Annotated in this window: 51 protein-coding genes, 1 pseudogene and 1 riboswitch (1 of these 53 running past the window's edge); of the genes and pseudogenes, 32 read left to right on the forward strand and 20 right to left on the reverse strand. The window is 73.0% G+C overall.

What is annotated here, in order from left to right; translation table 11 throughout:
- A protein-coding gene (locus AB0424_RS07225; RefSeq protein ID WP_366302790.1) for a PhzF family phenazine biosynthesis protein crosses the window boundary here: on the forward strand, positions 1-816 show its 3' portion. 186 nt of this gene lie to the left of the window's left edge; the window shows 816 of its 1002 coding nt (coding positions 187-1002); the start codon falls outside the window, past its left edge; the stop codon is at positions 814-816.
- Positions 817-831: 15 nt separating this feature from the next.
- Here the strand turns inward: AB0424_RS07225 and AB0424_RS07230 are convergent, their stop codons facing one another.
- Positions 832-1275, reverse strand: a complete 444-nt coding sequence (locus tag AB0424_RS07230; RefSeq protein ID WP_366302792.1) for a MarR family transcriptional regulator — start codon at positions 1273-1275, stop codon at positions 832-834.
- A 92-nt stretch (positions 1276-1367) separates the two neighbouring features.
- Between AB0424_RS07230 and AB0424_RS07235 the strand changes: the two genes are divergently transcribed.
- Together AB0424_RS07235 and abc-f are read left to right on the forward strand one after the other, a co-directional pair.
- Complete coding sequence (locus AB0424_RS07235; RefSeq protein WP_366302794.1) at positions 1368-1715, forward strand: DoxX family protein; 348 nt, start codon at positions 1368-1370, stop codon at positions 1713-1715.
- A 112-nt stretch (positions 1716-1827) separates the two neighbouring features.
- Entirely contained in the window at positions 1828-3426 is a 1599-nt protein-coding gene (gene abc-f / locus AB0424_RS07240; protein ID WP_366302796.1) for a ribosomal protection-like ABC-F family protein, read from the forward strand.
- A 74-nt stretch (positions 3427-3500) separates the two neighbouring features.
- Here the strand turns inward: abc-f and cobN are convergent, their stop codons facing one another.
- Positions 3501-7130: a cobaltochelatase subunit CobN gene (cobN, locus tag AB0424_RS07245; protein WP_366302798.1), complete on the reverse strand. Its 3630-nt coding sequence runs from the start codon at positions 7128-7130 to the stop codon at positions 3501-3503.
- A gap of 37 nt (positions 7131-7167) precedes the next feature.
- Positions 7168-7319, reverse strand: a riboswitch (cobalamin riboswitch).
- A gap of 80 nt (positions 7320-7399) precedes the next feature.
- Between cobN and AB0424_RS07250 the strand changes: the two genes are divergently transcribed.
- The 3 genes from AB0424_RS07250 to AB0424_RS07260 are packed head-to-tail and all read left to right on the forward strand — an operon-like array spanning position 7400 to position 10790.
- Positions 7400-8650: a cobalamin biosynthesis protein CobG gene (locus AB0424_RS07250; protein WP_366302799.1), complete on the forward strand. Its 1251-nt coding sequence runs from the start codon at positions 7400-7402 to the stop codon at positions 8648-8650.
- Positions 8647-9300 carry a precorrin-8X methylmutase gene (locus AB0424_RS07255; RefSeq protein WP_366302801.1) on the forward strand — a complete coding sequence of 218 codons (654 nt, stop codon included), beginning with the start codon at positions 8647-8649 and terminating at the stop codon, positions 9298-9300. The genes AB0424_RS07250 and AB0424_RS07255 overlap by 4 nt, the downstream gene beginning before the upstream one ends.
- Entirely contained in the window at positions 9297-10790 is a 1494-nt protein-coding gene (locus tag AB0424_RS07260) for a precorrin-2 C(20)-methyltransferase (protein ID WP_366302803.1), read from the forward strand. Before AB0424_RS07255 ends, AB0424_RS07260 begins: the two co-directional genes overlap by 4 nt.
- A 13-nt stretch (positions 10791-10803) precedes the next feature.
- On the opposite strand, the gene AB0424_RS07265 is transcribed toward AB0424_RS07260, so the two are convergent.
- Positions 10804-11529 (reverse strand): cobalt-precorrin-6A reductase, encoded by a 726-nt coding sequence (locus AB0424_RS07265; protein ID WP_366302805.1) that lies wholly within the window; start codon positions 11527-11529, stop codon positions 10804-10806.
- A gap of 12 nt (positions 11530-11541) precedes the next feature.
- Here AB0424_RS07265 and AB0424_RS07270 point away from each other — a divergent pair, with 12 nt between their 5' ends.
- Entirely contained in the window at positions 11542-12669 is a 1128-nt protein-coding gene (locus AB0424_RS07270) for a cobalt-precorrin-5B (C(1))-methyltransferase (protein ID WP_366302807.1), read from the forward strand.
- A 1-nt stretch (position 12670) separates the two neighbouring features.
- On the opposite strand, the gene AB0424_RS07275 is transcribed toward AB0424_RS07270, so the two are convergent.
- The 3 genes from AB0424_RS07275 to cbiE form a co-directional block, all read right to left on the reverse strand.
- The gene (locus AB0424_RS07275; protein ID WP_366302809.1) at positions 12671-13354 is read right to left on the reverse strand and encodes a hypothetical protein; all 684 of its coding nucleotides are present in this window, start codon (positions 13352-13354) and stop codon (positions 12671-12673) included.
- A 234-nt stretch (positions 13355-13588) separates the two neighbouring features.
- A complete protein-coding gene (gene cobM / locus AB0424_RS07280) occupies positions 13589-14338 on the reverse strand; it encodes a precorrin-4 C(11)-methyltransferase (protein WP_366302811.1) in 750 nt (249 codons plus the stop codon).
- Entirely contained in the window at positions 14335-15594 is a 1260-nt protein-coding gene (cbiE, locus tag AB0424_RS07285; RefSeq protein ID WP_366302813.1) for a precorrin-6y C5,15-methyltransferase (decarboxylating) subunit CbiE, read from the reverse strand. Before cbiE ends, cobM begins: the two co-directional genes overlap by 4 nt.
- 147 nt (positions 15595-15741) lie before the next feature.
- Between cbiE and AB0424_RS07290 the strand changes: the two genes are divergently transcribed.
- The 4 genes from AB0424_RS07290 (at position 15742) to AB0424_RS07305 (ending at position 18410) form a co-directional block, all read left to right on the forward strand.
- Complete coding sequence (locus tag AB0424_RS07290) at positions 15742-16824, forward strand: LLM class flavin-dependent oxidoreductase (RefSeq protein ID WP_366302815.1); 1083 nt, start codon at positions 15742-15744, stop codon at positions 16822-16824.
- Between the two features lie 4 nt (positions 16825-16828).
- The gene (locus AB0424_RS07295; RefSeq protein WP_366302817.1) at positions 16829-17452 is read left to right on the forward strand and encodes an FMN reductase; all 624 of its coding nucleotides are present in this window, start codon (positions 16829-16831) and stop codon (positions 17450-17452) included.
- Positions 17453-17514: 62 nt separating this feature from the next.
- The gene (locus AB0424_RS07300) at positions 17515-17964 is read left to right on the forward strand and encodes a universal stress protein (protein ID WP_366302819.1); all 450 of its coding nucleotides are present in this window, start codon (positions 17515-17517) and stop codon (positions 17962-17964) included.
- A 74-nt stretch (positions 17965-18038) separates the two neighbouring features.
- Positions 18039-18410 carry a VOC family protein gene (locus tag AB0424_RS07305; RefSeq protein WP_366302821.1) on the forward strand — a complete coding sequence of 124 codons (372 nt, stop codon included), beginning with the start codon at positions 18039-18041 and terminating at the stop codon, positions 18408-18410.
- Positions 18411-18443: 33 nt separating this feature from the next.
- Here the strand turns inward: AB0424_RS07305 and AB0424_RS07310 are convergent, their stop codons facing one another.
- The 4 genes from AB0424_RS07310 to AB0424_RS07325 all read right to left on the reverse strand — a co-directional run bounded on the left by AB0424_RS07310 (position 18444) and on the right by AB0424_RS07325 (position 22234).
- The gene (locus AB0424_RS07310) at positions 18444-19310 is read right to left on the reverse strand and encodes an ABC transporter permease (protein ID WP_366302823.1); all 867 of its coding nucleotides are present in this window, start codon (positions 19308-19310) and stop codon (positions 18444-18446) included.
- Entirely contained in the window at positions 19307-20275 is a 969-nt protein-coding gene (locus tag AB0424_RS07315; RefSeq protein WP_366302825.1) for an ATP-binding cassette domain-containing protein, read from the reverse strand. The genes AB0424_RS07310 and AB0424_RS07315 overlap by 4 nt, the downstream gene beginning before the upstream one ends.
- Positions 20276-20406: 131 nt before the next feature.
- Complete coding sequence (locus AB0424_RS07320) at positions 20407-20811, reverse strand: hypothetical protein (RefSeq protein WP_366302827.1); 405 nt, start codon at positions 20809-20811, stop codon at positions 20407-20409.
- Positions 20812-20890: 79 nt separating this feature from the next.
- Positions 20891-22234, reverse strand: a complete 1344-nt coding sequence (locus AB0424_RS07325; RefSeq protein ID WP_366302829.1) for a PLP-dependent aminotransferase family protein — start codon at positions 22232-22234, stop codon at positions 20891-20893.
- Between the two features lie 72 nt (positions 22235-22306).
- On the opposite strand from AB0424_RS07325, the gene AB0424_RS07330 reads away from it, so the two are divergent.
- The 8 genes from AB0424_RS07330 (at position 22307) to AB0424_RS07365 (ending at position 30172) form a co-directional block, all read left to right on the forward strand.
- Positions 22307-23104 (forward strand): alpha/beta hydrolase, encoded by a 798-nt coding sequence (locus AB0424_RS07330; RefSeq protein ID WP_366302831.1) that lies wholly within the window; start codon positions 22307-22309, stop codon positions 23102-23104.
- A 37-nt stretch (positions 23105-23141) separates the two neighbouring features.
- Complete coding sequence (locus tag AB0424_RS07335) at positions 23142-23579, forward strand: hypothetical protein (protein WP_366302833.1); 438 nt, start codon at positions 23142-23144, stop codon at positions 23577-23579.
- 10 nt (positions 23580-23589) lie between these two features.
- A complete protein-coding gene (locus AB0424_RS07340) occupies positions 23590-24024 on the forward strand; it encodes a hypothetical protein (protein ID WP_366302835.1) in 435 nt (144 codons plus the stop codon).
- A gap of 5 nt (positions 24025-24029) precedes the next feature.
- Positions 24030-25094, forward strand: coding sequence for an endonuclease/exonuclease/phosphatase family protein (locus tag AB0424_RS07345; protein ID WP_366302837.1), 1065 nt, complete (start codon positions 24030-24032; stop codon positions 25092-25094).
- Between the two features lie 18 nt (positions 25095-25112).
- Entirely contained in the window at positions 25113-25349 is a 237-nt protein-coding gene (locus tag AB0424_RS07350) for a DUF2630 family protein (protein WP_366302839.1), read from the forward strand.
- Positions 25350-25447: 98 nt separating this feature from the next.
- Positions 25448-27400 carry an FUSC family protein gene (locus AB0424_RS07355; RefSeq protein WP_366302841.1) on the forward strand — a complete coding sequence of 651 codons (1953 nt, stop codon included), beginning with the start codon at positions 25448-25450 and terminating at the stop codon, positions 27398-27400.
- 223 nt (positions 27401-27623) lie between these two features.
- Complete coding sequence (locus AB0424_RS07360; protein WP_366302843.1) at positions 27624-29102, forward strand: APC family permease; 1479 nt, start codon at positions 27624-27626, stop codon at positions 29100-29102.
- A gap of 80 nt (positions 29103-29182) precedes the next feature.
- Positions 29183-30172 (forward strand): hypothetical protein, encoded by a 990-nt coding sequence (locus tag AB0424_RS07365; RefSeq protein ID WP_366302845.1) that lies wholly within the window; start codon positions 29183-29185, stop codon positions 30170-30172.
- Between the two features lie 27 nt (positions 30173-30199).
- Here the strand turns inward: AB0424_RS07365 and AB0424_RS07370 are convergent, their stop codons facing one another.
- Positions 30200-32251, reverse strand: a complete 2052-nt coding sequence (locus tag AB0424_RS07370) for a PhoX family protein (protein ID WP_366302847.1) — start codon at positions 32249-32251, stop codon at positions 30200-30202.
- Between the two features lie 258 nt (positions 32252-32509).
- Here AB0424_RS07370 and AB0424_RS07375 point away from each other — a divergent pair, with 258 nt between their 5' ends.
- Positions 32510-34309: a VWA domain-containing protein gene (locus AB0424_RS07375; protein WP_366302849.1), complete on the forward strand. Its 1800-nt coding sequence runs from the start codon at positions 32510-32512 to the stop codon at positions 34307-34309.
- On the opposite strand, the gene AB0424_RS07380 is transcribed toward AB0424_RS07375, so the two are convergent.
- Together AB0424_RS07380 and AB0424_RS07385 are read right to left on the reverse strand one after the other, a co-directional pair.
- A complete protein-coding gene (locus AB0424_RS07380; protein WP_366302851.1) occupies positions 34276-35418 on the reverse strand; it encodes an ATP-binding protein in 1143 nt (380 codons plus the stop codon). The two genes, AB0424_RS07375 and AB0424_RS07380, sit on opposite strands and share 34 nt — an antisense overlap.
- The gene (locus AB0424_RS07385) at positions 35415-36071 is read right to left on the reverse strand and encodes a response regulator transcription factor (RefSeq protein WP_366302853.1); all 657 of its coding nucleotides are present in this window, start codon (positions 36069-36071) and stop codon (positions 35415-35417) included. Before AB0424_RS07385 ends, AB0424_RS07380 begins: the two co-directional genes overlap by 4 nt.
- Positions 36072-36162: 91 nt before the next feature.
- On the opposite strand from AB0424_RS07385, the gene metG reads away from it, so the two are divergent.
- Positions 36163-37767 (forward strand): methionine--tRNA ligase, encoded by a 1605-nt coding sequence (gene metG / locus AB0424_RS07390; RefSeq protein ID WP_366302855.1) that lies wholly within the window; start codon positions 36163-36165, stop codon positions 37765-37767.
- 72 nt (positions 37768-37839) lie between these two features.
- Here metG and AB0424_RS07395 read toward each other — a convergent pair whose 3' ends face one another.
- The 4 genes from AB0424_RS07395 to AB0424_RS07410 form a co-directional block, all read right to left on the reverse strand.
- Positions 37840-38193, reverse strand: a complete 354-nt coding sequence (locus AB0424_RS07395) for a DoxX family protein (protein ID WP_366302857.1) — start codon at positions 38191-38193, stop codon at positions 37840-37842.
- Positions 38194-38665: 472 nt separating this feature from the next.
- Complete coding sequence (locus tag AB0424_RS07400; RefSeq protein WP_366302858.1) at positions 38666-39652, reverse strand: intradiol ring-cleavage dioxygenase; 987 nt, start codon at positions 39650-39652, stop codon at positions 38666-38668.
- 76 nt (positions 39653-39728) lie between these two features.
- A complete protein-coding gene (locus tag AB0424_RS07405; RefSeq protein ID WP_366302860.1) occupies positions 39729-39995 on the reverse strand; it encodes a DUF397 domain-containing protein in 267 nt (88 codons plus the stop codon).
- Positions 39992-40867: a helix-turn-helix transcriptional regulator gene (locus tag AB0424_RS07410; RefSeq protein WP_366302862.1), complete on the reverse strand. Its 876-nt coding sequence runs from the start codon at positions 40865-40867 to the stop codon at positions 39992-39994. The genes AB0424_RS07405 and AB0424_RS07410 overlap by 4 nt, the downstream gene beginning before the upstream one ends.
- A 155-nt stretch (positions 40868-41022) precedes the next feature.
- Here AB0424_RS07410 and AB0424_RS07415 point away from each other — a divergent pair, with 155 nt between their 5' ends.
- The 8 genes and pseudogenes from AB0424_RS07415 (at position 41023) to AB0424_RS07450 (ending at position 46127) form a co-directional block, all read left to right on the forward strand.
- Positions 41023-41502, forward strand: a complete 480-nt coding sequence (locus AB0424_RS07415) for an ATP-binding protein (RefSeq protein WP_366302864.1) — start codon at positions 41023-41025, stop codon at positions 41500-41502.
- 218 nt (positions 41503-41720) lie between these two features.
- On the forward strand, positions 41721-42707 hold the full coding sequence (locus tag AB0424_RS07420; RefSeq protein ID WP_366302866.1) for a helix-turn-helix domain-containing protein: 987 nt from the start codon (positions 41721-41723) through the stop codon (positions 42705-42707).
- Positions 42708-42731: 24 nt separating this feature from the next.
- The gene (locus AB0424_RS07425) at positions 42732-43205 is read left to right on the forward strand and encodes a hypothetical protein (protein ID WP_366302868.1); all 474 of its coding nucleotides are present in this window, start codon (positions 42732-42734) and stop codon (positions 43203-43205) included.
- Between the two features lie 75 nt (positions 43206-43280).
- Positions 43281-43712, forward strand: a complete 432-nt coding sequence (locus AB0424_RS07430) for a hypothetical protein (protein ID WP_366302870.1) — start codon at positions 43281-43283, stop codon at positions 43710-43712.
- A gap of 42 nt (positions 43713-43754) precedes the next feature.
- Complete coding sequence (locus tag AB0424_RS07435) at positions 43755-44258, forward strand: Imm50 family immunity protein (RefSeq protein WP_366302872.1); 504 nt, start codon at positions 43755-43757, stop codon at positions 44256-44258.
- The gene (locus AB0424_RS07440) at positions 44245-44664 is read left to right on the forward strand and encodes an Imm50 family immunity protein (RefSeq protein WP_366302874.1); all 420 of its coding nucleotides are present in this window, start codon (positions 44245-44247) and stop codon (positions 44662-44664) included. Before AB0424_RS07435 ends, AB0424_RS07440 begins: the two co-directional genes overlap by 14 nt.
- A gap of 180 nt (positions 44665-44844) precedes the next feature.
- A pseudogene (locus tag AB0424_RS07445) lies at positions 44845-45645 on the forward strand (RHS repeat-associated core domain-containing protein); the annotation flags it as partial.
- Entirely contained in the window at positions 45639-46127 is a 489-nt protein-coding gene (locus AB0424_RS07450) for a hypothetical protein (RefSeq protein WP_366302876.1), read from the forward strand. The pseudogene AB0424_RS07445 and the gene AB0424_RS07450, both read left to right, overlap by 7 nt.
- Positions 46128-46207: 80 nt before the next feature.
- Here AB0424_RS07450 and aspS read toward each other — a convergent pair whose 3' ends face one another.
- On the reverse strand, positions 46208-48016 hold the full coding sequence (gene aspS, locus AB0424_RS07455) for an aspartate--tRNA ligase (RefSeq protein ID WP_366302878.1): 1809 nt from the start codon (positions 48014-48016) through the stop codon (positions 46208-46210).
- A 170-nt stretch (positions 48017-48186) separates the two neighbouring features.
- Between aspS and AB0424_RS07460 the strand changes: the two genes are divergently transcribed.
- Positions 48187-50307 (forward strand): SpoIIE family protein phosphatase, encoded by a 2121-nt coding sequence (locus AB0424_RS07460; RefSeq protein ID WP_366302879.1) that lies wholly within the window; start codon positions 48187-48189, stop codon positions 50305-50307.
- 156 nt (positions 50308-50463) lie between these two features.
- Positions 50464-51279, forward strand: coding sequence for an MBL fold metallo-hydrolase (locus AB0424_RS07465; protein WP_366302881.1), 816 nt, complete (start codon positions 50464-50466; stop codon positions 51277-51279).
- Between the two features lie 34 nt (positions 51280-51313).
- Here AB0424_RS07465 and AB0424_RS07470 read toward each other — a convergent pair whose 3' ends face one another.
- Both AB0424_RS07470 and AB0424_RS07475 read right to left on the reverse strand, forming a co-directional pair.
- Positions 51314-52387 carry an AI-2E family transporter gene (locus AB0424_RS07470; RefSeq protein ID WP_366302883.1) on the reverse strand — a complete coding sequence of 358 codons (1074 nt, stop codon included), beginning with the start codon at positions 52385-52387 and terminating at the stop codon, positions 51314-51316.
- A gap of 249 nt (positions 52388-52636) precedes the next feature.
- Positions 52637-53599 carry a pirin family protein gene (locus AB0424_RS07475; RefSeq protein WP_366302885.1) on the reverse strand — a complete coding sequence of 321 codons (963 nt, stop codon included), beginning with the start codon at positions 53597-53599 and terminating at the stop codon, positions 52637-52639.
- 228 nt (positions 53600-53827) lie between these two features.
- Between AB0424_RS07475 and gcvH the strand changes: the two genes are divergently transcribed.
- On the forward strand, positions 53828-54220 hold the full coding sequence (gene gcvH / locus AB0424_RS07480) for a glycine cleavage system protein GcvH (RefSeq protein ID WP_366302887.1): 393 nt from the start codon (positions 53828-53830) through the stop codon (positions 54218-54220).
- Positions 54221-54311: the final 91 nt, after the last annotated feature.

The raw sequence follows: 54311 nt of genomic DNA on the forward strand, positions 1-54311 counted from the left end.
GAGCGACGGCGGGTGCCCGCCCTGGCGGGGACGTCGCACGCCGTCTTCGTCTCGGTGCGCGACCGGCGGGGTGAACGCCCCGAGGTGTCCCTCCGCTTCTTCACCGCCGCCGGTGAGCTGCCGGCGTGCGGCCACGGGACGCTGGCCGCGCTGGCGTACCTGGCCGAGGCGGCCGGGGACGGCGCCCACGACGTCGCCCTCCGGACCGCGGGACGGGTCTTCGCGGGCCGGTCGGTACGGGAGGGCGGGCTGGTCAGGGCGTCCTTCGACGCGGGTCCGGTCGGTCTGCGCACCGCCACCGCGGCCGAGCGCGCCCTGGTGCTGCCCGCGCTCGGCCTGCCGCCCGGGGCACTCGCCGCCGGGGTCCGCGTCGCGACGGCGGGACGGCCGCGACTACTGGTGCCGGTGCGGTCCCGCGGTGCGGCGGCCGCCCTCGCACCGGACGCCACACGGCTCCGGGCGGCGTGCGACCGGCTCGGGCTGCTCGGCTGCTGCGTCCATTCCGTCCCGATTGTCGAAGGGCGCCTGCCCGTGCGGGTGTTCGCGCGGGTGTTCGCACCCTCGATCGGGGTCGCGGAGGACATCGCGAACGCCAACAGCGCGGGCTCTCTCGCCGCGGCCCTCCTGGACGACGGCGCGCGACCGGGGGACGCTGCCCGCCCGGACCCCGGCGCCGTGGACATCGCCGTCGACATGGGTGATCACCTCGGCAGTCCTTCGACGGTCAGGGCGAGCGCACGGCGCGGACCGGCGGGGCCGCTGGTGCGGCTGGGTGGCGCCGCGGAGGTCGTGGGCGTGGTGCGGCCGGCGTCGTGAGCCGAGGGAGGACCGCTACTCCGCGCCGCAGTCGTGGTCGGCGGGGTCGACGACGACGCGGTCCAACAGGCCGCGCAGGAGGGTCTGTTCGGCTTCGGTGAGGTCGGCGAAGAGTTCGCGTTCGGCCTCGCTCACGGCCTGGTCGATCCGGTCGAGGGCGGCCGTGCCGGCCGAGGTGATCTCGACGATGTGGCGGCGCCGGTCGGCCGGGTCGCGGCGCCGTTCGGCGAGGCCCGAGGCTTCCAACTCATTGAGGATCGCGACGAGTTGACTCGGATCGAGCTCCATCGCGACCGCGAGCTCACGCTGGCTCGTGGCGCCGGGGGCGAGCTGCATCAGCGTCATCGCGTTCCGCGGGTGCAGCCCGGCGACGCCCAGGGCGGCACGGATGCGCGCACCGGTGAGCTCCCCGCGGAACGAGAGGAGGAAGCCGAGGCGGTCGGTCGGATGAGCTGCCATGTCGTCCACCGTAACAACTGGACGATTGTGGAGCGCCATAAATCGTTGTTAGCCTTCAACGGTTTTCGTCCCCATACCGTTGGAGCTCCTCCATGTTCATCGCCTATGCCGTCGTCGCGACCCTGCTCGCCCTGGCCGCCGCCGGCTCCGCTTTCATGACGTTCACCAGGAATCCGCAGGTCATCGGCGGTATGACCAAGGTGGGCGTGCCGGAGAGCCGCCTTCCACTGCTGGCCACCGCGAAGGCGGCGGGCGCGCTCGGCCTGCTCGCGGGGCTCGTCGTCCCGGCGCTCGGCGCGGCCGCGGCCGCGGGCCTGGTGCTCTACTTCGCCGGCGCCGTCATCGCCCACCTGCGCGTGAAGGACTTCGAACTGGCTCCGGCGGCGGTGCTCACCCTGATCTCGGCGGCCGCCCTGACCCTGCGCCTGATCTCCGCCTGACGGGCAGCCAACGATACGAGACGTATCGTCTTGTCAACGCTTCCTTCGTGCCGTACGGTCGAGAACGCGAGACGGACCGTCTCGCCACTCCCCGACGGCAGGAGGCGGCCCCTTGTTCCATGTCCGATTCAGCGAGGTCGGCAAGCGCTACGACGACCGGTCCGGGCGGAACCGGACCGTGCTCGACCGGGCCTCGTTCACCGTCCGCCCCGGCGAACGGCTCGGGATCGTCGGGGACAACGGCTCGGGGAAGTCGACCGTGCTGCGGCTCCTCGCCGGCGTGGAGACCCCCGACAACGGCACCGTGACGGTCGAGTCCCCCGGCGGGACCGGCCACCTCGCCCAGACCACGGACCTCCCCGCGACGGCCACCGTCGGCGACGCCGTCGACCGGGCCCTCGCGGACGTCCGGGAACTGGAGCGGGCGATCGGGGCCGCCGAGGCGCGGCTCGCCGTCACCGGGGACCTCGCGGGATACGCGGAGCTGCTCGCCGCCTACGAGGCGCGCGGCGGCGCCGACGCCGACCGGCGGGTGGAGACGACGCTGCGGCGGCTCGGGGAGCCCGGCCCGCTCGACCGGGACCGGCCCCTGGCGACCCTCTCCGGCGGACAGCGGTCGCGGCTCGCGCTCGCCGCCGTGCTCGCCGCCGAGCCCGAGCTCCTGCTGCTCGACGAGCCGACGAACGACCTCGACGACGAGGCCGTGGACTGGCTGGAGGACCGGCTGCGCGCCCACCGCGGCACGGTCGTCGCCGTCTCCCACGACCGGGTCTTCCTCGACCGGGTGGCCACCGCCGTCCTGGAGGTCGACGAGGACCGCCGCACCGTGCGCCGGTACGGCGACGGCTACGCCGGTCACCTGGCCGGACGCGCCGCCGAACGGGCCCGCCGGCAGCGGGCGCACGAGGAGTGGCGGACCGAGCTCGCCCGGTACACGGCCCTCGCGGACGCCCACGTCGACCGCTTCTCCGCGATCCCCCGCAAGGCCCCGGCGGCGTTCAGCGGGGCGGGCGCCTTCCGCGCCCGGTCACGGGCGCACGGGACGATGAGCCGCATCCGGGCGGCCCGCGAACGGCTGGCCCGGCTCACCGCCCATCCCGTGCCCGCGCCTCCCGAGCCGCTCCGGTTCCGGGCGGAGCTGGTGGGCGAGGGCGGCCCCGTCGACCTGGCCGGCGTGCGGGTGGACGGGCGGCTCCGGCTGGACGCCCTCCGCCTCGACGCGGGCGAACGGCTGCTGGTCACGGGCCCGAACGGCGCCGGGAAGACCACCCTCCTGAAGGTCCTGGCGGGCGAACTCGTCCCGGACGCGGGCACGGTGCGGACACCGGCCCGCGTCGGGACGCTCCGCCAGGAGACGGCCCCGCCCACCGACCCCCGTACGGTGAGCGTGGCCTTCGGAGAAGACCGCGCGGACGAACTGCTCGCCCTCGGGCTCTTCTCCGCCCGGGACCTGACGACCCCCGTCCGGTGCCTGTCGACCGGACAGCGGCGGAAGCTGGAGCTGGCCCGTCTGGTGACGTCACCGGCCGACCTGCTCCTCCTCGACGAGCCGACCAACCACCTCGCACCGGCTCTGGTGGAGGAGATCGAGGCCGCGCTCGCGGAGTACCGGGGCACGCTGGTCGTGGTCAGTCACGACCGGCGGCTGAGGCGGGGCTTCCGGGGCCGCCGCCTCGAACTGGCCCCGGCCCCGGGCCTCGTGAGGACCTGAGGTCCCTCGGGCCCGGATCGGCCCCGGGTCCGGATCGGCCCCGGGTCCGGGCCCGATCCGGGCCCCGGCCCGTCCTAGTCCTCGTCCTCGTCCGAGCCCTCCAGGTCGCCCTCGGTCTCCAGGTACACCTGGCGCAGGGCGGCCAGGGTCTCCGGGTCGGGCTTCTCCCACATGCCGCGGGACTCGGCCTCCAGGAGCCGCTCGGCGATGCCGTGCAGGGCCCAGGGGTTGGCCTCCTTCAGGAACGCCTGGTTCGCCGGGTCGAGGACGTACTCCTGCGTGAGCTTGTCGTACATCCAGTCGGCGACCACGCCCGTCGTGGCGTCGTACCCGAAGAGGTAGTCGACGGTGGCCGCCAGCTCGAAGGCGCCCTTGTAGCCGTGGCGGCGCATGGCCTCGATCCAGCGCGGGTTGACCACGCGGGCACGGAAGACCCGGGAGGTCTCCTCGACGAGGGTGCGGGTGCGGACGGTCTCGGGGCGGGTCGAGTCGCCGATGTACGCCTCGGGGGCCGTGCCCTTGAGCGCGCGGACGGTCGCGACCATGCCGCCGTGGTACTGGAAGTAGTCGTCGGAGTCGGCGATGTCGTGCTCGCGGGTGTCCGTGTTCTTCGCGGCGACCGCGATCCGCTTGTACGCCGTCTCCATCTCGGCCCGGGCCGGGCGGCCTTCGAGCCCGCGGCCGTAGGCGTACCCGCCCCACACCGTGTACACCTCGGCGAGGTCGGCGTCGGTGCGCCAGTCGCGCGAGTCGATCAGCTGGAGGATGCCCGCGCCGTACGTCCCGGGGCGGGAGCCGAAGATGCGGGTCGTGGCGCGCCGCTCGTCGCCGTGCTCGGCGAGGTCGGCCTGCGCGTGCGCCCGGACATAGTTGTCCTCGGCCGACTCGCCCTCCAGGCCGGCGACGAGCCGTACGGCGTCGTCGAGAAGGCCGATGACGTGCGGGAACGCGTCACGGAAGAAGCCGGAGATGCGCAGGGTGACGTCGACGCGCGGGCGGCCCAGCTCGGCGAGCGGGATCGGCTCCAGGCCGTTGACGCGGCGGGACGCCTCGTCCCACAGGGGACGGACGCCGAGCAGGGCGAGGGCCTCGGCGACGTCGTCGCCCGCGGTCCGCATCGCGCTGGTGCCCCACAGGGAGAGGCCCACCGAGGTCGGCCACGCGCCGTTGTCGGTGCGGTAGCGCTCCAGGAGGGAGTCGGCGAGCGCCTGGCCGGTCTCCCAGGCGAGCCGGGACGGCACGGCCTTGGGGTCGACCGAGTAGAAGTTCCGGCCGGTCGGCAGGACGTTGACCAGGCCGCGCAGCGGGGAGCCGGACGGCCCGGCCGGGACGAAGCCGCCGTTCAGGGCGTGCACGGCGTGCGTCAGCTCGTCGGTGGTGGCGGCGAGGCGCGGCACGACCTGCTCGCAGGCGAAGCGCAGGACGGACCGGACCTCCGGGCCGTACGCGGCGCCGACCGTCTCCACGGCGTCCGTCGACCAGTCGGCGGCCTCCATCGCCTCGACCAGCTCGCGGGCCTTGGCCTCCGCCTCGTCGGCGGTGGTGCGGGTGGCGGCCGACTCGTCGAGGCCCAGGGCCTCGCGCAGGCCGGGCAGCGCCTGCGTGCCGCCCCAGATCTGGCGGGCGCGCAGGATGGAGAGGACCAGGTTGACCCGGGCCTCGCCGGCCGGGGCGCCGCCGAGGACGTGCAGGCCGTCGCGGATCTGGGCGTCCTTGACCTCGCACAGCCAGCCGTCGACGTGCAGCAGGAAGTCGTCGAAGCCGTCGTCCTCCGGGCGCTCCTGGAGGCCGAGGTCGTGGTCGAGCTTGGCGGCCTGGATCAGCGTCCAGATCTGGGCGCGGATCGCGGGCAGCTTCGCCGGGTCCATGGAGGAGATCTGCGCGTACTCGTCGAGCAGCTGCTCCAGGCGCGCGATGTCGCCGTACGAGTCGGCGCGGGCCATCGGCGGCACCAGGTGGTCCACGAGCGTGGCGTGGACGCGGCGCTTGGCCTGGGTGCCCTCGCCCGGGTCGTTGACGAGGAAGGGGTAGACGAGCGGCAGGTCGCCGAGGGCGGCGTCGGGGCCGCAGGCGGCGGACAGTCCGGCGTTCTTGCCGGGCAGCCACTCCAGGTTGCCGTGCTTGCCGAGGTGGACCATGGCGTCGGCGCCGAAGCCGCCGTCCTCGGCGCGGGCGGCGATCCAGCGGTAGGCGGCCAGGTAGTGGTGGGACGGCGGGAGATCGGGGTCGTGGTAGATCGCGATCGGGTTCTCGCCGAAGCCGCGCGGCGGCTGGATGAGGACCAGCAGGTTCCCGCGGCGCAGCGCGGCGAGGACGATGTCGCCCTCGGGGTTGCGGGAGCGGTCGAGGAACATCTCGCCGGGCGCCGGGCCCCAGTGCTCCTCGACGTGGGTGCGCAGCTCCTCGGGCAGGGTCGCGTACCAGCGCTTGTAGTCGGCGGCGGGGATGCGGACCGGGTTGCGCGCGAGCTGCTCCTCGGTGAGCCAGTCCTGGTCGTGGCCGCCGGCCTCGATCAGGGCGTAGATCAGCTCGTCGCCGTCGCCGGAGACCACGCCGGGGAGGTCCTCCTCCGGTCCGAAGTCGTAGCCCTCCTCGCGCAGCCGGCGGAGCAGGGCGACGGCGGAGGCGGGGGTGTCGAGGCCGACCGCGTTGCCGATGCGGGAGTGCTTGGTGGGGTACGCGGAGAGGACGAGCGCCAGCTTCTTCTCCGCGTTCGGGATGTGGCGGAGCCGGGCGTGCCGGATCGCGATCCCGGCGACGCGGGCCGCGCGCTCGGCGTCGGCGACGTAGGCGGGCAGGCCGTCCTCGTCGATCTCCTTGAAGGAGAACGGGACGGTGATGAGCCGGCCGTCGAACTCGGGCACGGCGACCTGGCTGGCGGCGTCCAGCGGGGAGAGGCCCTCGTCGTTCTCCTCCCACGCGGACCGCGAGCCGGTGAGGCACAGCGCCTGGAGGATCGGCACGTCGAGCGCGGCGAGCGCGCCCGCGTCCCACGCCTCCTCGTCGCCGCCGGCCTGGGCCTCGGCGGGCTTGGTGCCGCCGGCGGCGAGGACGGTGGTGACGATGGCGTCGGCGGTGCGCAGGGTGTCGACGAGTTCGGCCTCGGGGGCGCGCAGGGACGCGACGTACAGCGGCAGCGCGCGGGCGCCGGCGTCCTCGATCGCGTCGCAGAGGGCGCCGACGAAGGCGGTGTTGCCGCTCATGTGGTGGGCGCGGTAGTAGAGCACGGCGACGGTCGGGCCGTCGGTGCGGCGCGGGGTGCGGTCCAGCGGGCCCCAGGTGGGGGCGGCGGCCGGGGCCTCGAAGCCGTGGCCGGTGAGCAGGACCGTGTCGGAGAGGAAGCGGGCCAGCTGCTCCAGGTTGGCGGGGCCGCCGTGCGCCAGGTAGGCGTGGGCCTCGGTGGCGACGCCGACGGGGACGGTGGACGTCTCCATCAGCTGGGCGTCGGGGGCCTGTTCGCCGCTGAGGACGACGAGCGGCTTTCCGGTGGCGCGGATCGCGTCGAGCCCCTCCTGCCAGGAGCGGAGCCCGCCGAGGAGGCGGACGACGACGAGTTCGGCGTCGTCGAGGAGGCCGGGCAGGTCGGCGAGGGGAAGGCGGGCGGGGTTGGCGAAGCGGTACTCCACCGGGCCGCCTGCGGTCCCGGCGTTCGCCGCGCGGGCACTGAGCAGGTCGGTGTCGGAGTGCGACAGCAGCAGAAGCATGGCGTGCGCAGGCCCTTCCTCGGGGTTGTCCGCGCCCCGGGTGGTCGTGTGGATGGCGGGAGTTCCTGACTCACTCGTTCCGGGTCGTGCCGAGGCGCGGCCGGTACGGGCTCACAGTGGCGGGACCGCGCCGGATTCTCACCGGGCTTCCTCCCCGGGGTCCTGGGACCCCATGCCGTCTGCATAGTAGATCGTGCCGTCGGGGGGCCGGGGAGTCGGCAGGATCACACCCGGTGGTCGGTCGGTTTCCCGTGGGTATGCTCGCCGCCATGCCGCCCACCCCACCCCCGACGCCCGAACGGGGCGAACCTCGCATACGGGACCGTGGCGACGCCTGCCCCGGGGCGCTGCGCCTGCACGCGGCCGACGACGGTCGGCTGGCCCGACTCCGGCTCCCCGCAGGTCGTTTGACGCTCCGTCAGGCACAGGTCCTGGCCGACGCGGCGGAGGCCCTCGGCGACGGGCGGATCAGCGTCACCTCGCGCGGCAACGCGGAGCTGCGCGGCCTTCCGGAGGGGTGCGGGGCCCGGCTGGCGGAGCTGCTCGCCGCGGCGGACCTGCTGCCCTCCCCCACCCACGAACGCGTCCGCAACATCATCGCCTCGCCCACCGCCGGCCTCGGCGGACTCGGCCACGCCGACGTGCAGTTGTGGGCCCGAGGGCTGGACGCCGCCCTCTGCGCGGAGCCCCGGGCCGCGTCCCTTTCGGGACGGTTCCTGTTCGTCCTCGACGACGGCCGCGGCGAGGTCGCCGGCCTCGGCGGCGATGTGAGCTTGGTCGCAGAGCCGGACGGGACCGCCCTGCTGCGGCTCGGCCCGGCGGCCTTCCGGATCGACGCCGCCGACGCGGTCCCGGCCGCCCTCGTCGCCGCCCTCGCCTTCCTGGACGCCGCCGACGCGGCCGGCACCGGGGCCTGGCGGCCGCGGGAGCTGCCCGACGGCCACGTCCCGGAGTGGGCCGGGGCCCTGGCCCGCGCCGGAGTCGACGCGGAGCCCGTCCCCGTACCGCCGCCGCTCACCGTCTCCCCGCCGCCCGCCCCCGGGGCGCTCCCCGGCGGGCTGCACGTCCTCGCGCCGCTCGGCCGGCTGACCGCCGCCCAGCTCCGGGCCCTGGCGCCCGCCGCCGAACTCCGCCTCACCCCCTGGCGCGGGGTGGTCGTCGTGGACCCGGCGGACCCGGACGTCCCGACACCCGGGACCGCCGCGGAGCGGCTGCGGGAGCTGGAGCGCCAGGGGTTCGTCACCCGGCCCGGGGCGCCGGGGGCGGGGGTCACCGCCTGCACGGGTCGGCCCGGCTGCGCCAAGTCCCTCGCCGACGTCCGGGCGGACGCGCTCGCCGCGCCGGCGGGGCCGCTGCCCGTGCACTTCTCCGGGTGCGCACGCCGCTGCGGGCACCCGCACGGCGACTGGGTCGAGGTCCTCGCCACCGGCGAGGACGGCTATCTGGTGGACGGACTCCCCACCCCCCGCACCTCCCTGACCGAGGCGGTCGCCACCGCCCGCACGAACCCGACGAGATGAGCGAGAGCACCAGGATGTTCGACTACGAGAAGGACGGGGCGGAGATCTACCGCCGGTCCTTTGCCACGATCCGCGCCGAGGCGGATCTGGCGGGCCTGCCCGCCGACGTCGCCCAGGTGGCGGTCCGGATGATCCACGCCTGCGGCATGACCGACCTCGTACGCGATATCGCCTACTCGCCGCAGGTCGTCTCCCGCGCCCGCGAGGCGCTCCGGGCCGGCGCGCCGATCCTCTGCGACGCCCAGATGGTCGCCAGCGGGGTCACCCGCAAGCGGCTGCCCGCCGACAACGAGGTGATCTGCGCGCTCTCCGACCCGGCCGTGCCCGCGCTCGCCGCCGAACTCGGCACCACGCGCTCCGCCGCCGCCCTCGAACTGTGGCGGGACCGCCTCGAAGGCTCCGTCGTCGCCATCGGCAACGCGCCCACCGCCCTCTTCCACCTCCTGGAGATGGTCGCGAAGGGCGCCGGGAGGCCCGCCGCCGTCCTCGGCATACCCGTCGGCTTCATCGGCGCCGCCGAGTCCAAGGACGCGCTCGCGGACCAGGACCTCGGCCTCGACTACCTCGTCGTCCGCGGCCGGCGCGGCGGCAGCGCCATGACGGCCGCCGCGATCAACGCGATCGCCCACGAAGCGGAGATCCAGGCATGACCACCGTGACCGGAAAGCTGTACGGCGTCGGCCTCGGCCCCGGCGACCCGGACCTGATGACCGTCGCCGCGGTGAAGGCCATCGCCGCCGCCGACGTCGTCGCGTACCACTCGGCCCGCCACGGCCGCTCCATCGCCCGCTCGATCGCCGCGGAGCACCTCCGCGAGGGGCAGATCGAGGAGCGCCTGATGTACCCGCTCACGGTGGAGACCACCGACCACCCGGGCGGCTACCGGGGCGCCCTGAACGACTTCTACGAGGAGGCGGCGGCCCGCCTCGCCGCCCACCTCGACGCCGGCCGCACCGTCGCCGTCCTCGCCGAGGGCGACCCGCTGTTCTACGGCTCGTACCAGCACATGCACAAGCGGCTGGCCGACCGCTACGACACCACCGTCATCCCCGGCGTCACCTCGGTGAGCGCCGCCGCAGCCCGGCTCGGGGAGCCGCTGTGCGAGGCGGAGGAGGTCCTCACGATCATCCCCGGCACCCTGCCGGAGGACGAGCTGACGGCCCGCCTCGCGGGCACCGACTCGGCGGTCGTGATGAAGCTCGGCCGCACCTTCCCCACCGTGCGGCGGGCCCTGGAGCGGGCCGGCCGCCTCGACGACGCCCGGTACGTGGAGCGGGCGTTCATGACGGGCGAGCGGACCGGCGCCCTGGCCGAGGTGGACCCGGAGACCGTCCCGTACTTCTCCGTCGCCGTCCTGCCCTCCCGCGTCGACGAGGAGCCCCCCGCCCGCGAGCGCGGCGAGGTCGTCGTCGTCGGCACCGGCCCCGCCGGGGCACCCTGGCTGACCCCCGAGTCGCGCGGCGCGCTCGTCAACGCCGACGTCCTCGTCGGCTACACCACCTACCTCGACCGGGTTCCGGTGCTCCGCCCCGGCCAGATCCGCCACGGCTCCGACAACAAGGTCGAGTCCGAGCGCGCCGAGTTCGCGCTCGACCTGGCCCGGCGCGGCCGGAAGGTCGCGGTCGTCTCCGGCGGCGACCCGGGCGTCTTCGCCATGGCCACCGCCGTCCTGGAGGTCGCCTGCGAGCCGGAGTACGCGGACGTGCCCGTACGGGTCCTCCCCGGCGTGACCGCCGCCAACGCGGCCGCCGCCGCCGCGGGCGCCCCCCTCGGCCACGACTACGCCACGATCTCCCTCTCCGACCGGCTCAAGCCCTGGGACGTCATCGAGGCCCGGCTGCGCGCCGCCGCCTCCGCCGACCTGGTCATCGCCCTCTACAACCCGGGATCCCGGTCCCGCACCCACCAGGTGGCGGCCGCCCGCGACCTCCTCCTGGAACTGCGCTCCCCGGAGACCCCGGTGGTCGTCGCCCGCGACGTCGGCGGCCCCGAGCAGTCCGTCCGGGTCGTGACCCTCAAGACCCTGGAACCCTCCGAGGTCGACATGCGCACCCTCCTCCTCGTCGGCTCCTCGCAGACCCGCGCCGTCGAACGCGCCGACGGCCGCACCATCGCCTGGACCCCGCGCCGGTACGGCTGAGCCGCCGCAGCCGTCAGCGGCCCAGCACCCGGGCGGCGGCCTCCTCCGGGGTCGCCGCCACCGGGACGCCGGAGGGGACCGGGGGGCGGCGGACGACGACGACCGGGAGGCCGGCCTCGCGCGCGGCCGTCAGTTTCGGGGCGGTCGCCGCGCCGCCGCTGTCCTTGGTGACGAGGACGTCGATCCGGTGGGCGGCGAGGAGGGCCCGCTCGCCCTCCAGGCTGAACGGCCCCCGGTCGAGGAGGACCTCGGCGCGGGCCGGCGTCGGGGTGTCCGGGGCGTCCACCGAGCGGACCAGGAACCACTGGGGGCAGGCGGCGAAGGCCGCGAGGCCCATGCGGCCGGTGGTCAGGAAGACCCGGTCGCCCAGACCGTCCAGGGCCCCGGCCGCCTCCTCCAGGGAGGCGACGGAACGCCAGTCGTCACCCTCCCCCGGGACCCAGCCGGGGCGGCGGAGCGCCAGCAGGGGAACATGGGCGGTGGCGGCCGCCCGGGCCGCGTGGAAACTCATGCGCTCGGCGAAGGGATGGGTGGCGTCGATGACCGTGTCCACGGCGTGCTCGGCCAGCCACTCCGCCAGCCCGTCGGCACCGCCGAACCCGCCGATCCGCACCTCGCCCTCCGGCAGCCGGGGGTTCGCCACCCGTCCCGCGAGGGAACTGGTGACCCGGACCTCGCCGTGCAGCAGCCCGGCGAGCGCGCGGGCCTCGGAGGTCCCGCCGAGAATGAGTACGTGCACAGGAGCCTCTTCGTGACCACAGGCGGCGGGCGTGAGGCCCAACTCAAGCACACCGGCCTCCGCCCGGGGTGGACGACCGGTGCCTGCGCGACGGCGGCGACGACCGCCGCGTACACCGCCCTGCTCACCGGCGACTTCCCGGACCCGGTGACGATCACGCTGCCCAAGGGGCAGACCCCGGCGTTCGCGCTCGCCGCCGAGCGGCTCACCGGGGAGACGGCGATGGCCGCCGTGGTCAAGGACGCCGGAGACGACCCGGACGTCACCCACGGCGCCCTGATCCGCTCGACGGTCCGGCTCCTGCCGGCCGGCTCGGGCGTCGTCTTCCGGGCGGGCGACGGCGTCGGCACGGTCACCCTGCCGGGGCTCCCGCTGGAGGTCGGCGAACCCGCCATCAACCCCGTGCCCCGGCAGCTGATGCGCGAGCACGTCGCCGCGGTCGCCGCCCGGCACGGCGCGCCCGGAGACGTCGAGATCACCGTCTCCGTCGACAACGGCGCCGAGATCGCCCGCTCCACCTGGAACCCCCGCATCGGCATCCTCGGCGGCCTGTCGATCCTCGGCACGACCGGCGTCGTCGTCCCGTACTCCTGCTCCGCCTGGATCGACTCGATCCGCCGCGGCGTGGACGTGGCCCGTGCCGGCGGCCTCACCCATGTCGCCGGCTGTACCGGCTCCACCTCCGAGCGCACGGTCACCGGCCTCTACGACCTGCCGGAGATCGCCCTCCTCGACATGGGCGACTTCGCGGGCGCCGTCCTGAAGTACATCCGCCGCCACCCCGTCGACCGGCTCACCCTCTGCGGCGGCTTCGCCAAGCTCTCCAAGCTGGCCGCCGGCCACCTCGACCTGCACTCCGCCCGCTCCCAGGTCGACAAGCCCTTCCTCGCCGACCTCGCCCGCACCGGCGGCGCCCCGGAGGCCCTCGCCGCCGAGATCTCCGAGGCCAACACCGGCCTCGCCGCCCTCCGCCTCTGCGAGGCCGCCGGCGTCCCCCTCGGCGACCTCGTCGCCGCCCGCGCCCGCGACGAGGCCCTCGCCGTCCTCCGCGGCGCCCCCGTCTCCGTCGACGTCGTCTGCATCGACCGCGCGGGCACGGTGGTGGGCCGGTCGGCGACGAAGGGGCCGGGCGGCGGGTGAGTCAGGCGACGGGGTAGTCGATCTCGGCGATGTCCTCCGCGAGGTCGGCGAACGCCACGTCGGGGTTGAGAGCGGCGACGACCTCGGGTGTGAGGGGGCGCAGGGCGAGGACGTGACGGACGGCCTCCAGGTCGACCGGGGTCGGGGTCTCGTAGTGGTCGGACGCCCAGGTGGCGTACGCCGTCGCCGAGCGGTCCGTGAGCAGGCGGAGGAGTGCGCCGGAGCCGTCCGGGTCGGCGCGGCCGTCCAGGTCGGGGAACTCGACCGGTCCCGTGCGCCAGGCGGTGTCCGCGGTCTCGCGCCACAGGCAGGCGGTGGTCACGTGGACCCCGTCCTCGTCGGTGAACGCGGGCTCCGTCAGGTACTCCCGGAACGCCTCCGGGACGCCGTCGAGCACCCCGGGCCAGGTCGTGCCGTCCGCGAGCGGTCCGTACGGGCTGAGCGGGGACTCGTGGTCGAAGACGCGGGCGAAGGCCCCGGCGGGGGAGAGGACGATCGTGTACTCGGCGCCGGAGCCGTCCTTCATCGACGCCAGCTGCTCGTGCTCCGACCAGTGGGCGTCGAAGGAGTAGAAGCGACTCTCCCACTCCGGGCAGAGCACGGCCTCCAGCATCGCGAGCCCTCGGCTGTGGTCGCGCAGTTCCTCGATGCCCGGCAGCGCCCGGGCGACGTCGTAGACGGTCACGGGTCCATTCAAGACGGTGGCACCGACATGCGCGTCCCCGCCCCCGAACCTAGGCTCGACAGCGCAGGGACCCCCACGGAAAGGGAGGAATCGCCATGGCGAAGCGCGGCAACAAGAAGCGGGCGCGCAAGAAGAAGAAGGCGAACCACGGCAAGCGGCCGAACGCCTGAGTCGTGACGGTGACGGAGGCCGGACCCGTGTGGGGGTCCGGCCGTCGTCGTGCCGGGAGCCGGGTCAGCAGGTGTGGCGGTCGCGGGCCGGGTCGTACAGGTGGCTGTCACGGAACTCGGAGGCGGCGAGGGTGCGGCCGACGAGGATGACGGCGGTCTTGGTGATGCCGGCGGCCTTCACCTGGCCGGCGATGTCCTCCAGGGTGCCCCGGAGGACGAGCTCGTCGGGGCGGCTGGCCATGGCGACGACGGCGGCGGGGCAGTCGGTGCCGTAGTGGGGGACGAGCTCGGAGACGATCCGGTCGACGTAGCGGGCGCCGAGGTGGAGGACGAGCAGGGCGCCGCTGCGGCCGAGGGTGGCGAGGTCCTCGCCCTCGGGCATGGGCGTGGCCTGCTGGGCGATGCGGGTGAGGATGACGGTCTGGCCGACGGTGGGGACGGTGAGTTCCCGCTTGAGCGCGGCGGCGGCGGCCGCGAACGCCGGGACGCCGGGGACGACCTCGTAGGGGATGCCGAGGGCGTCGAGGCGGCGCATCTGCTCGGCGACCGCGCTGAAGACGGACGGGTCGCCGGAGTGGAGCCGGGCCACGTCGTGGCCGGCCGCGTGGGCGGCGGCGATCTCGTCGAGGATGCGGTCCAGGTCGAGGTCGGCGGTGTCGACGAGCCTGGCGTCCGGCGGGCACTCGGCGAGCAGCTCGGTGGGGACGAGGGAGCCGGCGTAGAGGCAGACGCCGCACTTCGCCAGGGTCCGCGCGCCGCGGACGGTGATGAGGTCGGCCGCGCCGGGGCCCGCTCCGATGAAGTAGACGGTCATGCTTCCTCTTCCTGCGGCACGGGGTCGTGCGTCACGGGTTCCTTGGTCACGGACCACTGGGTGACGGGCATCGCCTGGCGCCAGCCGGTGAAGCCGCCGACGGGGACGGCGGCGGAGACGGCGAGCCGGATCAGTTCGCCGCCGTGGCGGCGGTGGCGGTCGGCGAGCAGCGCCTCGGACTCCAGGGTCACGGTGTTGGCGACGAGCCGGCCGCCGGCGGGGAGCGCGTCCCAGCAGGCGTCGAGCAGGCCGGGGGCGGTCAGTCCGCCGCCGATGAAGACGGCGTCGGGGGTGGGCAGCCCGGCGAGTGCGGCGGGCGCGGGCCCGGTGACGACGCGCAGGGCGGGGACGCCGAGGGTGTCGGCGTTGCGGGTGATGCGCGCGGCGCGTTCCGGGGACCGCTCGACGGCGATCGCCCGGCAGGAGCGGTGGGTCCGCATCCATTCGACGCCGATGGAGCCGGAGCCGCCGCCGACGTCCCAGAGGAGTTCGCCGGGGGCGGGGGCGAGGGCGGCGAGCGTGGCGGCCCGCACGTACCGCTTGGTGAGCTGCCCGTCGTGGTCGTACGCCTCGTCGGGGAGGCCGGGTGCGGCGCCGAGCCGCAGGGTGCCGGGGTCGCGGACGCAGTCCAGGGCGAGGACGTGGAGGGCGTCGGTCCGCTCGTGCGGCCAGTCGACCGCGGGGGCGTCGAGGACGCGTTCGCGGGGGCCGCCGAGCTGTTCCAGGACGCGGACGCGGGTGCCGCCCCAGCCGGTGGCGCGGAGGTACGCGGCGACGTCGGCGGGGGTGCCGGTGCCTTCGCCGAGGACGAGGACCCGGCGGCCGGGGTGGAGGACGGCGGCGAGGGCGGCGAGGGGGCGGGCGACGAGGGAGACGGTCTCGACGCTCTCCAGGGCCCAGCCGAGGCGGGCGCAGGCGTAGGAGACGGAGGAGGGGTGGGGGTGGACGCGGAGGCGGTCGGCGCCGGCGGTCTCCGCGAGGGTGCGGGCGATGCCGTAGAAGGACGGGTCCCCGCTGGCGAGGACGGCGATCGTGCGGCCCTCGTGGGCGGCGAGCAGTCCGGGGACGGCGGGCCGGAGCGGGGAGGGCCAGGCGATCCGCTCGCCGGGGCAGGCGCCGGGGTCCAGGAGGTCGAGCTGGCGGGGGGCGCCGAGGAGGATCTCGGCGGCGCGCAGGACGCGGCGGGAGGCTTCGGGGAGCCCGTCCCAGCCGTCCGCGCCGATTCCGACGACCGATATCGCACTCGCACCGTTCACGCCGCCGAACTCTACGGGAGTGGTCGGCGGGGCCTGCCGCTCGGTCGTCTCCGGGCGGAATAGGGGAGGGGGGTGCACGGTTGGACGTGATGGTTTAAGATTCAACCAACAAAGCCGCGAGGCACCGCACCGCGAGAGGTGAGCACGATGCAGTTCGGGATCTTCACCGTCGGCGACGTGACGACCGACCCCACCACCGGCCGCACCCCCACCGAGCACGAGCGCATCAAGAACACCGTCGCCATCGCGCTCAAGGCGGAGGAGGTCGGCCTGGACGTCTTCGCGACCGGCGAGCACCACAACCCGCCGTTCGTGCCGTCCTCCCCCACCACCCTCCTCGGGCACATCGCGGCCCGCACCGAGAACCTGGTCCTCTCCACGTCCACGACGCTGATCACCACCAACGACCCGGTGAAGATCGCCGAGGACTACGCGACCCTCCAGCACCTCGCCGACGGCCGCGTCGACCTGATGATGGGCCGCGGCAACACCGGCCCGGTCTACCCGTGGTTCGGCCAGGACATCCGCCAGGGCATCCCGCTCGCCATCGAGAACTACGCGCTCCTCCACAGGCTGTGGAGGGAGGACGTGGTCGACTGGGAGGGCAAGTTCCGCTCCGCCCTGCAGGGCTTCACCTCCACCCCCCGCCCGCTCGACGGCGTCCCGCCGTTCGTCTGGCACGGCTCCATCCGCTCGCCCGAGATCGCCGAGCAGGCCGCGTACTACGGCGACGGGTTCTTCGCGAACCACATCTTCTGGCCCAAGCAGCACACCGAGAAGATGGTCCGCCTCTACCGGCAGCGGTACGCGCACTACGGGCACGGCACCCCCGAGCAGGCGATCGTCGGCCTCGGCGGCCAGGTCTTCCTGCGCAGGAACTCGCAGGACGCGATACGCGAGTTCCGGCCCTACTTCGACAACGCGCCGGTCTACGGCCACGGCCCGTCCCTGGAGGAGTTCACCCGGGAGACCCCGCTGACCGTCGGCTCCCCGCAGGAGGTCATCGAGCGCACCCTCTCCTTCCGCGACTACGTGGGCGACTACCAGCGCCAGCTGTTCCTGGTCGACCACGCCGGACTGCCCCTCAAGACCGTCCTGGAGCAGCTCGACCTCCTCGGCGAGGAGGTCGTCCCGGTCCTGCGCAAGGAGTTCGCGAACCTGCGGCCGGCCGGAGTGCCGGAGACCGCCCCGCTCCACCCCGCCGTCACCCGCACCACCGAGGAGGTCTGACGCCATGCGGACGTTGAAGCTGGTCGCCGTGTCCGCCGGACTCAGCGCGCCGTCCTCCACCCGGCTGCTCGCCGACCGGCTGCTCCAGGCGGCCCGGTACCGGCTCGCCGAGCAGGAGTACGCCGTCGACGTCCAGGTGGTCGAACTGCGCGACCTGGCCCTCGACATCGCGAAGAACTTCGTCACGGGCTTCCCCTCGGAGAGGCTCCAGGAGGCCATCGACGCGGTGACCGGCGCGGACGGGGTCATCGCGGTGACCCCGGTCTTCACGGCCTCGTACAGCGGGCTGTTCAAGTCGTTCTTCGACCTGATCGACCCGGCCGCGCTGACCGGCACCCCGGTCCTGATCGGGGCGACCGGCGGCACCGCCCGGCACTCGCTGGTCCTCGACCACGCCCTGCGGCCGCTCTTCGCCTACCTGCGCGCCCTGACCGTGCCGACCGCCGTCTACGCGGCCTCGGAGGACTGGGGTTCGGACGGCGACGCGTACACCCAGGGCCTGCCCGCCCGGATCACACGGGCCGGCCAGGAGCTGGCCGACGCGGTCGCGGCGCGGCCGGCGAGGACGCCCGACGAGGACGAGGTCGTCCCCTTCGAGCGGCAGCTGGCCGACCTTCGCCTCGATTGATCCTGTTTGTTACGTTGGGGGCGGATCGTTCTGATGTGCCGTACAACGAACGGAGGTCGGCGATGGCCGGCAGGATCGTGGTGGGCGTCGACGGATCGGCGCCCTCCCTCAAGGCGCTGAGGTGGGCGGCCGCGCAGGCCGCCCTGACCGGGGACACGCTGCAGACGGTGATCAGCTGGGAGTACCCGGCCTCCTGGGCGACGCTGATGCCGGGCCCGATCCCGGAGTTCGACCCGGAGCAGCTCGCCAAGCAGATCCTCGCCGAGTCGCTGGACAAGGTCCTCGACCCGCCGGTCGCCGCCGCCGCCACCCGGACGGTCGTCGGCGGGAACGCCCCGCAGGCCCTGCTCGACGCCGCGAAGGGCGCGAGCCTGCTCGTCGTCGGCGACCGCGGCTACAGCGGCTTCAAGGCGGCGATGCTGGGCTCGGTCTCCTCCCACGTCACCCAGCACGCGACGTGCCCGGTGGTGGTCGTGCGGGGCGAGGTCGACGGCGTGGAGGAGTCGGCCTGACCGGCGGGCCGGACACCGCGTCCGGCCGCCCCGCACGCCGTGCGCCGGCCGGTCGCCGGGAGCATGATGCCCTCATGGACATCAAGCTGGAACTGATCGGCGTGCCCGTCACCGACATCGACCGGGCCAAGGCGTTCTACGAGCGGGTCGGGTTCCACACCGACCACGACATCCCGGTGAGCGAGGACATCCGCTTCGTGCAGATGACCCCGCCGGGCTCGGCCTGCTCGATCGCCTTCGGCAAGGGCATCACGGAGATGGCCCCGGGGTCCCTCGACAACATGCAGGTCGTCGTCGCGGACATCGAGGAGGCCCACGCCGACCTCACCGCCCGGGGTGTGGAGGCAAGCGCCATCGACGACCGGCCCTGGGGCTCGTTCGTCTACTTCGCCGACCCGGACGGCAACCGCTGGGCGGTCCAGCAGACCACCCCGCGGGGCAAGTGACCCCGGGGAGGCACGCCGCGAACGGACCTCCTCCTACGCGCGGTTGTAGAGCCGCATCGTCACCGCGCCGAAGACGACCACGAACAGCGCCGACCAGCCCAGCGTCCAGGCGATGTCGGCGCCCGGCCAGCCGCCCGCCATCAGGTCCCGCACCGCCGATGCCAGATGGGTCACCGGGTTGTTGTTCACGAACGCCTGGAGCCAGCCCGGCATCGTGCTCGGGTCGACGAAGACGTTCGACAGGAACGTCAGCGGGAAGATCACCATCATCGAGACGCCCATGACGGACTTCTCGCTGCGCAGCAGCAGCCCGAACATGGTCCAGATCCACGAGAACGCGAACGAGAACACCAGCAGCAGCACGACCCCGAGCGCCACGCCGACGACCCCGCCGTCCGGCCGGTAGCCGATGAGCATCCCGACCGTCAGCATCACGACCGAGGCGATCAGATAGCGCACGACGTCGCCGAGGAGATAGCCGACCATCGGCGCGGGCCGCCAGATGGGCAGCGTGCGGAAGCGGTCGAAGACGCCCTTCTCGATGTCGGTGTTCACGGAGACCCCGGTGTACATCGTGATCATCACGACGCTCATCACGAGGATGCCGGGCAGCAGGAACTGGATGTACGAGGAGACCGAGCCGGCCAGCGCACCCCCGAAGAGGTACGTGTACATCACCACCATCATGATCGGGAACGCCGTCACGTCGAACAGCTGCTCCGGCACGTGCTTGATCTTGAGCATGGCCCGCCAGCCGAAGGTCATCGAGGCGGAGAGGGCGCTCGGGCGCGGCGGGCGGGAGCGTCCCACGAGCAGCGCGGCGAGTTCGTCGGCCCGGGGGGCGACGAACTCGGCGGTGTCGGCGGCCCGTTTGTCCTTGCCGGTGGTGACGGTGGTCATGCCGTCGTTCCCTTCCTGTCCGTCAGCGCCAGGAACACCTCGTCGAGGCTGGGCTGTCCGAGCGCGAAGTCGTCGACGGTGATCCCGGCCCGCGCGAGCTCCGCGAGCGCCCGCGCGGCCTGCTCGGCGGCGCCGAGGTCCGTGCCGTGGCCGTCGACCGTGGCGGTGAGCGCGACCGGGTCGGGGTCGAGCTGGACGCCGGCCTTCAGGGCCTCCCCGAGGACCCGCTCCGCCGCCGGCCGCTGACCGGCGTCCCGGAGCCGCACGTGCACCGATCCGGAGCCGACGGACGCCTTCAGCTCGCCCTTGGTGCCCTCCGCGATCACCTTCCCGTGGTCGATGACGGCGATGCGGGAGGCCAGCCGGTCCGCCTCGTCCAGGTACTGGGTGGTGAGCATGACGGTGGTGCCCTGGGCGACCACCGCGCGGACGATGTCCCAGACCTGGTTGCGGCTGCGGGGGTCGAGCCCGGTCGTGGGCTCGTCGAGGAAGAGCAGGTCGGGGGTGTTGAGGATGGAGGCGGCGATGTCGATGCGCCGCCGCATGCCGCCCGAGTAGTTCTTGATCTGCCGGTCGGCCGCCTCCTCCAGGCCGAAGGCGGTGAGCAGCTGCGCGGAGCGCTCGCGGGCGGCGGGGCGGGTGTGGCCGAGGAGCCGGCCCAGCAGGACGAGGTTCTCGGTGCCGGTCAGGTCCTCGTCGACGGAGGCGTACTGCCCGGTGAGGCTGACGCGGCCGCGCACGGCGTCGGCGTCCGCGACGACGTCCTTGCCGAAGACGCTGGCCCGGCCGCCGTCGGGGCGGAGCAGGGTCGCGAGCATCTTCACCGCGGTGGTCTTGCCGGCGCCGTTGGGTCCGAGGACCCCGTAGACGCTGCCGGCGGGGACGCGCAGGTCGACGCCGTCGACGGCGCGGTTGGTGCCGAAGACCTTGACCAGGCCCTCGGTCTCGATGGCGAGGTCGGTCATCCCGTCTCCTCCCGGAGGCCGCTCCTCCCAGTCTCCGTCGGCCCGCGCGGTCCCGCCACGGCGGACCCGCGGCCGGACGCGGCGGGGCGCCGGGCCCGTGGGTCCGGCGCCCCGGAGGCGGGGGGCGGGGATCAGTACGGCGCGGGACGGCCCCGGGCGTCCTCGTGCGTGTAGTAGATGTAGTAGGCACCGACCGCGTTCACCACACCGAACGCGAGGCCGAGGCCGCTGGAGGACAGGATGCTGGCGCCGGAGAGGCTGAAGAGGAAGCCGACCGCGATGCCGGACAGGGAGCCCCAGGCGGCGGCGTGCAGCTCGCGGGGAAGGCGGCGGCCGTGCCGGTGGAGCGTGCGGATCGCCACGGCGAGGACGATCGCGGAGATCAGGCCGAGCCACAGCTGTCCGAGCGTGGTCGGGCCGCCGTGCCGGGCGACGGTGGCCGCGTAGAGGCCGTAGAGGACGCCGACGGCGACCGGGCCTCCCCAGCCGTGGGTGGTGATCCGGCGCCCGGCGGGCGCCGCTGCGTGTGCGGCCATGGCAGGAGCTCCTTCGTCTCTCGCCCCCCTGGTCCCGCACCCTCCAGGGCACACCCGCGCCCGGCGGCCCGCAAGTGGATCAGCCGGCGGGCGCGCCGGGTTCGGCCGCCAGCGCCGCGAGCCGGGCGAGGGCCGCGTCGAGGACCTCGCGGGGCGGCGAGGCGAGGCCGACGCGGACGGCGTCGGGGGCGGAGCCGGGGCCGACGGCGAAGGCGCTGCCCGGGGTCACGGCGACGCCGGCGCGGGCGGCCGCGGCGGCCGTGAAGGTCTCGGCCCGCCAGGGTGCGGGCAGCTCCCACCAGCAGTAGTAGGCGTGCGGCGAGGTGCGCAGGGCGTGGCCGTCGAGCCGGCGGAGGACGAGGGCGTGCCGGGCCCGCGTCTCGGCCCGTTTGGCCGCGGCGGCCTCGGTGACGGTGCCGTCGGCCGCCCAGCGGGTGGCGGCCGCGAGGGCGAGGCCGCCGGCCGTCCAGGCGCCGGAGCGCAGGGCGTCGGCGACGGCGGCGCGCAGGGGTCCGGGCGCGACGAGGTATCCGAGGGTGAGGCCGGGGGCGAGGCGCTTGGAGAGGCTGTCCACGAGGAGGACGCGTTCGGGGGCGTGGGCGGCGAGCGGGGCGGGCGCGTCCGGCAGGAGGAAGGCCCAGGTGGTGTCCTCGACGGCGGTCAGGTCGAGGCTGCGGAGCAGTTCGGCGAGGGCGGCCCGGCGTTCCTCGCCCGCGGTCGTGGAGAGCGGGTTGTGGAGCGTCGGCTGGAGGTAGACGGCGGCGAGCGGTGCGGCCCGGTGGGCGGCGGCGAGGGCGTCGGGTCGGACGCCCTCGTCGTCGAGGGCGAGCGGGACGAGCCGGATGCCGAGGCGTTCGGCGACGGCTTTGACCAGGGGGTAGGTGAGGGCCTCGACGCCGAGTCGGCCGCCGGGCGGGACGAGGGCGGAGAGCGCGGCGGCGATGGCCTGCCGGCCGTTGCCGGCGAAGAGGACGCGCTCGGGGTCGGGCGTCCAGCCGGGGCGGGCGAGGACGCCCGCGGCGGCCTCCCTGGCCTGCGGGGTGCCGGTGGCGGCGGCGGGTCCGGAGACGGCCTCGGCGAGGACGTCGGGCCGGGAGAGCGCGGTGAGCGCGCGGGCCATCAGCTCCGACTGGCCGGGCGCGACGGGGTAGTTCAGCTGGAGGTCGACGGGGGCGGCGCCGGTCGCCTCGGCGAGCGCGGCTCCGGGCAGCGGGGGCGCGGCGCGGACGAAGGTGCCGCGTCCGACCTCGCCGACGACCAGTCCGCGGCGGGCGAGTTCGCCGTAGACCCGGATCGCGGTGGAGTTGGCGATGCCGTGGCGGCGGGCGAAGACCCGCTGGGGCGGGAGCCGGTCGCCGGGCCGCAGCCGTCCGTCGCGCACGGCGGCCTCGACCCGGTCCGCGATCCTGCGGTACTCGTCCACCCGGAACCTCCCATTGCACCGAGAGCAAAGATCTTATTGCACCGAGTCAGAGGCGCTGCCTAGCCTTTCCGCATGCCCTCCATCCCCACCGCCCACGCCGGGATCCACCACGAGGACCGGGGCTCGGGCCCCGCCCTCCTGCTCGTCCACGGCCACCCCTTCGACCACACGATGTGGCGGCCGCAGATCGACCGCTTCTCCCGCACCCACCGGGTCGTCGCCCCCGACCTGCGCGGTTACGGCGCCACCCCGCTCGGCGCCGGGACGGCCCGCACCGGCCTCGACGACTTCGCGGAGGACCTCGTCGGCCTCCTCGACGCCCTGGGCATCGAGGAGTGCGTCCTCGCCGGCCTCTCCATGGGCGGCCAGATCGCGATGGAGCTCTACCGCCGCCACCCCGGCCGGGTCCGCGGCCTCGTCCTCGCCGACACCTTCCCCGCCGCCGAGACCGAGGACGGCAGGAAGGCCCGGAACGCCATGGCCGACCGGCTGCTCGCCGAGGGCATGCGCGGGTACGCCGACGAGGTGCTGGACCGGATGGTCGCCCCGTACAACCCGCACGCCGCGGGCCACGTCCACCGCATGATGTGCGCGACCGACCCCGTCGCCGCGGCCGCCGCCCTGCGCGGGCGGGCCGAGCGCCCCGACTACCGGGAGACGCTCACCGCGGTCGCGGTGCCCGCGCTCGTCGTGGTCGGCCGGGACGACACGTACACCCCGGTCGCGGACGCGGAGGAGATGCACGCCCTGCTCCCCGACTCGACCCTGGTCGTCGTCGAGCGGGCCGCGCACCTGCCGAACCTGGAGCGGCCCGAGGAGTTCGACGCGGCGCTCGACCGCTTCCTGCGCTCACTCGATCGGCCCAGCTGAAGGTTCGCGATCGCACGCGTGCTCGCACGATGGGGGCATGAGCCAGAACACCGCGCCCCGCCGGCCGGGCACCAAGGAGAGCACCTCGGGGGCCTGGGCCGCCGGCGGCACCCTCTTCGCCGGCGTCCTCATGCTCGTCACCGGCTTCATGGACATCTTCCAGGGCATCGCCGGCATCGCCGAGGACGACGTCTACACCCGCGTCGGCGACTACGTCTTCAAGTTCGACCTCACCACCTGGGGCTGGATCCACCTGATCCTCGGGGTCGTCATCGCCGTCGCCGGCTTCGGCATCCTCAGGGGCGCCGAGTGGGGCCGGGTCGCCGGCATCTCCCTCGCCTCGCTCAACGTCCTGTTCCAGTTCCTCTTCCTGCCCTACCAGCCGTGGTGGGCGCTCTTCTCCATGGCCGTCTCGATCTTCGTGATCTGGGCGCTCGCCACGGACGAGGCGTACGGCACGGACGAGACGTTCTGAGGGGCGGCACGTGACCCCCACGAGACGCACCACCGCGATCGCGCTCGCCGCAGCCGCGCTCCTCACCCTCAGCGGCTGCGACGCCGCCAAGGACGCCGCCGGCGACATCGTCTCCTCGGCCACGGCGGCCGCCGCCTCCGCGGCCGAGCAGAAGATGAACGAGGTCAAGGACGGGGTGAACGCCACCGGCGACGTCAGCGCCGGCACCCCCACGGCCGACGGGGACCGCACGGTCGCCGAGATCACCGCGACCAACCCCAAGGACAAGGCCGCCGACTACACGGTCATGGTCAACTTCCGTGACGCCGAAGGGAACCTCCTCGACGCGGTCGTCCTGAACATCGACGGCGTCGAACCGGGGAAGTCCAAGTCCGGTACCGCGCGCAGCAACCGGACCCTCACCGGTGCCACCAAGGCGGAGATCTCACAGGCCCTGCGACACTGAAAAGCGTGGACCGAGTCCTTGCCGCCGTACCCGCGCCCGAGCCCGCGCCCGAGCCCGGGGCCGTACGCCCGCACGGGCCCCTGACGAGCACCCCGCCGGCCTCCGGGCCGCCGCCCCTCCGGCCCAGGCACCGCTTCGTTGCCTGGGCCGCCGGGCTGCTCCTGGCCGGGCCCGCCGTCGTCGCCGGCAGCCGGCTGCTCGACACCGACGCGACCACCCCCGTCACCCAGTTCCTCTCCCTCCTCCCCTGGCTCGCCGTCCCCGCCGGACTCGGCCTGGTCCTCGCCGCCGCCGCCCGCCGGCGCGCCCTCTCCCTCGCCGCCGTCGTCGTGCTCGGCGCCGTCGCCTGGAGCTCCCTTCCCTCCACGCCGCGGGCGGCCGTCCCCCACGGCCCGCCGCTCGCGCGGGTCAGGGTCATCGCCTCCAACGTCGAGTTCGGCCAGGGCACCGAGGCGCTGGCCGGGCTCGTCCGGCGCGAACGCCCCCAGCTCGTCTTCGTCTCGGAGTGCGACCGCGCCTGCCAGAACACCCTGACGACGGCCTTCGCCGACGAACTCCCGCACTACGCGGCCGTGGAGGCCGACGGCTCCGTCGGCTCCGTGGTGCTCAGCTCCTTCCCGCTGCGGGACTGGCGGGAGATTCCCGCCACCATGGGCATGCCCGGTGCCACCGCCGACATCGCCGGCGTCCCCGTCGACCTCCAGCTCGCCCACCCCATGCCGCCGATCCCGGGCCAGGTGCCCCTGTGGAAGCGGGAACTCGGCCGGGTCGCGGACGTCGCCGCGCGGCGGACCGGCCCCGCCCTCGTCGCCGGCGACTTCAACGCCTCGCAGGACCATGCCGCCTTCCGCGACGTCCTCACCGCCGGGCACCTGAGCGACGCGGCCCGGTCGACGGGCGCGAGCCGCACCCCCACCTGGCCCGCCGAGGGCCCCCTGCCGCCGTTCGTCCAGATCGACCACGTCCTGGTCAGCGACGACTTCGGCGTCCGCGACGTGCGCTTCCTCGACGTCGCCGGCTCCGACCACCGCGCCGTCCTCGCCGATCTCGACCTGCGCGGCGAGCGCTGATCCGCCACGCTGGAAGGCATGGACAACGAGGACATCCTGGACGACATCGGCGCCCTCGTGGAGGAGGAGCGCGCCCTGCGGCAGCGCACCGGCGGCCTCCTCCCCGAGGAGCGCGCCCGCCTCGCCGACCTTGAGGTGCGCCTCGACCAGTGCTGGGACCTGCTGCGCCAGCGCCGCGCGAAGGCCGAGTTCGGCGAGGACCCGGACACCGCCGCGCTCCGCCCCGCCTCCGAGGTCGAGTCCTACCGGAACTGATCCCCGCACCGAGCCCCGTCCGGCCCGGGACTGCGCATGAGCCCCGTCCGGCCCGGGACCGCGCCTGGCGAACCGCCGGCGCCCAGTACGTTGGGCGCATGGCACGCCCCGCCCGGCCCGTACGGCTCACCCCGCCCGCATGGCTCACCGCCGGGCTGAAGCCCGCCCCGACGCCCGTCCCGTGGGCCGCCGTCGTCCGCTCCTCCGTCGCCCTCTCCGCCCCGCTGGCCGTGGGACTGGCCGTCGGGCAGCCGGCGTACGGCGCGCTGGTCTCCATGGGCGCCCTGTCCGGAGTCATCGGGGACACCGCCGACGCCTACCGGATGCGGATCTTCAACATCGCCTTCCCCCAGCTCTTCGGCGCCCTGGGCGTCACCCTGGGGACCCTCGTCTTCGGCCACGGCTGGGTCGCCGTCGCCGTCCTCACCCTCGTCGCCCTGGTCTCCGGGATGATCTCGTCGATCGGCGCCGTGGCCTCCGTGTCCGGGCTGCTGCTCCTGCTCAACTGCGTGGTCGGCGCGGGCCTCCCGATGCCGGGACCGTGGTGGAAGGCGCCGCTGCTGCTCACCCTCGGCGGCCTGTTCGTCCTCCTGCTCACCCTCCTCGGCTGGCCCCTGCGCCGCGCCGCCCCCGAACGCGCCGCCGTCGCCGCCACCTACCGCTCCCTCGCCGAGCTGTACGAGGCCACCGGCACGTCCGCGTACGACGAGCGGCGGCAGGCCGTCACCGCCTCCCTCAACCAGTCCTACGACCTGGTCCTGTCCCGCCGGGCCCGCCAGCACGGCCGCGCCCCCCACCTGGTCCGGCTGCTCTCCCAGCTCAACGTCCTCATCCCGCTCCTGGAGGCCGCGCCCGCCGCCCACCTGCGCGCCCGGCTGATCGGACCGCTGCCCCCGGCGGTCCCGGCGGCCGTCAGGGAACTGGCCGACGCCGTCGAGGACGGCCGCACCGGCGCCGCCGACCTCGACCTCCCCGCACCCGAACGGCCCGCCGAGAAGGCCGTGGACCACGCCCTGCGCCACGCGGCGGCCGTCGTCCACAAGACCGACCCCGACCCGTACAACGTCGACGACCGGCTCGGGAGGCCCGCCGCGCTCCGCGTCCGGGCCCGCCGGGCCACCCGCGCCGTGCTGTTCTCCGAGGCGTCCTGGCGGTACGGCCTGCGGCTGGCCCTCTGCATCGGCCTCGCCCAGGCCCTCGTGTCGCTGATCGCCGTGCCCCGCTCGTACTGGGTGGCGCTCACCGTCACGTTCGTCATGAAGCCCGACTTCGGCTCGGTGTTCTCCCGGGCCGTGCTCCGCGCCGCCGGCACCGCCGCCGGTCTCGTCCTCGCCGCGTTCGTCCTCTCCGAGGTGCCGCGCGGCTGGTGGGACGTGCCCGTGATGATGGTCCTCGCCGCCCTGATCCCGGCCTTCTCCGCGAAGGGGTACGCCTTCCAGACCGCGGCCATCACCCCGGTCATCCTGCTGCTCTCCGACACCCTCAACCACCAGGGCTTCCACCTGGTCATGCCCCGGCTCTACGACTCGCTCATCGGCTGCGGGATCGCCCTGGTCGCCGGCTACCTGCTGTGGCCCGAGTCGTGGCACACCCGCATCGGGGACAAGCTCGCGGACGCCGTCGCCGACACCGCCGCCTACGTGGCACGGGCCTTCGGCGGCGAGGGCGACCAGGCCGGACGCCACCGGGCCCGGCGCAAGCTCTACCGGGACCTGTCGTCCGTCCGCTCCGAGTTCCAGCGCGCGCTCACCGAACCGCCGCCCACCGGCACCCGGGCCGCCGCCTGGTGGCCCCTGGTCGTGGCGGTCGAGCGGATCGTGGACGCGACGACCGCGGCCCGCATCCGCGTGCACCACGGCGCCCCCGCCCCCGACGCCGCCGAGGTCCGCGCCGTGGAGCGGGAGCTGCGCGAACTCGCGGACGGGCTGCGGGCGTCCGAGACCCTCGTGGGGGTCCGCTCGGAGCTCCCGGGGGACGAGAGCGGAGTCCTCGAACCGCTCCGTCAGGAGGTCCGCGCCGCCCGCGCCATCGCCAGTCCCGACCTGCGGTAAACCTCCCCCAGGGGGCGCACGGGAGAACTTACCGGCGGTCACGGAACGGAACCTTCCCCGCCGCCGTTACCGGATTCCACCCGGGCGACTACGATGCGCTCGAATTCACCGTGATCCGCGCCCGCCCCCGGCAACCGGCGCGACCCACGGGCCACTTCGCCCCGCCCCCGCACCGCACCGCCGCACACGCCCCGCCTCACCCCCCGCGTCCTGAGGTCCCGCCATGCGCACCACCACGAACAGAGGGCTCCAGCCCAATGTCCTCGGCACCTTCGACACCATCGTCATGGCCGTCGCCGGCAGTGCCCCGGCGTACTCCCTCGCCGCGACCACCGCCGTCCTCTTCGGCGCGGTCGGCTACGGCGGCCCCGCGGCCCTGCTCTACTGCGCGATACCGATGCTCGGCATCGTCCTCGCCTACGCCCGCCTCGGCCGGATCGACGTCAACGCGGGCGCCGGATACTCCTGGGTGGGCCGCACCCTCCACCCGTTCCTCGGCTTCCTCTCCGGCTGGGCCCTCGTCTTCGCCGCCACCGTCTTCATGGTGGCCGGCTCCCTGCCCGCCGGCTCCCTCACGCTCTCCCTGATCGACCCGGACCTCGCCGACAGCACCCCGCTCGCGGCCGCCGTCGGCGCCGGCTGGTTCCTGCTGATGCTGCTCGTCGTCCTCGGCGGCGCCCGGCTCACCGTCCGGGCGCAACTGATCATGTCCGGCATCGAGATGCTGATCCTGCTCGGCTTCGTCCTCGCCGCCGTCGCCCACCGCGGACGGGCCACCGCCTTCGACTGGTCCTGGTTCGGCCTCGCCCGCTTCGACGGGCCCGAGGGCTTCGCCGCCGGCGCACTGATCGCCGCCTTCTACTACTGGGGCTGGGACGTCACCAGCAACCTCAGCGAGGAGACCCGCGACAGCCGCCGCACCGCCGGGCTCGCCGCCCTCGTCGGCGTCGGGTTCGTCTTCGTCCTCTTCGAGGCGTTCACCGTCGCCGTCAACGTGCTGCTGAGCGCCGAGGAGATCCGTACCGCGGGACCCAACGTCCTCGCCGTCCTCGGCCAGGAGATCTGGCCCGGCGTCGGCGGCAAACTCCTCGTCGTGGCCGTCGTCCTGTCGACCGTCGCCACCCTGGAGACCACCCTCCTCCAGGTCACCCGCTCCCTCTTCGCCATGGGTCGCGACCGGACCCTGCCCGCCGCGCTCGGCGCCGTGCACCGCCGCTGGAACACCCCCTGGGTCGCGATCGTCGCCGTCGGCGGCGCCGCCCTCCTGATGTTCGCCGCCGCCGCGGCCGCCGGCTCCGTCCAGCGCATCCTCAGCGACGCCGTCGCCGCGATCGGCCTCCAGATCGCCTTCTACTACGGACTCGCCGGCATCGCCGCCGCCGTCGCCTACAAGTCGCTGCTGCTGCGCTCCGTCCGGAACCTGCTCCTCGGCGGGGTGTGGCCGCTGCTCGGCTCCGGCTTCATGCTCTGGGCCTTCGTCGAGTCCCTCGGCGAACTCTCCACCACCGCCCTCGCCATCGGCCTGGGCGGACTGCTCCTGGGCGTCGTCCCGCTCGTCGTCTACTGGCGCAAGGGCAGCGACTACTACCGCCCCGCCCGCCTCGACGCCGTCCGCGCCCTCGCCGCCACCCGCGACTCCGGCCCGGCCACCCCCCGCGCCCGCACCGGCGACCACGAGAAGAGCTACGCGACCGACTTCTGACCCGCCGCGGCCCCGCGGCAGACCGCGGGACCCGGCACCCCACGACTTCTGACGGCAGCCGAACCCGAAGGAGGCCCCCGATGGCCGTACGCCGCCGCTCCGTGCGACCGTCGCGCCAGGAGCGCTTCGCGCCCGACTTCGACCCGGACTTCGGGGACCGCGCGCTGACCGAGGCGCGCCACGACATCGTCATCGGCCGCTGGCAGGGCGTACGCGACCTGCTCGCCGCCACCGGGACCGACTGGGCGCGCCGCACCCACCGGCTGCGGCTCCTCTCGCACGCCGCCGCCGGCAGCTCCACCGTCGAGACCTGGCGGGCCGCCGAACCCGGCAACCCCGACGCCGCCGTGCTGCGGGCCGCGACCGAGGTGGTGCGCGTCTTCGACGCGGCCATCGCCGCCGGCCGGGGCGCCGCCGTCGAACGGGGCCGCATCGACGCCGCCGTCGACGCCTGCCGGGGCGCCGCCGAGGCCGCCCCCGCCGACCCCATGCCGTGGGTGTCCCTGCTGTCCGTGGCCCGGCTCTACGAGGGCGGCGTCCCCCGCCGCGAACTGCGCCACTGGTTCGACGAGTTGCGGCGCCGCGACCCGTACAACACCGAGGGCCACATCCAGGTGCTGCGGTACTGGTCGGCGCGGTGGCACGGCACCCACGGCAGCATGTACGACTTCGCCCGCGACGCGGCGGGCGTCGCCCCGCCCGGCTCCCCGCTGCCCGTCCTCGTCCAGGTGGCCCGCGTCGAGGAGTACCGCTACATCGCCGACGGGGCCCTCGGCCGCGGCCCGGTGCGCGGCTTCGACCAGCACTGGAAGCACGAACTCGCGGTGACCGAGCTGCGCCGCACGCACGCCCGGTGGATCGGCGGACGGGACCCGGAGCGGCCGGTGGCGCCCGAGGAGGTCGCCGACCTCAACTTCCTCGCCCACGCCGCCTGCTACGCGGGCCAGGTGGAGATCGCCCGGGAGGTGATCGGCATGCTCGGCACCCGGGCCGCCTGGGTGCCCTGGGCGTACACGGGCGACCCTGAGGAGCAGTTCGTCCGCTTCAGGGAGGGCCTGGGGGTGGCGTGACGCCGCCGCCCCCGGCCCCCTCCGTCATCAGACGCCGATGTCGCGGCCGTCCACCCGCCAGACCGAGACGACCGAAGGACGGACGATCTTCCCCGGTCCGTCCGGCCACACCGAGGCGGGCTTCTCGACGGACGCGCCGTCGATCTCGCCCGGGTGCTGGACGGCGACCAGGACCCGACGGTCCTGGACGATCGGACCGCAGGTCTCGGCGCCCCTCGGCACGGTCAGGAACTGCTTGAGCTCACCGCGCCGCTCGCCGCGCGTCGCGACGCCGAACAGGCCGTCGTGCGAGCCGAGCTGGTTGCCGTCCGTGGAGATCCAGAGGTTGCCGTGCGGGTCGAAGGCCACGTTGTCCGGGCAGGAGATCGGGGAGACCTTCTCCTTCGGGAAGCCCGCGAAGTAGGTCGCCGGGTCGTTCGGGTCGCCCGCCACGAGGAACAGCCGCCAGGCGAAGCCGTCGCTCGACGGGTCGTCCCAGTGCTCGGCGAGTTCGAGGATCTGCCCGTGCTTGTTGAGGTTGCGCGGGTTCGCCTCGTCCGCCGCCGCCTTGCCGGCCTTGCCGCGGTCGCTGTTGTTCGTCAGCGCCACGTACACCCGGCCGCTGCGCGGCGACGGCTCGACGTCCTCGGGACGGTCCATCTTCGTGGCCCCGACCTTGTCACCGGCGAGACGGGTGAAGACGTACACCTCCTCGGCCGTCATCCCCGGCACGTGCGACACGTCGCCGGTGGCCAGCGGGATCCACACGCCGGAACCGTCGAACTCCCCGTCGTTCGGGAGCTTTCCGGTGCCGTCGATCTCGGCGGCCGGCGAGTCGCCGGTCAGCTTCGCGACGTACAGCGTGCCCTCGTCCAGCAGCGTCAGGTTGTGCTCGCGGGCCGCCCGCGAGGACCCCTTCTTCATGCGCCGGCTCGACACGAACTTGTAGAAGTAGTCGAACCGCTCGTCGTCGCCCATGTAGACGACCGGACGGCCGTCCTCGGTGAGCCGGGGCTGCGCGGCCTCGTGCTTGAAGCGGCCGAGCGCGGTGCGCTTGCGGGGCGTCGACTCGGGGTCGTACGGGTCGAGCTCGACGACCCAGCCGAAGCGGTGGACCTCGTTCGGCTCCTGCTTGAGGTCGAAGCGCTTGTCGAACCGCTCCCACTTGCGCTCGGTCGCCCCGGTGCCGACGCCGTAGCGCTTGTCGGTGGCCGAGCTGCCGTTGGCGAAGTACTGGTTGAAGTTCTCCTCGCCGTGCAGCGTCGTGCCCCACGGGGTGGTGCCGCCGGCGCAGTTGTTCAGCGTGCCCAGGACCTTGCGGCCCGTCGGGTCGGCGGAGGTCTTCAGCAGGTCGCTGCCGGCCGCGGGACCGGTCACCCGGAACTCGCTCGTCGTGTGCAGGCGGCGGTTCAGGTGGTGGCGGGTGACCGGGGTGAGCTTCCCGGTGCGGTGCTCCTCCTGCACGACGACGACCGACAGGCCGTGCGCCGCCCAGGCGACCTCCACCTGCTCGCGGGTCGGGTTCGCGGCGTCGTAGCCGCGGAACATCAGCACCTCGTCGGTGTACTCGTGGTTCGCGACGAGGACCTGACGCCCGTGCTCGCCGTGCAGCGGCAGCAGCGACAGGAAGTCGTTGTTGTATCCGAACTGGCCGGCCTGCGCCTTCGCCGTCTGCTTCTCCGAGTCGAACGCGGGCGCGCCGCGCAGGATCGGCTCGCCCCAGCGGATGACCACGTTCTGCGCGTAGCCCTCCGGGACCGTCACCCGGTCCGCGGTGTTCGGCGCGACGGGCGCGAACCGCAGGCCGCGGGCGCCGTCGGCCGGCTGCGGCTTCCCCGGCCACTGCGGCTTCGCCTCCGCGGCGGGCGCGTTGCCCAGGGCCACGGCCCCGCCGGCGGCCGACGCCACCGTCACGACGGCGGCGGCACGCAGCGCCGAACGGCGCGACAGCACCCCGGCTATGACGTCGCCGACGTACGCGTTGTCGCTGGTGTTCGGCACCTCGTGGAAGCAGGCGTCACCGCACCGGTAGCGGCAGGTGAGAGCGGAACGGCCGCCTCCGTGGGGGTTCGTGCTCAGCAGCGGCAGCAGTTTGCGCACTTCGTCCTCCTCCGGCGCACACTGCGCCGACAAGCTGTCGGGATTCCTTCGGCCGCGACGCTATGTGCGCACCTCGGCACCGGGACGGCCGTCGCGTGAACGCCGAATGAATGCGCGGCAACCGGGGGCGACCGGGTCATCGGGGAGGTGGAGGGTGGCCGCTAACCTTACGTGTCCGCCCTGGCCAGGGATGAACGTCCCGAAACGCCCAGTACGGACATTCACACCGCACCCCCACTCATGCGAAAGGGTTCGCCCATGGGTATTCGGAGCATGCTGCGCAAGGTGTTCGGCCGGGACCGCGAGGAATCCCCGGCAACCTCCGTCCCGCCCCAGACGCGTGAGACCTCCTCCACGTCCCCCGACACACCCGAGGACGCCGCTCGTCGCAAAGCCGACGAACTGGTCGCCGAGGCATTCGACAACCCCCAGGTCCCCAAGGCCCGCACGGCCCCGACCGACCCCGCACCGGCCACCGCCGTGACCGAGCCGGAGCCGGTGGCCGCGGAGACCGAGCCGGTGGCCGCCGCCGAGGAGCCGGTGGTTGCGGAGACCGAGCCGGAGCCGGTGGTTGCAGAGGCCGAGCCCGTGGCCGCCGCCGACGAGCCGGTGGTGACGGAGACCGAGCCCGTGGCCGCTGCCGAGGAGCCGGTGGCCGAGCCCGAGCCGGCCGCCGACGTGACCGAAGCCGAGCCCGAGCCGGCCGCCGACGTGACCGAAGCCGAGCCCGAGCCGGCCGCCGACGTGACCGAAGCCGAGCCCGAGCCGGTGATCGCGGAGACGGAGACGGAGCCGGTGACCGCCGAGGAGCCGGCCGCTGCCGAAACCCCGGCCGAGACCGCTGCCGAGACCGAGGAGCCGGCCGTCGCCGCCGACGCGACCGAGCCCGAGGCCGTCGAGGCCCCGGAGCCGGAGGCCGTCGAGGCCGAGGCCGTGGAGCCCGAGGCAGAGGCAGAGGCAGAGGCCGAGCCCGAGCCGGTCGCCGACGTGACCGAGGCCGAGCCGGAGCCGGTGGCTGCGGAGACCGAGGCCGAGCCGGAGCCAGTGGCTGCCGTGACCGAGGCCGAGCCGGAGCCAGTGGCTGCCGTGACCGAGACCGAGCCGGAGCCGGTGGCTGCCGTGACCGAGGCCGAGCCGGAGCCGGTGGCTGCCGTGACCGAGGCCGAGCCGGAGCCGGTGGCTGCGGAGACCGAGACCGAGCCCGTGGCCGCCGCCGACGAGCCGGCCGTCGCCGCCGACGCGACCGAGCCCGAGGCCGTCGAGGCCCCGGAGCCGGAGGCCGTCGAGGAGCCGACGGCGGACGCCGAGGCGGAGCCGGAGGCCGAGGCCGAGGCCCCGGAGCCGGAGCCGGAGCCGGAGCCGGTCGTCGCCGTGGACGCCGACGTGCCCGAGGGCAAGCCCGCGGTCACCGCGGCCAGGCTGAAGGCGGCGGCGCCGCACCTGGCGGAGGCGTACAGGGCGGCGGGGGCGGCCCTGAAGAAGGAGGGGCTGACCGGGGCGCGGGCCGCGGTGTACCTGGTGGTGGACCGGTCCGGTTCGATGCGCGGGTACTTCAAGGACGGCTCGGTGCAGCGGCTGGCCGAGCAGACGGTGGCGCTGGCGGCGCACCTGGACGAGGACGCGTCGGTGACGACCGTGTTCTTCTCGACGGACATCGACGGCACGGTCGAGCTGACCCCGGCCGAGCTGACGCCGACCCGCGTCGAGGAGATCAACGGGACGCTCGGCCGCCTGGGCCGGACGAACTACCACCGCGCGGTGGAGGAGGTCCTGGCCCACCACGAGAAGGCCGACCCGACCCGCCCGGCCGTGGTGGTCTTCCAGACGGACGGCGCGCCGGAGTCGAAGACGGCGGCGGCGCAGGCGCTGGCCGACGCCGCGGACCGGCCGCTGCGGTGGCGGTTCGTGGTCTGGGGCGAGGAGGAGAACAAGGCGTTCGACTTCCTGCGGAAGCTGGACGGCACGCCGGGCACCGGGGTGCACTTCGCGGGCGTGACGCCGGTGGAGACGGCGCACGCCGCCTTCTACCGCGGACTGCTGGCCGGCCTGGAGCTCTGACCGCCGGAGGTGGTGGCGGCGACCGGCAGGGTCACCGTCACCACCAGGCCGCCGCCGTCGTCCGCGTCCCGCGCGACGGCGGTGACGGCGCCGTCGTGGGCGACGGCGATCGAGCGGACGATGGAGAGCCCGAGGCCGGCGCCGGGGCCGGTCCGGTCCCGGCCCGCTCCGCGCCGGAAGGGTTCGAAGAGGCATTCGACGTCGGCCGCGCGGACGACGGGCCCGGTGTTGAGCACGGTGAGGACGCCGGCCTCGACCCGGACGTCGACGAGGCCGCCGGGCACGTTGTGGGTGACGGCGTTCGCGACGAGGTTGCGGACGAGCTGTCCGAGCAGGACCCGGTTTCCCCGGACGGTTCCGCCCCCGGCGACCACGCGCGCGTCCGGGTACTCCTCCGTGACGACGTCGCCGAGGGGCACGTCCTCCCGCTCGGGCAGTCCGCGCTCGCCGCGGGCGAGGAGCAGCAGTCCGTCGATGAGGCGCTCGCTGCGCCGGTTGGTGTCGAGGAGCAGCTCGCGGACCTCGCAGCTGTCGTCGAGTCCGATCTGGATCGCGGCGCGCTGGACGGCGAGCGGGGTGCGCAGTTCGTGGGAGGCGTTGGCGACGAACAGGCGCCGGCTGTCGAAGGCGGTCTCCAGGCGGCCGAGGAGCGCGTCGAGGGTGTCGCCGAGTTCCTTGAGCTCGTCGTCGGGGCCGCGGACGGCGAGCCGTCCCCAGGCGCCGCCCGGGGGGACGCCGACGTGCTGGGTGTGCTCGGAGAGCCGCCGCGCGCGGGCGGTCATCTCGTGGACGGGCCGCAGGACGCGCCCGGCGGTCCACCAGCCGACGACGACGGCGACGCAGGCGACGACGAGCAGGGCGAGGCCCGACCACATGAGCATCTGTTCGCCGGCGGCCCGGCCGATGTCGTCGCCGAGCCGGTCGGCCTGCACGACGGTGACGGCGTCCGCCCGTGCCACGATCGCCTCGGCCTCGCCGTGGGTACCAGCTCTGACCAGCACGTTCACCAGGAGGAGCAGAACCGCTCCGAGGACCAGGAAGACGCCTCCGTGGACGAGGGCGATCCGGGTGCGGATGGTGGACCCGGGGCCGAGCAGGCCGCCGTTCACAGGACGTACCCGACGCCCTGCACGGTCCGGACGGGCCCCGGGTCGCCGAGCTTGGCGCGCAGCTTGCTCATGCAGACGCGGACGGCGCCGGTGAAGGGGTCGGCGTGGGCGTCCCAGGCGCGTTCGAGGAGTTCCTCGGCGGAGACGACGGCGCCGTCGGCCTCCAGGAGGATCTGGAGGACGGAGAACTCCTTGGGCGTGAGGTCGAGGTCCCGTCCGTCGCGGGTGGCGGTCCGCCGGACGGTGTCCACGAGCAGGCCGTCCCGGGCGAGGAGGGGCGGGAGCGCGGGGCGGGCGGCCCGGCGGCGCAGGGCCCGGACGCGGGAGACGAGCTCGGGGAACTCGAAGGGCTTGCCGAGGTAGTCGTCGGCGCCGAGGTCGAGGCCCCGGACGCGGTCCTCGACGGCGGTGGCGGCGGTGAGCATGAGGATCCGGACGGGGGAGCCGGCGGCGACGAGCCGGCGGGCGACGTCGTCGCCGTGGACGCGGGGCAGGTCGCGGTCGAGGACGAGGACGTCGTACGCGTGGAGGGCGAGCCGTTCCAGTGCGTCGTGGCCGTCGTGGGCGGTGTCGACGGCGAAGCCGGCCCGCCGCAGTCCGGTGGCGAGGAGCGCGGCGAGGTCCCGCTCGTCCTCGGCTACGAGTACACGCATGACCCCCATCCTCCTCACGTCGCCCCCGGGCCCCGGTGCCGGGGGTTTATCGATGTGAAGGGAGCTTCGTCGGCCCGTTAGGATTTCGGCCATGGCGGCCACTGGATCCGAGAAGCAGGGGACGAAGGCGTACTACGTCACGACCCCCATCTACTACGTCAACGACGCTCCTCACCTGGGCCACGCCTACACGACCGTCGCAGGCGACGTGCTCACGCGCTGGCACCGTCAGCGCGGCGAGAAGGTGTGGTTCCTCACCGGCACGGACGAGCACGGTCAGAAGATCATGCGCACGGCCGAGGCGAACGACGTCACGCCCCAGGCATGGTGCGACAAGCTCGTCGAGGAGGCGTGGAAGCCCCTCTGGGAGCACCTGAACATCGCGAACGACGACTTCATCCGCACCACGCAGAAGCGTCACACGGACCGCGTGCAGGAGTTCGTCCAGGATCTGTTCGACAAGGACGAGATCTACAAGGGCGGCTACGAGGGCCCGTACTGCGTGGGCTGTGAGGAGTACAAGCTCCCCGGCGACCTCATCGAGGCCGAGGACGGCACCAAGCTGTGCCCGATCCACAAGAAGCCGGTGGAGATCCTCAAGGAGGAGAACTACTTCTTCAAGCTGAGCGAGTACGGCCCGAAGCTGCTGGAGTTCTACGAGGCGAACCCGGGCTTCATCCAGCCGGAGTCGGCCCGCAACGAGGTCGTGAACTTCGTCAAGCAGGGTCTGCAGGACCTCTCCATCTCGCGCTCTACGTTCGACTGGGGCATCCCGATCCCGTGGGACGACAAGCACGTCATCTACGTGTGGGTCGACGCCCTGCTGAACTACGCCACCGCGGTCGGCTACAACGAGAACCCGGCGAAGTTCGACGAGACCTTCCCGGCGAACGTGCACCTGGTCGGCAAGGACATCCTGCGCTTCCACGCGGTGATCTGGCCGGCGATGCTGATGGCGCAGGGCCTTCCGGTCCCCGGCCGGGTCGCGGCCAACGGCTGGCTGATGGTCGGCGGCGAGAAGATGTCGAAGTCGAACCTGACGGGCATCAAGCCGCAGGACCTGACCTCGCACTTCGGCGTCGACGCGTACCGCTGGTACTTCCTGCGGGCGATCGCGTTCGGCAGCGACGGCTCGTTCTCGTGGGAGGACTTCTCCGCCCGCTACACCTCCGAACTGGCCAACGACTACGGCAACCTCGCCTCGCGCGTGGCGGCCATGGTCGGCAAGTACTTCGGCGGCGAGCTGCCCGCGGCGACGGCCGACGGCGACGCGGAGAAGGCGATCCACGAGGGCCTGGCCAAGGCCGTCGCGACCGCCGACGCGAAGATCGGCGAGGAGCTGGACTTCCAGGCCGGCATCCTGGCGATCTTCGACTTCGTGAAGCAGGTCAACGGCTACATCACGGAGCAGGAGCCGTGGAAGGTCGCGAAGGACGAGTCGGAGGAGGGCAAGGCCCGCCTGGCGACCATCCTCTACACGGCCGCCGAGTCCCTCCGCGGCGTCGCCGTCCTCCTCAACCCGATCATGCCCGAGACCTCGCAGGCCCTCTGGGACTCCCTCGGCGCCGAGGCGTCCCTCGGTGCCCTGGCCGCCCAGCCGGTCCAGGACGCGGGCACGTGGGGCGTGCTGCCCGCCGGCGCGACGGTGACGAAGGGCGCGGTGCTCTTCCCGCGCCTGGAGGAGAAGAAGGACTGACGTCCGCCTGATGTACGGCGAAGGCCGCCGCCCCGGTGCTCGGGGCGGCGGCCTTCTCGTCTTCCTCGCGGGTCACCAGGTCAGGGCGAGGGCCGCGGCGGCGGGGGCCATGTAGATCAGCGGGAAGGCCGCGTGGCCGTACGCCTTGGCCCGCAGCACCGTGATCACGGCGCCCGCGAAGTACAGGACCAGCCCGATCGCGGCCAGGACGCCGATCACCGGGACCCAGAACCCCACGACGAGCCCGACGGCCCCCGCCGCCTTGGCCGCCCCCAGCCAGTTCCACCACGACCGCGGCACCCCGTACTCGGCGAGCGGCTCGACGACGAACGTCGCCCTGAAGAAGATCGACGCCCCCGAGAACCCGGCCATGAACGCGGCGACAGCGGTGACGACTACGGCGGTGGTGGACATCTCGGCGACCATCTCTTCGGCTCCCTCGGCCTGCTCCGTGTCCGCCCCGACCGGGCCGGACACCCCACTGACGGAGCGGAGCCGGGATGTGTGACCACCGGCCCGGAAACCTCAGCCGACCCAGTTCCCCAGCGGCTCCGTGTCGAGCTCCATGATCGGGATAGAGCCACCAGCCGGAGTCGACCTGAATGCACAGGCGCGTGAGCCACTCGATGATCCGCCCGTGATCGCCGTCCGGCAACGCCCTCTCCGAGATCCTGCCGCCGATGAACTCAAGGCGCAGGGACTCGTCCACCCGCTCGCCAAGACGGGCGAGTTCCTCGAACCCCTCCTGGGTCAGAAGGCTCACGGCAGACTCCTCCCGGATCGGTCACCATGAAAGGCACGCTGGCATATGCCACGGTCGGCGCAGCGGGAAATCCTCGGCCTTCACCCCTCCGGGTGACACGGCCGTCCCACGCGCCGGCGGGGGCGGAGTTCCGGGTCAGGCGGCGGGCGAGGCGGAGGCTCCCGGCTGTGTTCCCGCGTCGGTGCCCGTGTGGGTCTCGTCGGGGTCGACGCCCAGGGTGAGCGTGGCGCGGACGCCCTTGGCGATCTTCCCCTTGGGGTACGCGAGGGTGAGCAGGCCGCCCGCGGCGCCGTTGCCCGGATAGATGGTGTCGTCGTCGAGCGTCGTGCGCTCCGTCGTGCTGGTGGAGTACGGCGCGACCTTCGCGGAGTCCAGCACGGCACTCTCGGCGAAGAACAGCTGGCCGGTGTGGCAGGTGTGCCCGCCCTCGTACCCGGCCTTCGTCAGCTTCCCGCCCACGTGCACCTTGGTGTGGACGTGCACGCAGCGCCCCCGGTACCAGCCGGGGAAGACCGTCCGGAACTCCACGTACCCGTGCTTGTCGGTGAGCTGGGTGCCCCGCAGGTACCGCTTGTCGTCCGTGGGCTCCTCGTGCCCGCCGCCGCCCCCACCGCCGGGACCCCCGGTGGGAGGAGCGCCCGTGGGCTGTCCGGTCGGCGCGTCGGTGGGGGGCGTACCGGTCGGCGGGGTGCCGCCGCCCGGGGCCCCGCCCCCGCCGCCCGTGCTGAGGCTCTCGTACCCCGAGTAGATGCCCAGGGCGTCGCAGTGCCAGATGTCGACGGCGGCACCCTTCAGCGGCTTGCAGGTGTCGGAGTCGATCACCTTGAGGCGCAGGGTCATCGGAATGCCCTCGCGGTCCTCGGTGATGTCCCTGCGGATCTTGTCCGCGTCGATGTAGTACGGACCTTCGGTGGTCTCGGAGGTCAGCCGGTAACAGACGTCCCCGCTCTGCCCCTTGCCCTTGGCCCCGCCGCCCTCGCCGGCCGTCCCGGCGGACGCCGACGTCACCACGGCGGTCCCGAGCCCGGCGGCGACCACCGCCCCTCCGCCGAGCACCATCATCCGGCGCCGCGTCATGTCCTTCTTGTGCGCGGGCCCCTGGAGTTCGCTCTTCTCGCTCATGCCCCCGGACGTTAGGCACCGGTCCTGTCAGGGACATGAGCGGAGGCTGTGCGTTGCCGTGGAGGGGAGGGGTCGGTCAGCCGCCGGTCGCGTAGGCGACGAACCCGGCCCAGGAGCGGGCGGAGACGGAGAACTGCGGCCCACCGACGTCCTTGGAGTCACGGACGTGGACGGCGAGGGGGGTGGCGGCGACCTCGACGCAGGAGTCGCCTTCGCTGCCACTGCTGTAGCTGCTCTTGCGCCAGGCGACCTCGATGCAGGACTCGCCGTCGGTGCCACCGCTGTAGCTGCTCTTGAACCACGCCAGTTCGGAGGCATCCCCGGCGGAAGCCTTGTGGATCATGTCTCTCCCAGCAGTTGCTCGATGAAGGCCAGCGACTCCCTCGGCGAGAAAGCCTGCGCCCGGATGGTGCCATATCGCAGCTCAAGGATGCGCAGCTGCTTGGGATCAGTGATCGGCCGCCCGCCGAACGCACCGTCGGAGCGTCCCACCGCCGTACCGTCCGGGAACTTAAGCAGCTCGATCCGGCCGTCCAGTCCCGGGTGAGCATCAGTGTCCGTGGGCATGGCCTGAAGCGTGACGTTGCGCAACCGCCCCACCTCCAGCAGATGTTCGAGCTGTCGTCGCCACACCATTGTGCCCCCCACCCGTCGGCGCAACGGTGCCTCTTCCAGCACGAAGTGAATCGACGGAGCCGGGTCCCGCTCGAAGACCGACTGCCGGGCCACACGAGCGGCCACCATGCGCTCCACGTCATCCGGCGAGTACGGAGGCTGCGCCGCCTCGATCACGGCCCTGGCGTGCTCCGGCGTCTGCAACAGACCGGCGATGATGTTGCACTCGTACACCCCGATCTCCACCGCCGTCCCCTCCATCTTCGCCAGCGCGCGCACCTTCTTCGGGTACCGGACCTTCGCCACGTCCTCCTTCATGGCCGAGAGGAGGCCACCCGCACCCAGCACCTCGTCCGCCTTGTCCAGGAACTCGGGGCGGGGGATCCGCTTCCCGCTCTCGATCTTGTAGATCAGGTCCTCGCCGTAGCCGGTGGCGGCTCCCACCTCGGCGGCACGCATGCCCACCGCCTCCCTGCGAAGCCTTAACTGCCTTCCCACGGTGGCGACTACGGCCACACCCCAGTCATCGTCCGGGTCGACTTCCCACCCCGGCTCGTCCGCCTCGCTCTTGAGTCGCTGCGCCCCGCCATCCACCGTCATACCGGCACCCTTCCGTCACCCCTTCGCGGCGCGGCACCCCTACCCCAGGGGTGGGTCCGGACAGCCTGGACAGCAGTGGACAAGCCCCGGACAGTCACCGTACGCATCGACGCGTTCACTGTTCACGCTAGCCAGCCACGGCCACGCTCGGTGACGTGAACCAGAAGAGCACCACCCAAGTACCCCTCTCACCAGCACACTTCGGCGTGCTCCTCTCGCCCACTCCCCGTGGGGCCCGGCTCGCGCGGCTGCTGGCGGTGGAGTGGCTTCGGGACAGGGAGTTGCCGTACGGCGTGACCGAGGCGGCGCCGCAGGTCGTGGCCGAGCTGGCGGCGAACGCGGCGACGCACGGCAGGGTCGGGGGCAGGAACTTCCGTCTGGCGCTGCGGATGTCGCCGCGGAGCCTTCGGATCGAGGTGACGGACACGCGGGCGGAGGCACTTCCGCGGCTCGTCACGCCACCGCCGGACGACGACGGTGGGCGCGGGATGGTGCTGGTGGAGGCGCTCGCGGACCGGTGGGGTGTGAGGGTCGGGCCGGTACCGCAGAAGACGGTGTGGGCCGAGTTCGACGTCACCGGATCACCGGGGTCCAAGGGCCTGGATACCGGTGCTGCGGTCGGTCTCCATAAGTAACCCGAGAGAGAAAGAAACCCCTCCAAGCCCCACCCTTTCCCTCCCGGAGGCGGGCTCTCACTCACACGAGTGAAGAACGCCAACTCGGCTGGCTAAGTGGTGGGTTGTTTGATCTACGCTCTGCCCAACAGAGCCGAACGCAGACATGCGTCGGCCCTCGCCGGGACGGCCATCCCAGTGCGAGGGCCTGACCACCAAGGAAGAGAACGCGCTTCCCGATGGATAGCCAGAACCCTAGCGCCCAGGCGCCCCCCGCGTCCCGTGACGAGGCCAAGAACCACCCTTCCCGGGGGACTTCGGCCGGAGTGGTGCACGACAACACGCCTCATGCCACTCACTTCACGGTGGTCGGCAACCACCTCGCCCAGCACGAGGCGCTCTCGCTGACCGCGATCGGCCTGGCGACGCACATCCAGTCGCTGCCGGCGGGGTCGCCCGTGGACATCAGGTCACTGGCCCGCCGCTTCCCGGAGGGCACGACGCGGATCTCGGCGGCCCTGCGCGAGCTGGAGGCCCACGGCTACGTGCGGCGCAACAGGGAACGCACCGCGGCCGGCCACGTCGTGACCCGCACGGTCTCCTGCAACCGCCCCGGCCACGGCGCCGCCCGCACCGGCGGCCACACCGCCGCCGGCCCCCGCCCGAGGCCCGAACCTCCGCCGCCACCGCGCCGACGCGACACGCAAGAGCCTCTTGCCCGCCGCCGCGACCAGAGGGATGCGCAGGCACCCCGCCGACGCGAGCAGCGGGAGCAACGGGAGGCACAGGCCCCCCGCCGCCGGGCGGTCCTACCGGCCGTGCCGCAGCCCGCCTACCCGACGCCCGACCTCATCCAGACGGCCATCGGGGTCCTCTCGGGCCTCCGCAGGACCGACCCCCGCCTCCTGATCTCCGCCACGGACGCCGACCACCTCGTGCCGGGCGTCGTCACCTGGCTGGAGCGCGACTACACCCCCGACGCCGTCCACCGCGCCCTCACCACCACCCTCCCCCCGGAACCCCTCCACCGCCCCGCCGCCCTCCTCGCCCACCGCCTCACCGCCCAACTCCCACCCCTCCCACCCTTCCGCCCCACCCGCCCCGCCACCCCCCACCCCCTCCAGAACTGCGACCTCTGCGACCGCGCCTACCGAGCCCCCCAACCAGGCACCTGCGGCAGCTGCGCGACCCCCTCGAATTCGGACACCCATTCGTTGCTGCTGTGAACACGCGCATGGCAGCATGCCCGGGTGAAGGAAAACGGGGACGAATCGACGCAGGCGACTGAGTCGACGAGGGAAGTCTGGCTGAACCGCATGAGCGTCACGGGCCTGACGGTCTCCGAGGAGCCGACGCCCGAGAACGTCCCATCTCCTAACGAGGCGATGCGGAGCGTCTCCAACTGGGAGGTGCAGCCGGTCAGCAAGGTCCCCCTGAGCCACCCGGACGCCCACCAGGAGGTCGACCGACAGTGGTACGCGCAAGCCACGCAGGCGGGGCTGTTCAGTGAGGACGGTTCCTTTCTCCTCAGCATTTCCGGATCCGGCTCGTCCGGTTTCGGCTGGGCTGCGGTGAAGTGGAACCCGACCGTCGAGCTGACCTCCCGGCTCGCACGGGAGAGCGAGGGACTCGACTTCGTCGCCATGTCGGAGGACGGCAGGACCGTCTGCGCCGTGACCGAAGAGGAATACGACTACTGGATCGTCGTCCAACACCTTCGGTAAGCCAGAGCGGCTTCGGGGTGCAGGTCGCACCACCCTTCTTCACTGTGCAGGAAGTAGCCACGCACCATGATCACGATGACGTTCAGCGTGCGCCCCGACCAGGGGGAGGCAGACGACTTCGACCTCGGGGACATCGAGTGCGAGGGGGAGGTCGGGACGGTGGGATCAGCGGGGCGTGTTCCCGACCGGGGGATGATGATCTACCTGTCGGTCCCGCTGCTGCTGGACGCACTCCGGCCCCTCATCGCCGGGGAGCGGAAGGCGGCCTCGTTCGTGGGCACCGACTCCTCGTTCCGGCTCGACTTCCGGCGCGACCGCAAGGAGGTCGTCACGGTGTCGGCGAACGGGACGGTCGTGGGGACCTGCCGTCCCTCCGAGTTGGCTGAGGCCGTCCTCCGACCGGCCGCGGAACTGCAAAGGGAGCTCCTCTCCCGGCTCCCGGCCGGAGGCGGCGCAGCCCGTGACCTCGCCTCCTCGCTGGAGAGGTTCCGCACCACGGCGACCTGACGCGCCGCGGGGCCACATTTCGACATGGAGGAGCCTGCAACGATGACCGCATGTCCGGACCCGGTGAATCCCGAGGTCCTCGTCGGCCTGTTCGGAGAGATTCCGCCTCTGGACACCTTTCGGCTGCGTTCTCTGAACGTGGACTGGAGGGGACCGACGCTCACTCTGCGCGTGGACCTTTCCTCGTTTCCCGCGTCGGTTTCTCCGGAATGGGAGGAGTCCGGGGTGGACACGGTCCAGTGCCATCTGCAGTTCCTGGCCGTGGAGGATCTCTCGCTGACGGAGTGGGAACCGCCCGTGCGCAGTGCCGCCTGCACCGTGGAACTCCAGGAGGAGAAGCGCAGGATGCGGGTGCGGGTGACGGGGGCCGGGGTGGACCTCGGGTTCACCAGCAGTGATTCCGTGGTGGTGGGGCATGTGAGCGCGTTCAGGGCCTCGACCGACGGCGGTGACGACGGTCGCCATCTGTTCTCTCGAAGGATCGACGACATGCGCTTCGCGACCATCCCGGAAGCAGAGGAGAAGACCTTCTATGGACGCCTCTGACTGGACGTCGCTCGTCGAATCGGCCAAGGGGATCACGGACCTCTACGCGACGCCTCCGAGCCTGAACGGCGGCGCGTGCGAGTTGTTCTACGTGCACATCGACGAGAGAGGAACGTCGGTGACGTTGGGGTTCGAGACGTCGGCCATGCCCTCGTACCCGCCCGCCGCGTGGACGGCCAAGGAGTACAACACGCTTGAGTTCCATGTGAAGTTCACGGGGGTGAAGGGTCTCCGGATTGCCGGTTGGGATTCCAGTGCCCGCCACGCGACGGTCGGTCTGAGTCGTGTCGAGGGTGACGCCGGACTGGTGGTCTCCCTTGAGGGGCCAGGGTCGTTCCTCGGCTTCACGGCGTCCGCGTCCAGCGTGACCCGGGTACGTCCCTATCTCGCCGCGAAGGGGCAGTGAGGAAGAGGTGCGCCATGAACGATGTCCTTGACCGTGACCGTCTTCTCCGCGGCAGAAGCACCCGGGACGACTACCTGTACGTCCTAGAACCCGGCTGACCGAACGACCACTACGACCTCGTCGAATGGGCCAGGAACCAGGTCGAGGACCTGGAGGACCTCTGCGAGTTCGAGAGGAAGCCTGCGGCCCCTGGCGCAGACGGAGCGCCGTACCGAGTCCACCGACGAGCGCTTCTTCGCCATCGTCACGGACCTGATCGGCACCCCGACGGAACTCGTCGACGAGTCGGGCGAACTGGCCTGGCGCACCCGCAGCACTCTCTGGGGCACGACGACGTGGAACCGCGACGCCACGGCGTACACCCCGCTCCGCTTCCCAGGCCAGTACTTCGACCCCGAATCCGGCCTGCACTACAACTACTTCCGCTACTACGACCCGGAAAGCGCCCGCTACCTATCCCCGGACCCCCTGGGCCTGACCCCGGCCCCGAACCCGGCGACCTACGTCCACAACCCGCACACGTGGAGCGACCCACTAGGGCTTGGGCCGTGCCCACCCAAGGGCGAGCACTCGAACCCGTTCGAGCATCGGGCCGATGCGGAGAAGGCCGCCTTTGAGGCGGCCGGCGTTCCCTACGGCACAACGCCTGACGCCGAATGGATTGTTACCGGAGACATCACTCGCTCGCATATACCTGGCTACTTCTACTCCTCGACCGAGTCCCATTGGGGTCGGTTCAGACAGTTCGAGACGACTGAAGGCTCCCGAGTCGTCGTAGAGCACACATTCGACCGAGCGGGTCCACATTTCCACGCAGGAAGGCCGAAGCTAGACCCCAGCCAGAGCGGAATCAACTTCGGCTGGGATAATTCCCCTGGGGATTTCTTCCGCTACAAGGACACTTATCAGAAATACGCGGCGATAGACAAACCCGGAGGGGATCATCATTTCTTCTACAAGGAAGGCTGGGGAACATGGTGAAGCGGCGCGACAGTGAAGTCCACAGCGCAGCCGAACTGCTGGAATCCCTCGGACGACAAGGGTTCGAGGAGGTGGGTCACGAGGTGCCCGACAGTGCACCAGATCCCAAGAGGGCGGGTTTCGCCGTGGCAGGAGGCTTCGTTCAACCCACCGCCAGGGTCCCCCATTCGGACCCCGCCGCCCGGGATCGCGTGGACGCTCTCTGGCACGCCGAGGCGGATCGGGTGAGGATCCTCGACAGCAACGGAGAGTTCCTCCTTCTTGCCACTTATCCCGGTAGCTTCACCAGGGGATGGCTCAGGATGAGGGATTCCATCGGGGATCACCTCCCTTCACGCATCGCCACCGCGAGCGGCTCCCGTGATTTCATCGCCGTCTCCCTCGACGGGAAATCGATGTGCGCTGTTTCCGCCGAGGAGTACGAGGACTGGATCGTCACTCACTCCTTTGAAAGCGATGAGGACATCCAGGGCGGAAACTGACGCTGGGTTCGCCGCCCCGAAACGCCGAAGGGCCCGGAATCCGTATGGATTCCGGGCCCTTCGCCGCTCAAGGCGAGGGACTAGCGTGCCGCGTCCGGGTGGACCGCGTCCGTGATGTCGGTCGTCTTCTTCTCGACGGGCTTGCGGAGCTGGATGTTGAGCTCGCGCAGGCGGGACTCGTCGAGCTCGGTGGGGGCGCCCATGAGGAGGTCCTGGGCGTTGCCGTTGAGCGGGAAGGCGATGGTCTCGCGGATGTTGGGCTCGTCGGCGAGGAGCATGACGATGCGGTCGACGCCGGGGGCGATGCCGCCGTGCGGCGGGGCGCCGTACTCGAAGGCGCGGAGCATGCCGGCGAACTCGTGCTCGACGGTCTCCTTGGAGTAGCCGGCGATCTCGAACGCCTTGAACATGATCTCGGGCTCGTGGTTCCGGATGGCGCCGGAGGAGAGCTCGATGCCGTTGCAGACGATGTCGTACTGCCAGCCGAGGACGTCCAGCGGGTCCTGGGTCTCCAGGGCCTCAAGGCCGCCCTGCGGCATGGAGAACGGGTTGTGCGAGAAGTCGATCTTGCCGGTCTCCTCGTCCCGCTCGTACATCGGGAAGTCGACGATCCACGCGAAGCGGAAGACGTTCTCCTCGAACTGGCCGGCGCGCTTGGCGGCCTCGACCCGGACCGGGCCCATGATCTTGGAGACCTCGTCGAACTCGCCGGCGCCGAAGAAGATCGCGTGACCGGGCTCCAGACCGAGGCGCTCGGTGAGGACCTTGACGTTCTCCTCGGTGAGGAACTTGGCGATGGGGCCGGTGAGGGCGTTCCCCTCGCCGACGCGGACCCAGGCGAGGCCCTTGGCGCCGAGGGAGACGGCGAAGTCGCCGAGGCCGTCGAAGAACTTGCGCGGCTGGTCGCCGGTGTTCGGGACGGCGAGGGCACGGACGTGCTTGCCGGCGAACGCCTTGAACTCGGACGCCTCGAAGACGTCGGAGATGTCGACGAGTTCGAGGGCGGTGCGCAGGTCGGGCTTGTCGTTGCCGTACTTGAGCATCGACTCGCGGAACGGGATCCGCGGGAAGGGGGAGGTGACGTGGCGGCCGCCGCCGAACTCCTCGAAGAGCTCGGTCATGAGCTTCTCGATGGGCTGGAAGACGTCCTCCTGCTCGACGAAGCTCATCTCGACGTCGAGCTGGTAGAACTCGCCCGGCGAGCGGTCGGCGCGGGCGTCCTCGTCGCGGAAGCAGGGCGCGATCTGGAAGTACCGGTCGAAGCCGGAGATCATCAGCAGCTGCTTGAACTGCTGGGGCGCCTGCGGGAGCGCGTAGAACTTGCCCGGGTTGAGGCGGGAGGGGACGACGAAGTCGCGGGCGCCCTCGGGGGAGGTCGCGGCAAGGATCGGGGTCGCCATCTCGTTGAAGCCGAGGGCCACCATCTTGGAGCGGATGGAGGCGATGACGGCGGAGCGCAGCATGATGTTGCGGTGCATGCGCTCGCGGCGCAGGTCGAGGAAGCGGTACTCCAGGCGCCGCTCCTCGTTGACGCCGTCGTCGGCGTTGATGGTGAAGGGGATCTGCTTGGCGGCGCCCAGGACCTCGACCGTGGCGGCCTCGATCTCGATCTCGCCGGTCGACAGCTCGGGGTTGACGTTCTCCGCGCCGCGGGAGACGACCTTGCCGTCCACGCGGACGACGGTCTCCTTGGTCAGCTTGTCGAGGACCTCGGCGGCGGCGGTGCCGGGGCGGGCGACGAGCTGCGTGATGCCGTAGTGGTCGCGCAGATCGATGAAGAGGATGCCGCCCAGGTCGCGCCGATTGTGCAGCCAGCCGCTCAGCCGGACGTCGGTGCCGACGTCAGAGGCGCGGAGCTCGCCGCAGGTGTGGGACCTGTACCGATGCATCGTCGTTCATCCAGTCTTCGGGATCTCGGTGGTGGGCGGCCGCCCTGTGGCCCCTGTCACGGTTGTCACAGGACACGAGGGCAGACCCACCCAGAGTACCGGCCGGGCCAAGATCGGATTTCGAATACTCTCGGTGGCGACCTGGAGTCCGATATTCATAAAGTGGGGCAATGCGCACCGAGGACGTCCTGGCCGCGATCGCGACCGGCCTGTGGCGCTGGGACAACGCGTCCGGGATCGTCTCGCTCGACGCCGAGGCCGCCCGGCTGCTCGGGCTGCCCGCCGAGCCCGCGCGGCTCAGCGAGGCGGCCGTGAGGTCCCGTTTCCATCCGGTCGACTGGAACGAGATCGACGGCGTCGTGAACCTCGCCGTCGCCGAGGGCACCCTCGCCGAGGCCCGGCTGCGGATCATGGACGTGCACGGACGGGTGATCCGCACCGTGCGGAGCAGGTCGAAGCCGCTCGTCGACGGGGACGACTACCAGCTGGTCGGCACCCTCCAGGAGGTGGCCGAGCAGCAGCCGGGCACCGCCGCCCGGACGCCGATCACCGGCGACTGGCGCCGCTCCCGAGAGGCGTTCCTGCTCGACGCGGGACGGGCGCTCGCCGAGGCGCGGTCGACGGCGGAGGTGCTGCGCGTGGCGGCCTCGCTGTCGATGCCCGGTTTCTCGCCGGACGGGCTCGCCGTCTTCGGCGTGGCCGGCGACCGGCTGACGGTCATCGGCCACCACGGGCACAGCGAGGGCGACGAGGGGCCGTTCACGTCGATGTCGCTGGGCACGGACTATCCGGCGGCGGAGGTCGTACGGACCGGGCGGGCGATCTATCTGCCGACGCCGGACGAGTACCTGCGCCGCTTCCCCATGACGTGGCCGCTGGCGCAGCGCTTCGGGCGCGAGTCCTGGGCGTTCGTTCCGCTGGTGGTAGCGGGGCGCACGATGGGCGCGTGGATGGCGGCCTTCAAGCACCCGGTCGCCTTCACGCCCGACGAGCGCTCGGTGCTGACGACGGTGGCGCGGATGCTGGCGCAGGCGCTGGCACGCGCGGGCGTGGCCGAGTCGGAGCGGGAGCTGTCGCTCGGGCTCCAGCGGACGATGATGCCGGTCCTGGGGCCGGGCATCCCCGGCATCCGGGTGGCCGCCCGGTACGTGCCGACCGGCGGCGGGCTCCAGGTGGGCGGCGACTGGTACGACGTCATCCGGCTGCCCGGCGGGACCTCCCGCTCGGGCGGGCGGGGCGCGGGGCGCATCGCCCTGGTCATCGGCGACGTCCAGGGGCACGACGTGCGGGCCGCGGGGCTGATGGGGCAGCTGCGGATCGCGCTGCGGGCCTACGCCTCCGAGGGGCACCGGCCGGACGCGGTCCTCTCCCGGGCCTCGCGCTTCCTGTACGGGATCACCGACGGGGACGACGGCGAGGCGAGCGGCGGGCCGCGGTTCGCGACCTGTCTCTACCTGGAGGTCGACCTGGAGACGGGGACGGTCGACATCGCGCGGGCGGGGCATCCGGACCCGGCGGTGCGGATGAACGACGGCACGGTGCTGCTGAGGCCCACGGCCGGCGGCCTGCCCCTGGGGATCGACCCCGACACCGACTACCCCACGACGCGACTCACGCTGGAGCCCGGCGAGACCCTCATGGTCTGCACCGACGGTCTCCTGGAGACCGGCGGCCACGACCTGGACACCGGCTGGGAGCGCGTGAGGGCGCTGCTGGAGTCCCATGACGGCGAGGACCTGGAGCAGCTCGCCGACACCCTGGTGGAGGCGGTCCACGGGCCCGGCTCGCACCACACCACGGGTCCGCTCGCCGACCGCCGCGAGGACGACATCGCCGTCCTGCTGCTCTCCCGGCATCCGGTGGGCCCGCTGGTGGAGGCCCCGCGCCGGACCCTGATGACGATCGCGCAGGCCGAGCCGGAGCGGATCGCGGAGGCGCGCCAGCAGCTGCGGCAGCTGCTGCACGACTGGGCGGACGAGGACCAGCTCGACTCGGCGGTCCTGATGGTCTCGGAGATGGTCACCAACGTGCTCGTCCACACCGACGGCGACGCCCTGCTGGTCGCCGAGGTCGCGTGCGCCGAGAAGTCCCGCCGGCTGCGGGTCGAGGTCTCCGACACCAGCGACGAGCTCCCGCACAAGCGGCATCCGGGCGAGATGGCGTCGAGCGGCCGTGGGCTGGTGCTCATGGAGATGCTGGCGCACGCGTGGGGCGTCGACCCGCGCGGCGACGGCAAGGCCATCTGGTTCGAGCTGAACGAGCCGCCGTCGGACAACGGCTGCTGCGGCTAGGCCGTGGCGGGCGGTCGACTTCGGCCGTCGGCGGTCCCGGGCTTCCGGCAGGCGGCCACCTCCACCGCCGCCGGTCCCGGGCCTCCGGCAGGCGGTCGCCTCCGCCGCGGCGCAGACTGGACGTGGCACGGCCGCAGGGGGACCACGGAGCGCGCCATGGACATCCACAAGGTCGGCAGCGACACCACCGTTCTGGCCGACAGCCTCGAAGTGCCCGGCATCGGGCACCTCCCCGCCAACGCGTACGTGCTGACCGCCGCCGAGCCGGTGGTCGTCGACACGGGGCTGTCGCTGAAGGACCGGGACTTCCTCGCGTCGCTGGGCGAGGTGATGGAGCCGGCGGACGTGCGCTGGATCTGGCTCACCCACCCGGACCGGGACCACACGGGCGGGATCTTCGACCTGCTGGAGGCGGCGCCGGACGCGCGCGTGATCACGACCTTCCTGGGCTTCGGCATCATGACGACCGAGCGGCCGCTGCCCATGGACCGGGTGTACTTCCTCAACCCGGGCCAGTCCCTGGACGTCGGCGACCGGACGCTGCACGCCTTCCGGCCGCCGCTCTTCGACAACCCGTCGACCGTCGGCTTCTACGACGACCGGACCCGGATGTGCTTCAGCTCCGACTGCTTCGGCGGTCCGATGCCGAGCGCGGAGATCGCCGAGAGCGGGCACGCGAGCGACCTGAAGCCGGAGGAGCTGCGGCGGGCCCAGCTGCTGTGGGCGACGATCGACAGCCCGTGGGTGCACCTGGTGGACCCGGCGAAGTACCGGGCGACGATCGAGCCGCTGCGGTCGATGAACCCGGAGATCGTGCTGTGCACGCATCTGCCGCCGGCCGTGCGGATGACGGGCCGGATGCTGGAGACGATCTCCTCGGCGCCGGACAGCGACCCGTTCGTCGGCCCCGACCAGGCGGCCCTGGAACAGCTTCTGGCCACCTTCGAGCCGGGCGGCATGGCGACCGCCTGACGGGCCGGTGCCGGTACCGCCCGACCCGGTGCCGTCAGTCGGCCTCCGGCGCCCCGGCGGGGTCCGCCGGGGCGCCGTACCGGGTCCGCAGTTCGCCGAGGACGCCGGTCAGGGCGGCGGTCAGGGGCACGGCGAGCAGCATGCCGAGGATGCCGGCGACGGAGGCGCCCGCGGTGATGGCGAGCATCACGACGGCGGGGTGCATCTGGACGGTCCTGCTCTGGACGAGGGGCTGGAGGACGTTGCCTTCGAGGACCTGGACGGCGAGGACGATCCCGAGCACCCAGAGCGCGATGACGAAGCCCCGGTCGGCGAGGGCGACGAGGACGGCGACGGCGCCGGAGAGGAAGGCGCCGAGGTACGGGATGTAGGCGGTGACGAAGACGAGCGCGGCCAGTCCGACGGCGCCGGGCACGTCGAGGACGAGCAGCCCGACGCCGATGAGGACGGCGTCGACGAGGGCGACGAAGGTCGTGCCGCGCATGAACCCCTCGACCGCCTCGAAGGCGCGGCGGGCCATGGCCTCGACGAGGTCGCCGGTGGCGCGGGGGACGAGGGAGCGCAGGGCGCCGGCGGCCCGGTCGGAGTCCTTCAGGAAGAAGAAGATCAGGAGCAGGGCGAGGACGGCGGTGGCGAGCATCTCGCCGACGACGCTGATGCCGCTGATGACGCCGGACGCGGCGGTGCTGCCGAACTTCTCCAGGAGGCTCCGGGCGTTCTTGGCGAGGTCGTCGAGGGAGGTGCCGGCGGCGCCGAGGTGCTTGGCGATGTCGGTGGCGGCCTGCCGCAGCGAGGCGACGATCTGGTCGCCGGTGTCGATGAGGGCGACGACGACGATGTACGTGGCGCCGCCGACGACCGCGACGACCGCGACGACGGTGAGCGCGGCGGCGAGCCCATTGCGGACCTTCATCCCCAGCAGGCGCCGGTAGAGCGGCCCGAGCAGGGCGGTGCCGAGGATGGCGAGGAGGACGGGGGTGACGGCGGTCTTGAAGACGACGCAGAGCCAGACGAAGACGGCGAGGACGCCGGCGCCGAGCAGCAGGACGACACACCAGGCGGCGAAGCGACGGACGGGGTCGGGAAGGAGCGCTCGGGTCGTCTGCACGCGTCCACCGGACCATGCCCGTCGGCGTGTCGTCGCGCGCTGGCGGGCGTACGGGTGACGCTCCGTCAGCGTTCGGCCCCGGGCGGCGGCCACGCGCGCGGGGTACGCGTACGGGGTGGGCGTACGGGGTGGGCGTACGGGGCGGGGCGGGAGGGCGGCCGGCGGGGCGGTCCGGAGGTCGGCGCCGCCCGGGAGGCGGAACGCGTACGGGGCGGGGCGCGTGGCCCCGCCCCGTACGGTGTCCGGTCGCTACTCGCCCATCCCGTGGACCGCCGGGATCGTGCCGAGGCGGCCCGCCTGGAAGTCGTCGAACGCCTGGCGCAGTTCGGCCTGGGTGTTCATGACGAACGGACCGTAGTGGGCCATGGGCTCGCGGATCGGCTGCCCGCCGAGGAGGACGACCTCCAGGTCCGGGGTGTTGCCGTCCTGCTTCTCGTCGGCGCGGACGGTGAGCGCGCCGCCCTTGCCGAAGACGGCGGTCTGGCCCATGTGGACGGGCCGCCGCTCGGCGCCGACGGTGCCGCGGCCGGCGAGCACGTACGCGAGGCCGTTGAAGTCCTCGCGCCACGGGAGGCTGATCTCGGCGCCGGGGCGCAGGGTGGCGTGGATCATCGTGATCGGCGTGTGGGTGACGCCGGGGCCCTGGTGGCCGTCGAGCTCGCCCGCGATGACGCGGAGCAGCGCGCCGCCGTCGGGGGAGGTGAGCAGCTGGACCTGGCCGCCGCGGATGTCCTGGTAGCGGGGGGCCATCATCTTGTCGGCGGCGGGCAGGTTCACCCACAGTTGGAGGCCGTGGAAGAGGCCGCCGCTGACGACCAGGGACTCCGGCGGGGCCTCGATGTGGAGCAGGCCGGAGCCGGCGGTCATCCACTGGGTGTCGCCGTTGGTGATGGTGCCGCCGCCGCCCTGGGAGTCCTGGTGGTCGAAGATCCCGTCGATGATGTAGGTGACGGTCTCGAAGCCACGGTGGGGGTGCCAGGGCGTGCCCTTGGGCTCGCCGGGGGCGTACTCCACCTCGCCCATCTGGTCCATCATGATGAACGGGTCGAGGTACTGGTAGTTGATCCCCGCGAAGGCCCGGCGGACCGGGAAGCCCTCGCCCTCGAACCCCTGCGGGGCCGTGGTGACGGCGAGCACGGGGCGGGTGACGGCATCGGCCGGGGCGGCGACGCGCGGCAGGGTGAGCGGGTTCTCGACAGTCACAGCGGGCATGACCGGACCTCCTAGGTGCGACCTTGTACGACCACTTTAGTTGAACGATGAACTTTCTGCCACCCGGAACACGGAATCGCTCCACACCATTCCCGGGCCGCCGGCCGGGACGGCCGAAAGCCGCCCCTCCGTCCGGGTGAGCCGCGCCTCCACGGCCCCGCCCGCTCCGCGAGGCTGTCCCGAGCCGGGCGGACGGCCCGGCGGCCGGACGACCGTGGAGGAGCCCGCATGTCGCACTACCCGGACCACCTGAAGTACACGAAGGACCACGAGTGGGTGGAGAAGACGGGCGCCAAGCGTGTTCGTGTCGGGGTCACGGACTTCGCGCAGAAGCAGCTCGGCGACATCGTCTTCGTGGACGTCCCGACCGTGGGCCGCGACATCGAGGCGGGCGAGCCGTTCGGCAGTCTGGAGTCGGTCAAGTCGGTGAGCGAGCTGTACGCACCCCTGTCCGGCCGGGTGGCGACCGTGAACCCCGACCTCGAAAGCGACCCCGAGAACATCAACACCGACCCTTACGGCGACGGCTGGATCGTCGAGATCGACCTCGCCGGGGCCGGCGCGCTGGACGGCCTGCTCGACGCGGCGCAGTACCGGGAGCACCTCACGGACGAGGACTAGGCGCACGAGAACGGGCGGGTCCGGCGGCCCCGGCCGGGTAGGACCCGGGCCGGGTCGTCCCGGTCGTCAGGTCGGCAGGCCCCTGCCTCGC

Origin of the sequence: Streptomyces sp. NPDC051180, assembly GCF_040689545.1 — a bacterium.
In the GTDB taxonomy this organism is placed as follows: Bacteria; Actinomycetota; Actinomycetes; order Streptomycetales; family Streptomycetaceae; genus Streptomyces.

Excerpts from the sequence above, each read along its gene's own strand:
- AB0424_RS07230 (WP_366302792.1), bottom strand. The coding sequence starts at position 1,275 with ATGGCAGCTCATCCGACCGACCGCCTCGGCTTCCTCCTCTCGTTCCGC.
- AB0424_RS07235 (WP_366302794.1), top strand. The coding sequence starts at position 1,368 with ATGTTCATCGCCTATGCCGTCGTCGCGACCCTGCTCGCCCTGGCCGCC.
- cobN (WP_366302798.1), bottom strand. The coding sequence starts at position 7,130 with ATGCTTCTGCTGCTGTCGCACTCCGACACCGACCTGCTCAGTGCCCGC.
- AB0424_RS07250 (WP_366302799.1), top strand. The coding sequence starts at position 7,400 with ATGCCGCCCACCCCACCCCCGACGCCCGAACGGGGCGAACCTCGCATA.
- AB0424_RS07255 (WP_366302801.1), top strand. The coding sequence starts at position 8,647 with ATGAGCGAGAGCACCAGGATGTTCGACTACGAGAAGGACGGGGCGGAG.
- AB0424_RS07260 (WP_366302803.1), top strand. The coding sequence starts at position 9,297 with ATGACCACCGTGACCGGAAAGCTGTACGGCGTCGGCCTCGGCCCCGGC.
- cobM (WP_366302811.1), bottom strand. The coding sequence starts at position 14,338 with ATGACCGTCTACTTCATCGGAGCGGGCCCCGGCGCGGCCGACCTCATC.
- AB0424_RS07290 (WP_366302815.1), top strand. The coding sequence starts at position 15,742 with ATGCAGTTCGGGATCTTCACCGTCGGCGACGTGACGACCGACCCCACC.
- AB0424_RS07295 (WP_366302817.1), top strand. The coding sequence starts at position 16,829 with ATGCGGACGTTGAAGCTGGTCGCCGTGTCCGCCGGACTCAGCGCGCCG.
- AB0424_RS07300 (WP_366302819.1), top strand. The coding sequence starts at position 17,515 with ATGGCCGGCAGGATCGTGGTGGGCGTCGACGGATCGGCGCCCTCCCTC.
- AB0424_RS07305 (WP_366302821.1), top strand. The coding sequence starts at position 18,039 with ATGGACATCAAGCTGGAACTGATCGGCGTGCCCGTCACCGACATCGAC.
- AB0424_RS07310 (WP_366302823.1), bottom strand. The coding sequence starts at position 19,310 with ATGACCACCGTCACCACCGGCAAGGACAAACGGGCCGCCGACACCGCC.
- AB0424_RS07315 (WP_366302825.1), bottom strand. The coding sequence starts at position 20,275 with ATGACCGACCTCGCCATCGAGACCGAGGGCCTGGTCAAGGTCTTCGGC.
- AB0424_RS07320 (WP_366302827.1), bottom strand. The coding sequence starts at position 20,811 with ATGGCCGCACACGCAGCGGCGCCCGCCGGGCGCCGGATCACCACCCAC.
- AB0424_RS07330 (WP_366302831.1), top strand. The coding sequence starts at position 22,307 with ATGCCCTCCATCCCCACCGCCCACGCCGGGATCCACCACGAGGACCGG.
- AB0424_RS07335 (WP_366302833.1), top strand. The coding sequence starts at position 23,142 with ATGAGCCAGAACACCGCGCCCCGCCGGCCGGGCACCAAGGAGAGCACC.
- AB0424_RS07350 (WP_366302839.1), top strand. The coding sequence starts at position 25,113 with ATGGACAACGAGGACATCCTGGACGACATCGGCGCCCTCGTGGAGGAG.
- AB0424_RS07355 (WP_366302841.1), top strand. The coding sequence starts at position 25,448 with ATGGCACGCCCCGCCCGGCCCGTACGGCTCACCCCGCCCGCATGGCTC.
- AB0424_RS07360 (WP_366302843.1), top strand. The coding sequence starts at position 27,624 with ATGCGCACCACCACGAACAGAGGGCTCCAGCCCAATGTCCTCGGCACC.
- AB0424_RS07365 (WP_366302845.1), top strand. The coding sequence starts at position 29,183 with ATGGCCGTACGCCGCCGCTCCGTGCGACCGTCGCGCCAGGAGCGCTTC.
- AB0424_RS07375 (WP_366302849.1), top strand. The coding sequence starts at position 32,510 with ATGGGTATTCGGAGCATGCTGCGCAAGGTGTTCGGCCGGGACCGCGAG.
- AB0424_RS07385 (WP_366302853.1), bottom strand. The coding sequence starts at position 36,071 with ATGCGTGTACTCGTAGCCGAGGACGAGCGGGACCTCGCCGCGCTCCTC.
- metG (WP_366302855.1), top strand. The coding sequence starts at position 36,163 with ATGGCGGCCACTGGATCCGAGAAGCAGGGGACGAAGGCGTACTACGTC.
- AB0424_RS07395 (WP_366302857.1), bottom strand. The coding sequence starts at position 38,193 with ATGGTCGCCGAGATGTCCACCACCGCCGTAGTCGTCACCGCTGTCGCC.
- AB0424_RS07400 (WP_366302858.1), bottom strand. The coding sequence starts at position 39,652 with ATGAGCGAGAAGAGCGAACTCCAGGGGCCCGCGCACAAGAAGGACATG.
- AB0424_RS07405 (WP_366302860.1), bottom strand. The coding sequence starts at position 39,995 with ATGATCCACAAGGCTTCCGCCGGGGATGCCTCCGAACTGGCGTGGTTC.
- AB0424_RS07410 (WP_366302862.1), bottom strand. The coding sequence starts at position 40,867 with ATGACGGTGGATGGCGGGGCGCAGCGACTCAAGAGCGAGGCGGACGAG.
- AB0424_RS07420 (WP_366302866.1), top strand. The coding sequence starts at position 41,721 with ATGGATAGCCAGAACCCTAGCGCCCAGGCGCCCCCCGCGTCCCGTGAC.
- AB0424_RS07430 (WP_366302870.1), top strand. The coding sequence starts at position 43,281 with ATGACGTTCAGCGTGCGCCCCGACCAGGGGGAGGCAGACGACTTCGAC.
- AB0424_RS07435 (WP_366302872.1), top strand. The coding sequence starts at position 43,755 with ATGACCGCATGTCCGGACCCGGTGAATCCCGAGGTCCTCGTCGGCCTG.
- AB0424_RS07440 (WP_366302874.1), top strand. The coding sequence starts at position 44,245 with ATGGACGCCTCTGACTGGACGTCGCTCGTCGAATCGGCCAAGGGGATC.
- AB0424_RS07450 (WP_366302876.1), top strand. The coding sequence starts at position 45,639 with ATGGTGAAGCGGCGCGACAGTGAAGTCCACAGCGCAGCCGAACTGCTG.
- aspS (WP_366302878.1), bottom strand. The coding sequence starts at position 48,016 with ATGCATCGGTACAGGTCCCACACCTGCGGCGAGCTCCGCGCCTCTGAC.
- AB0424_RS07460 (WP_366302879.1), top strand. The coding sequence starts at position 48,187 with ATGCGCACCGAGGACGTCCTGGCCGCGATCGCGACCGGCCTGTGGCGC.
- AB0424_RS07465 (WP_366302881.1), top strand. The coding sequence starts at position 50,464 with ATGGACATCCACAAGGTCGGCAGCGACACCACCGTTCTGGCCGACAGC.
- AB0424_RS07475 (WP_366302885.1), bottom strand. The coding sequence starts at position 53,599 with ATGCCCGCTGTGACTGTCGAGAACCCGCTCACCCTGCCGCGCGTCGCC.
- gcvH (WP_366302887.1), top strand. The coding sequence starts at position 53,828 with ATGTCGCACTACCCGGACCACCTGAAGTACACGAAGGACCACGAGTGG.